This is a genomic window from Bradyrhizobium sp. 23, from assembly GCF_023073295.1.
GTDB classification, from domain to species: domain Bacteria; phylum Pseudomonadota; class Alphaproteobacteria; order Rhizobiales; family Xanthobacteraceae; genus Bradyrhizobium; species Bradyrhizobium canariense_D.
Genome location: NZ_JADPJF010000160.1, coordinates 1 through 56,432, shown reverse-complemented (window position 1 = coordinate 56,432; position 56,432 = coordinate 1). Strand labels below are relative to the sequence as shown.

At 58.8% G+C, this 56,432-nt stretch carries 45 protein-coding genes and 2 pseudogenes; 32 read left to right on the top strand and 15 right to left on the bottom strand.

All coding sequences use genetic code 11. From position 1 onward, the window contains the following. Together IVB32_RS42330 and IVB32_RS42325 are read left to right on the top strand one after the other, a co-directional pair. Positions 1–971, top strand: a 971-nt coding sequence (locus IVB32_RS42330; RefSeq protein WP_247413200.1) for an ATP-binding cassette domain-containing protein, incomplete at its 5' end; no start/stop codon positions are given. Positions 972–1,004: 33 nt separating this feature from the next. Next, positions 1,005–2,780, top strand: coding sequence for a phosphoenolpyruvate hydrolase family protein (locus tag IVB32_RS42325; RefSeq protein ID WP_247360778.1), 1,776 nt, complete (start codon positions 1,005–1,007; stop codon positions 2,778–2,780). On the opposite strand, the gene IVB32_RS42320 is transcribed toward IVB32_RS42325, so the two are convergent. Beyond that, the gene (locus IVB32_RS42320; protein ID WP_247360781.1) at positions 2,755–3,429 is read right to left on the bottom strand and encodes a hypothetical protein; all 675 of its coding nucleotides are present in this window, start codon (positions 3,427–3,429) and stop codon (positions 2,755–2,757) included. The genes IVB32_RS42325 and IVB32_RS42320 overlap by 26 nt on opposite strands. A 1,092-nt stretch (positions 3,430–4,521) precedes the next feature. On the opposite strand from IVB32_RS42320, the gene IVB32_RS42315 reads away from it, so the two are divergent. From IVB32_RS42315 to IVB32_RS42305, 3 genes are all read left to right on the top strand, one after another. Continuing rightward, positions 4,522–5,673 carry a glycoside hydrolase family 88 protein gene (locus IVB32_RS42315; protein ID WP_247360784.1) on the top strand — a complete coding sequence of 384 codons (1,152 nt, stop codon included), beginning with the start codon at positions 4,522–4,524 and terminating at the stop codon, positions 5,671–5,673. 10 nt (positions 5,674–5,683) lie between these two features. Next, positions 5,684–6,676 (top strand): AraD1 family protein, encoded by a 993-nt coding sequence (araD1, locus tag IVB32_RS42310; RefSeq protein ID WP_247360786.1) that lies wholly within the window; start codon positions 5,684–5,686, stop codon positions 6,674–6,676. A 226-nt stretch (positions 6,677–6,902) separates the two neighbouring features. Next, positions 6,903–8,255: a PLP-dependent aminotransferase family protein gene (locus IVB32_RS42305; RefSeq protein ID WP_247360790.1), complete on the top strand. Its 1,353-nt coding sequence runs from the start codon at positions 6,903–6,905 to the stop codon at positions 8,253–8,255. Positions 8,256–8,313: 58 nt separating this feature from the next. Here IVB32_RS42305 and IVB32_RS42300 read toward each other — a convergent pair whose 3' ends face one another. Further along, entirely contained in the window at positions 8,314–9,759 is a 1,446-nt protein-coding gene (locus IVB32_RS42300; protein ID WP_247360793.1) for an aldehyde dehydrogenase family protein, read from the bottom strand. A 237-nt stretch (positions 9,760–9,996) separates the two neighbouring features. Between IVB32_RS42300 and IVB32_RS42295 the strand changes: the two genes are divergently transcribed. The 4 genes from IVB32_RS42295 to IVB32_RS42280 all read left to right on the top strand — a co-directional run bounded on the left by IVB32_RS42295 (position 9,997) and on the right by IVB32_RS42280 (position 14,960). Next, entirely contained in the window at positions 9,997–11,208 is a 1,212-nt protein-coding gene (locus IVB32_RS42295; RefSeq protein WP_247360795.1) for a CoA transferase, read from the top strand. A gap of 74 nt (positions 11,209–11,282) precedes the next feature. Next, on the top strand, positions 11,283–12,062 hold the full coding sequence (locus IVB32_RS42290) for an enoyl-CoA hydratase-related protein (RefSeq protein WP_247360798.1): 780 nt from the start codon (positions 11,283–11,285) through the stop codon (positions 12,060–12,062). 1,228 nt (positions 12,063–13,290) lie between these two features. Then, entirely contained in the window at positions 13,291–14,616 is a 1,326-nt protein-coding gene (locus IVB32_RS42285) for an MFS transporter (protein ID WP_247360801.1), read from the top strand. 161 nt (positions 14,617–14,777) lie between these two features. Continuing rightward, positions 14,778–14,960: a hypothetical protein gene (locus tag IVB32_RS42280; protein ID WP_247360803.1), complete on the top strand. Its 183-nt coding sequence runs from the start codon at positions 14,778–14,780 to the stop codon at positions 14,958–14,960. Between the two features lie 154 nt (positions 14,961–15,114). Here IVB32_RS42280 and IVB32_RS42275 read toward each other — a convergent pair whose 3' ends face one another. The 6 genes from IVB32_RS42275 to IVB32_RS42250 form a co-directional block, all read right to left on the bottom strand. Continuing rightward, the gene (locus IVB32_RS42275; RefSeq protein ID WP_247360806.1) at positions 15,115–16,350 is read right to left on the bottom strand and encodes an FAD-dependent oxidoreductase; all 1,236 of its coding nucleotides are present in this window, start codon (positions 16,348–16,350) and stop codon (positions 15,115–15,117) included. Then, positions 16,347–17,222 carry a sugar phosphate isomerase/epimerase gene (locus IVB32_RS42270; RefSeq protein ID WP_247360808.1) on the bottom strand — a complete coding sequence of 292 codons (876 nt, stop codon included), beginning with the start codon at positions 17,220–17,222 and terminating at the stop codon, positions 16,347–16,349. Before IVB32_RS42270 ends, IVB32_RS42275 begins: the two co-directional genes overlap by 4 nt. 28 nt (positions 17,223–17,250) lie before the next feature. Next, positions 17,251–17,571, bottom strand: coding sequence for a Rieske 2Fe-2S domain-containing protein (locus tag IVB32_RS42265; RefSeq protein ID WP_018457738.1), 321 nt, complete (start codon positions 17,569–17,571; stop codon positions 17,251–17,253). Between the two features lie 154 nt (positions 17,572–17,725). Beyond that, positions 17,726–18,721: a sterol desaturase family protein gene (locus IVB32_RS42260; RefSeq protein WP_247413198.1), complete on the bottom strand. Its 996-nt coding sequence runs from the start codon at positions 18,719–18,721 to the stop codon at positions 17,726–17,728. Positions 18,722–18,830: 109 nt separating this feature from the next. Then, complete coding sequence (locus IVB32_RS42255; protein ID WP_247360826.1) at positions 18,831–19,661, bottom strand: 3-methyl-2-oxobutanoate hydroxymethyltransferase; 831 nt, start codon at positions 19,659–19,661, stop codon at positions 18,831–18,833. 336 nt (positions 19,662–19,997) lie between these two features. Next, positions 19,998–20,933 carry a ribokinase gene (locus IVB32_RS42250; RefSeq protein WP_247360814.1) on the bottom strand — a complete coding sequence of 312 codons (936 nt, stop codon included), beginning with the start codon at positions 20,931–20,933 and terminating at the stop codon, positions 19,998–20,000. 246 nt (positions 20,934–21,179) lie between these two features. On the opposite strand from IVB32_RS42250, the gene IVB32_RS42245 reads away from it, so the two are divergent. From IVB32_RS42245 to IVB32_RS42215, 7 genes are all read left to right on the top strand, one after another. After that, a complete protein-coding gene (locus IVB32_RS42245; RefSeq protein ID WP_247413197.1) occupies positions 21,180–22,067 on the top strand; it encodes an AraC family transcriptional regulator in 888 nt (295 codons plus the stop codon). Between the two features lie 420 nt (positions 22,068–22,487). After that, positions 22,488–24,002: an amidase gene (locus IVB32_RS42240; RefSeq protein ID WP_247360286.1), complete on the top strand. Its 1,515-nt coding sequence runs from the start codon at positions 22,488–22,490 to the stop codon at positions 24,000–24,002. 36 nt (positions 24,003–24,038) lie between these two features. Beyond that, entirely contained in the window at positions 24,039–24,896 is an 858-nt protein-coding gene (locus tag IVB32_RS42235) for a branched-chain amino acid ABC transporter permease (RefSeq protein ID WP_026233434.1), read from the top strand. A 4-nt stretch (positions 24,897–24,900) separates the two neighbouring features. Continuing rightward, positions 24,901–26,121: a substrate-binding protein gene (locus IVB32_RS42230; protein ID WP_247337861.1), complete on the top strand. Its 1,221-nt coding sequence runs from the start codon at positions 24,901–24,903 to the stop codon at positions 26,119–26,121. Between the two features lie 78 nt (positions 26,122–26,199). Beyond that, entirely contained in the window at positions 26,200–27,237 is a 1,038-nt protein-coding gene (locus IVB32_RS42225; protein WP_247396732.1) for a branched-chain amino acid ABC transporter permease, read from the top strand. Continuing rightward, positions 27,224–27,958 (top strand): ABC transporter ATP-binding protein, encoded by a 735-nt coding sequence (locus IVB32_RS42220; RefSeq protein WP_018457729.1) that lies wholly within the window; start codon positions 27,224–27,226, stop codon positions 27,956–27,958. The genes IVB32_RS42225 and IVB32_RS42220 overlap by 14 nt, the downstream gene beginning before the upstream one ends. After that, positions 27,951–28,652, top strand: a complete 702-nt coding sequence (locus tag IVB32_RS42215) for an ABC transporter ATP-binding protein (protein ID WP_247360284.1) — start codon at positions 27,951–27,953, stop codon at positions 28,650–28,652. Before IVB32_RS42220 ends, IVB32_RS42215 begins: the two co-directional genes overlap by 8 nt. 131 nt (positions 28,653–28,783) lie before the next feature. On the opposite strand, the pseudogene IVB32_RS42210 reads toward IVB32_RS42215, so the two are convergent. Then, positions 28,784–29,186 (bottom strand): annotated as a pseudogene (locus IVB32_RS42210) (IS5/IS1182 family transposase); the annotation flags it as partial. A 352-nt stretch (positions 29,187–29,538) separates the two neighbouring features. Between IVB32_RS42210 and IVB32_RS42205 the strand changes: the two are divergent. The 5 genes from IVB32_RS42205 (at position 29,539) to IVB32_RS42185 (ending at position 36,071) form a co-directional block, all read left to right on the top strand. Next, complete coding sequence (locus IVB32_RS42205; RefSeq protein WP_247360283.1) at positions 29,539–30,717, top strand: Tm-1-like ATP-binding domain-containing protein; 1,179 nt, start codon at positions 29,539–29,541, stop codon at positions 30,715–30,717. Next, positions 30,710–31,534: a phosphoenolpyruvate hydrolase family protein gene (locus IVB32_RS42200; protein WP_247360297.1), complete on the top strand. Its 825-nt coding sequence runs from the start codon at positions 30,710–30,712 to the stop codon at positions 31,532–31,534. The genes IVB32_RS42205 and IVB32_RS42200 overlap by 8 nt, the downstream gene beginning before the upstream one ends. Positions 31,535–31,564: 30 nt before the next feature. After that, positions 31,565–33,340 carry an FAD-dependent oxidoreductase gene (locus IVB32_RS42195; RefSeq protein ID WP_247360282.1) on the top strand — a complete coding sequence of 592 codons (1,776 nt, stop codon included), beginning with the start codon at positions 31,565–31,567 and terminating at the stop codon, positions 33,338–33,340. A 300-nt stretch (positions 33,341–33,640) separates the two neighbouring features. Beyond that, positions 33,641–35,053, top strand: coding sequence for a pyruvate kinase (gene pyk / locus IVB32_RS42190; RefSeq protein ID WP_247360280.1), 1,413 nt, complete (start codon positions 33,641–33,643; stop codon positions 35,051–35,053). A 604-nt stretch (positions 35,054–35,657) separates the two neighbouring features. Continuing rightward, positions 35,658–36,071, top strand: coding sequence for a nuclear transport factor 2 family protein (locus IVB32_RS42185; RefSeq protein ID WP_247360277.1), 414 nt, complete (start codon positions 35,658–35,660; stop codon positions 36,069–36,071). Between the two features lie 536 nt (positions 36,072–36,607). Here IVB32_RS42185 and IVB32_RS42180 read toward each other — a convergent pair. After that, entirely contained in the window at positions 36,608–37,390 is a 783-nt protein-coding gene (locus IVB32_RS42180) for an enoyl-CoA hydratase-related protein (protein WP_247360275.1), read from the bottom strand. Between the two features lie 742 nt (positions 37,391–38,132). Between IVB32_RS42180 and IVB32_RS42175 the strand changes: the two genes are divergently transcribed. Both IVB32_RS42175 and IVB32_RS42170 read left to right on the top strand, forming a co-directional pair. Further along, on the top strand, positions 38,133–39,458 hold the full coding sequence (locus IVB32_RS42175) for an MFS transporter (protein ID WP_247360273.1): 1,326 nt from the start codon (positions 38,133–38,135) through the stop codon (positions 39,456–39,458). A 24-nt stretch (positions 39,459–39,482) separates the two neighbouring features. Next, the gene (locus IVB32_RS42170; RefSeq protein ID WP_247360271.1) at positions 39,483–42,119 is read left to right on the top strand and encodes a CehA/McbA family metallohydrolase; all 2,637 of its coding nucleotides are present in this window, start codon (positions 39,483–39,485) and stop codon (positions 42,117–42,119) included. Positions 42,120–42,284: 165 nt separating this feature from the next. Here IVB32_RS42170 and IVB32_RS42165 read toward each other — a convergent pair whose 3' ends face one another. Then, positions 42,285–43,319: a LacI family DNA-binding transcriptional regulator gene (locus tag IVB32_RS42165; protein WP_247396713.1), complete on the bottom strand. Its 1,035-nt coding sequence runs from the start codon at positions 43,317–43,319 to the stop codon at positions 42,285–42,287. A 299-nt stretch (positions 43,320–43,618) separates the two neighbouring features. Between IVB32_RS42165 and IVB32_RS42160 the strand changes: the two genes are divergently transcribed. From IVB32_RS42160 to IVB32_RS42140, 5 genes and pseudogenes are all read left to right on the top strand, one after another. Further along, on the top strand, positions 43,619–44,827 hold the full coding sequence (locus tag IVB32_RS42160) for a CoA transferase (protein WP_247360267.1): 1,209 nt from the start codon (positions 43,619–43,621) through the stop codon (positions 44,825–44,827). Positions 44,828–45,112: 285 nt separating this feature from the next. Further along, entirely contained in the window at positions 45,113–46,267 is a 1,155-nt protein-coding gene (locus tag IVB32_RS42155; RefSeq protein ID WP_247360265.1) for a glycoside hydrolase family 88 protein, read from the top strand. A gap of 34 nt (positions 46,268–46,301) precedes the next feature. Continuing rightward, positions 46,302–47,231: a dihydrodipicolinate synthase family protein gene (locus tag IVB32_RS42150; protein ID WP_247360262.1), complete on the top strand. Its 930-nt coding sequence runs from the start codon at positions 46,302–46,304 to the stop codon at positions 47,229–47,231. Positions 47,232–47,269: 38 nt separating this feature from the next. Continuing rightward, positions 47,270–47,475, top strand: a pseudogene (locus IVB32_RS42145) (hypothetical protein); the annotation flags it as partial. 409 nt (positions 47,476–47,884) lie between these two features. Beyond that, positions 47,885–49,090: an MFS transporter gene (locus IVB32_RS42140; protein WP_247360261.1), complete on the top strand. Its 1,206-nt coding sequence runs from the start codon at positions 47,885–47,887 to the stop codon at positions 49,088–49,090. Positions 49,091–49,186: 96 nt separating this feature from the next. Here the strand turns inward: IVB32_RS42140 and IVB32_RS42135 are convergent, their stop codons facing one another. Both IVB32_RS42135 and IVB32_RS42130 read right to left on the bottom strand, forming a co-directional pair. After that, positions 49,187–49,450, bottom strand: a complete 264-nt coding sequence (locus tag IVB32_RS42135; protein ID WP_247360260.1) for a hypothetical protein — start codon at positions 49,448–49,450, stop codon at positions 49,187–49,189. Further along, the gene (locus IVB32_RS42130; protein ID WP_247360259.1) at positions 49,450–50,034 is read right to left on the bottom strand and encodes a hypothetical protein; all 585 of its coding nucleotides are present in this window, start codon (positions 50,032–50,034) and stop codon (positions 49,450–49,452) included. Before IVB32_RS42130 ends, IVB32_RS42135 begins: the two co-directional genes overlap by 1 nt. Positions 50,035–50,152: 118 nt before the next feature. Between IVB32_RS42130 and IVB32_RS42905 the strand changes: the two genes are divergently transcribed. Continuing rightward, positions 50,153–50,281, top strand: a complete 129-nt coding sequence (locus IVB32_RS42905) for a hypothetical protein (RefSeq protein WP_256466617.1) — start codon at positions 50,153–50,155, stop codon at positions 50,279–50,281. Between the two features lie 92 nt (positions 50,282–50,373). Beyond that, positions 50,374–51,015, top strand: a complete 642-nt coding sequence (locus IVB32_RS42125) for an rRNA adenine N-6-methyltransferase family protein (RefSeq protein WP_247360258.1) — start codon at positions 50,374–50,376, stop codon at positions 51,013–51,015. A gap of 85 nt (positions 51,016–51,100) precedes the next feature. Here IVB32_RS42125 and IVB32_RS42120 read toward each other — a convergent pair whose 3' ends face one another. Together IVB32_RS42120 and IVB32_RS42115 are read right to left on the bottom strand one after the other, a co-directional pair. Next, a complete protein-coding gene (locus IVB32_RS42120) occupies positions 51,101–51,397 on the bottom strand; it encodes a chorismate mutase (protein WP_247360257.1) in 297 nt (98 codons plus the stop codon). Between the two features lie 437 nt (positions 51,398–51,834). Then, positions 51,835–53,052 carry an MFS transporter gene (locus IVB32_RS42115; protein WP_247413196.1) on the bottom strand — a complete coding sequence of 406 codons (1,218 nt, stop codon included), beginning with the start codon at positions 53,050–53,052 and terminating at the stop codon, positions 51,835–51,837. Between the two features lie 516 nt (positions 53,053–53,568). Here IVB32_RS42115 and IVB32_RS42110 point away from each other — a divergent pair. After that, the gene (locus IVB32_RS42110; protein ID WP_247360255.1) at positions 53,569–54,057 is read left to right on the top strand and encodes a GNAT family N-acetyltransferase; all 489 of its coding nucleotides are present in this window, start codon (positions 53,569–53,571) and stop codon (positions 54,055–54,057) included. A gap of 813 nt (positions 54,058–54,870) precedes the next feature. Continuing rightward, a complete protein-coding gene (locus IVB32_RS42105; protein ID WP_247360253.1) occupies positions 54,871–55,494 on the top strand; it encodes an NUDIX hydrolase in 624 nt (207 codons plus the stop codon). Positions 55,495–56,432: the final 938 nt, after the last annotated feature.

Sequence of the window (56,432 nt, the reverse complement as noted above, 5' to 3'; positions counted from 1 at the left end):
TGATCGGAGGGCTCGAGCGTATCAGCGGCGGGCGGCTCTTGATCGACAATGAAGTCGTCAATGACGTTGATGCCGCCGACCGAAACATCGGCATGGTGTTTCAGAGCTACGCACTCTATCCGCACATGACCGTGCGCGAGAACCTTGCCTTCCCCCTGCGTATGGCCAAAGTTCCGAAGGCCGGGATTGAGGCCAGAGTCACCGAGACTGCATCACTCTTGCAGATCGATCATCTGCTGGAACGTAAGCCCCGGCAACTTTCAGGCGGACAAAGGCAACGCGTAGCTATTGGGCGTGCCATTGTACGCGAACCCAAAGTGTTCCTGTTCGACGAGCCGCTGTCGAATCTCGATACTGAGTTGCGGGTGCAGATGCGGGTGCAGATTGCCAAGTTACACAAGCAGCTTGGCAACACCATGATCTACGTGACCCACGATCAGGTTGAGGCAATGACAATGGCCGACAAGATCGTCGTACTCAAGGACGGCAATATCGAGCAAGTGGGCAGTCCGCACGACCTCTATCACAATCCGGCATCTCGCTTTGTCGCCGGGTTCATCGGATCGCCTAAGATGAATTTTCTCAGCGGCCACATCGAATCAGCGCACGCGACGGGCATGGGCGTCAAGCTCGATGCAGGCGCGACAATCCTCGTTCCCGTCCAGCCGAACCAGTCGCTTGTCGGCAAGCCGATCACGGTCGGAATTCGCCCCGATGATTTCTCTCCATCCGCGGCGGAGAAGACCGATATTGGGATCGAGATCGACGTCGATTTCGTCGAGCATCTTGGCAGCGTCACCTACATCTACGGCAATGCTGGCAGAGAATCGATGGTTGCCAAGGCACCGAACGCGGCGGCGCCCAGTAGGTCGGGCAAGGTCCGTCTTGCGGCTTCGCCGGCGGACTGCCACCTCTTCATGATGAACGGAAATGCGCTGCGACGGTTGCATGCGCCGGCAAATTGGAGCTAGCCTTCCGACCTGCCCTGCAGGAGGCGGGACGGCATGCACACGCGGGTGGACCAGGTCAAGGGCGGCGGGATCAGGCGGTTCTTCCGGAACTCTCGTTCTTTTGTACTCGGGGCGGGGATCGGATCAGGCATGGCCGCCAGAGCTGCCGAGCGGGCGGGCGCGGATTTCGTGCTTGCGCTCAATGCTGGCCGGTTTCGCGCAATGGGTGGCTCTTCACCTGCCTCAATTCTTCCGATCCGCAACAGCAACGAATTCGTGGCTGGCTTCGGTCGGACCGAGATCCTGCCTTCAACGAAATTGCCAGTCTTTTTCGGGGCCTGTACCTTCGATCCAAAGCTCGACATCGACCGCTTTCTCGAGCGCATTATCAGGTGGGGCTTTTCCGGGGTCACCAACTTTCCTTCCGTGATCCACATCGATGACTACAGAAGATCTCTGCTGGAAAAGTCCGGCCTTGGCTACGAGCGGGAAATCGAACTCCTGGTCAAAGCTGCACAACACGGCCTGATGGCAATCGGCTATACGCGCACCCAGCCCGAGGCAAGGCGCATGGTCGAAGCCGGCGTCGAGGCCATCTGCATCAATTTCAATCTCAACCGGCCGATCGAAAGCGGATGCGACCCCACGATCAGCCTGTCGGAGCTTGCCGCGCGCACAAGCGCTGTTGCTCGCGTCGCTCAATCCATCGACAGGAACACGATCTGCCTGATGGGGGGCGGGCCAATTACGAAGCCTGACGAACTCCTCGATATCTGCCGCGAAACAGGTGTTCAGGGCTTCATCGGCGGCTCGTCGCTCGACCGCGTCCCGTTGGAAATGTCGGTCCTTGAGGTGACTTCAGGCTTCAAGACCATTCACTTGTTGCGGGAGAAGGTCGATCTTCTCGAGCGTCAGCTCCAACTGAGCGGATTCAGGCACGGTGTGATCGCGCAATCCTCAATCATGAAGCGCGTGCTCGAGACCGCAAGGCGCTTGGCAGGCCATCCCAGTCCTGTGCTGGTGTGGGGCGAGGCGGGGTCAGGAAAGCGACGAATAGCCAGTCTGGTCCACGCCTTCAGCGACAAGAAACTGACCAAGCCTGCGCTGTTTCAATGTCGGCCCGGCCCAGCCATCGATACGGTCGGCGTCCTGTTCGGCGCCGGGCAGACTGAGACCAGGCGACGCCAAGTGTCGCTCCTGGAAACCGCAACGGATTCTACGATCCTGCTCATGCATGTCGATCAATTGTCGCGGGACGGGCAAGAGCGTCTTGCCGACTATCTGGAAACCGGCAGTTTCACGCCGCTGAATAGCGTAGCACTGGCACGTTCCTCTGCACGGATCATTGCAACTGCAACCGTTGCTCGCGGGGGGGCTCTTAACGCTGTACTATGCCCTCGGCTTGTTGCGCTATTTGCCGGGCTGGATATTGGGTTACCCCCGCTGCCCGATCGTCTCGAGGACCTTCCGCAACTTGTTCAGCATTTCACGGTGGAGGCTAAAGGAGATTCGAATGCCCAAACGCTCGGTATAGAAAATTCTGCGTTCTTGGCGCTCGCAGGCCACAACTGGCCGGGCAATTTGAGAGAATTACGCCAGATCGTGAATCAGCTGGTGACGTTGCAACAAACGCACATTACGGCTGATGTCCTGAGGCCACTCTTGACGGCGTCATCACCTCTGAAGCCGACAAGCGCGTTCTCCGAACGCGAGTGGATCATCGAGGGCTTGAAACGAAACAAGCTGCATCGAGGGAAGACTGCCCGGTATCTGGGGCTTTCAAGAAAAACTCTGTACAACAAGATCAAGGGGCTGAGGATCTTGGAGTAGCAGTTGCCCTCTTGTTTTTGCCCACCGGCCGCCTTGAAGCTGTCACGTCCAAGAGCGCGAACTTCGGGATCGACGACCCCTGTTGGTCAAGCCTGGCCAATTCCATCTCGTCGCAAATCCTCAGCGTGAGAGCCGTTTCCGGTAAGTAGACAATGCCATGGAGATGCGGACCAAGTCGTCTCTCTGCCGATATCATCGCAGCATCATCGGCAGCGGCGAACAAGATCTTAAACCCCAGGCTAGCAAACCATTCCATGCGCCGAAGTTCGAGCTCCTGGCCGGAATCGACCGGTTCGCCAGCCGCAGATCGCTCAATCATGGACGCTGGTGGGAAATTTACTACTCCGCTGACCCCAGCTTTTTTCAACGCTTCGGCAACGTCCTCCCAACACGCGAACGGATCGATCATCATGATGGCCGCGTACGTGTGGGCGCGCTTTATCTCGGAAACGTTTTGCAAGCCGCGCAGCAGACAGTCATTCCAATCGATAATGGGCAAGGTAGCCATCACGAGTATGGAGCCCTTCGGAAGGCTGCGCAAAGATGGTGCGTAGATTTCCAACGACGCACCTTTACGGCCGACGGGCAGAAGACTGGCAAGTTTCCCGACGCCTGTCACTTTCAACGCATTATACCCGATTTTACTCATCGTATCATTCGCCGATCTTACACGTGATTTGAACCCGGTCTACATGTGAGCGCACGCCGGATCCGCTGGCAGACCGGGCTTGTCTGCTTCCTCCCTCGACTTAAGCCGCTGTTGGAGAAGTCCAGCAGCGGCCTCTTTTTCAGGTTCCGGGCCAGTGAGGGCATGCGATGCCACCCATTCCGTCAGAAGCTTTCCGAGCAGGCGTGCTTTTTTGAACTGCGGGGGACCATCTTCGAAGCACTCGCAGGAGTGCGGCTCCATCCGGTCCTTCCGCGGACATACTAATCAGATTGCAGGTAAAAGCAGGTCGGCATTCTGCGTGCGACACCCGATAAGTCTGTACGGCGCGGCGATCTCCTCCTAGTCGAAGTCCTCGATCCCGGACACAACTAGGACGGCGATGGAGAAGCACGCAGACTTTCTTGGTGCTCAAGATAGAACTTGTTCATCTTGGCTATGACCTGCGGAATGTTCGTCTCGAACGATCTACTGAAGCTGGTCTCTCATGTCGGCCGAGGCGCTCGCAGGCTCGACGCACCTGCAGGTCTTCGTTCCAATGCTCGTTGATATCTGCTCAGCCTCCACGCGCGTCAGTCTCGGAAGGGTGATCTTCGGCATGTCCGGCCTCCTGTTAGGCACGACAGAGGGTTGTACCAATTGTAGAGCTCTTGCCGGGTGGCGCCGCCCGATCTTCGTACATTCCGACCGCGAAGCCTCCGGCCAGATCGTAGCCGAAACTTGTTGGGCGTTGCGTTAGCCTTGTGAGGACGAATTCGCGCGGCTCCTGCAGGGGGAACGTTCGCAGTATTCGAGGCCGATGCCCGTTGCGGCTCGGACCGATAGCCGGTCGCGAGTGGCCATGTGAGCGCCGTTTAGGACAGTGATCGAGACCGTCGCATCAATCGTGACCCGACGAGCAATTTGGCAAGCAAGTGCGGGCTAGTCGGGCGACCATAAGAGGGCAATGCCCCGATGTCAACCAAGAGAGCTGAACCAATCCGCAATTGATATATCTCAATAATCGTGCAACCCTTGCCATGTGTATGGAGTGGCCACAGAGGGCGCCCCGATAATTGGCAACAAGGACGTGAGATGACTAGGAACTGGGATGAAGCGATCGAGCGCATCAAAGATCGCATTCGTTCGACAGCGCAGCAGGTGGGCGATGGTTTCCCGCATTGGGCTGATCCAAATACCGGAATCTGGAAAACGACAGCTCATGGTGATTGGACCGGCGGCTACTGGCTCGGAATGTTGTGGCTTGCGTCGCGAGACGAGGAAAGCGAGCGCTACAAGCATTTGGCTGACGAAGTCTGTAAGCGTCTCGTATCCCGCGTAAATGCCGACACAGCCTTCAAGGCTGCGACGTTCTACTACGGTGCCGGCCTGGGGGCGCTGCTCGGAGGAAGCAAGTCAGCGCGAGAGTTGGGTCTCGCGGCGGCAAGAGATATCAAACATCGATTCGACCCCAAGCTGGGTTTGGTGCCGCTCGGAGCGAATGCCGAAGAAGGATCACATGTTGGAGCGACCGCAAGCAGCATCGATAGCTTGGTCGTATCTCTGCTGCTCTTTTGGGCTGCAAGGGAGTCGAACGACAGCCAAATGCTGGACGTCGCCGCCAAACATACAGCCCGGGTTCTCTCAATCCATCAACGAGAAGATGGTGCCTTCGTTCAATCCTCTTCCCTAGACGTGCAGAGTGGCGAAGTGCTTCAACGCTATACGCATAAGGGATACAGCGAAAGCAGCGTTTGGGCGAGGGCGCAGGCATGGGGCGTGCTGGGTGCGACCATCAGTTGCCTCTCGGGAGGCATCGACGAGCGCTTCCTTGCTGCCGCAGTCAAGGGTGCGGATTGGTGGATTGATCACGTGCCAGCCGATGGCATTTCTTACTGGGACTTCAACGATCCTGCGGCCCCGAATACTGAACGAGACACAGCCGCGAGCGCCTTCATGGCATCTACTCTGTTCAAGCTGAGTACGGTCGCGCCCTGTGAAGGCAAGCGTCAAAAATACAAAGATGCTGCGGAAAAGACGGCCGCCGCTCTCGTCGATGGCTATCTCACCCCGTTGGGAGACGATGACAACAGACCCGTCGGCATGCTGGTCGAGGGCTGCTTCAACAAGCGGGAAGATTCTCGGCCCGAGGACTACGTCAAAAACGCCGAGCTTATCTTCGGTAGCTATTATTTGTTTGAGGCGCTGCTGATGCTCAGCGGTCGCCTGCAGCCCACTGAGGTGTAAGGAACGCGAGATGCGACTAGTTCAATTTGTGACGCCGGAAGGCCGTCGGCAGGTGGGCGCCATTCTCAATGATGGTGCCCGGCCGGTGGTCGTTAAAGATGCGACGAGCGTCCGCGAGCTTGCGCTGGAAGCCGCGCGCTCGGATGCGTCCTTGGAACAACTTATTTCGGCACGGGGGGGTGTGGGAGAAGTCGATTATGACGAAATTGTTGCCGAGAAGAGGTTGCTTCTGCCGCTCGATCATGCGGAGCCGTCCCGCTGCACCATTTCCGTGACGGGCCTAACGCATCTCGGAAGCGCCGAATCTCGAGATGCCATGCACGCAAAATTAGCAGCAGATGATCTCTCCGACTCGATGCGCATGTTCAAACTCGGTCTTGAAGGTGGCAAGCCGAATCATGGAAGCATCGGGGTGCAGCCCGAGTGGGCATACAAGGGGGATGGTTCGTGGGCGGTGCCTCCCGAGCATCCGCTTAGTTTGCCGGCGTGGGCCGAAGATGGCGGCGATGAAGCAGAGGTCGTGGGCCTCTACGTCATCGGCGACCAAGGGGAGGTCCTGCGTGTGGGCTTCAGCCTCGGCAACGAGTACTCGGATCACGTGATGGAGCAGCAGAACTATCTCTATCTCGCCCATTCAAAATTGCGCGAGTGCTCTTACGGTCCCGAAGCCTTGCTCGGCGAGCTCCCGAGTGACGTAACGGGTACCGTGCGCGTATCGCGGGCCGGTTCAACGATCTGGTCTGACAAATTCATTTCCGGCGAAGACAACATGTCACATACCATCCGCAACCTTGAACATCACAACTTCAAATATCGCGGTTTCCGTCGGCCGGGTGATGTTCACGTGCATTTCTTCGGCGCGAGCGTTTTGAGCTTCGCCGCCGGGGTCAGGCCGCGCAGCGGTGACGTCTTCGAGGTGGAATCGAAAGCGTTTGGCCGACCATTGCGCAACCCACTTATCGCGGACGAAAAGACGGAGCTCCTTTCAGTCAAGGTACTGTAGGTTTCACAATCGAGGCAGGTCTACCTAAGTGACGCTTGGGTCCTTCATGGAGCGAGTGACCGTGCGGCGAGGCGGCGGTCACTGACCTCTCCTTTATCCGGAGCGCTCCGCCGTCTTTCGACACGTCGGAAATCTGTTGAAAATCAGCGGCTTCTCGCCCAAATTCGTGATTGCGAGCTCGGCCTCGGGAGTTGAAGGTCAAGGTCCTCTAAGATAAGCGGTTGAAATGCAAAAATGGTATCCCGAACTGCGCCCCGGCAAGGCACCCGCTTTTCTCCGTCTACTCGAGGCTATTGAGAAGGATGTTTCGTCCGGGTCGCTTGCTGTCGGGGCGAAACTCCCGACTCAGCGTGACTTGGCGGAGCGTCTCGGTCTCAGCGTCGGCACCGTGATCAAGGCCTACGCAGAGGGGCAACGCAGAAGCCTGCTCGTTGGCCACGTTGGCCGGGGGACGTTTGTTGCAGAACAGCGCCAGAGCTTCCAGTCTCGCGGGCGGGTCATCGACCTGAGCTTGAACATACCAGGCCCCTCGCGGTTGCCGAAAGCGCTCGCAGATAGCAGGTGGACGTTCCCCAGTGACATCTCCGATTATGTCGGCTACCTCTCTCAGTCCGGGGTGATGGATCATCGCAGCCAGTTCGCCAGGCTGTTGCGCGATACCGGCTTCGATACCGGACCTGACAATCTCGTCGTCACGAATGGGGCGCAACACGGGTTCTCGTTGACACTGAGCGCCATTTGTCAGCCGGGTGACAAGGTATTCGTCGAGGCCGCCACTTACCATGGCATGAAATCGTACGCTCATTTCGCCAAGCTTGAGCTGGTCGGGCTTCAAATGGATAGCGAAGGCCTCGTTCCGGAAGCGTTCGATAGAGCGGCAGCTTCGGGCGCTGCGCGAGTGCTGTTCACGATGCCCACGGTCCAGAGCTCCACGGCCGCGATCATGGGAGCGGCTCGCCGCCAGGACATTGTGCGAATTGCACGCAAGCACGACATCCTAATCATCGAGGACGATGCCTACGGCTTCTTGGACCAGGCCAGCATTCCTCTCGCCTCGCTGGCTCCGGAGCGGACGTTCTACGTCAATACGCTGTCGAAATGTCTGGCGCCCGGCCTACGCCTGGGCATGCTCGTCGTGCCCGAACAGTATATACCCCGTATCCATCAGGCCATGCGGGCGACCGTTTGGATGGCGTCTCCCATCTCCTCCATGATCGCCTCCGAGTGGATCGAGAACGGCCTTGCCGCTAAGGTGCGTCAGTCGTTGGCACAAGAAGCGAAGAACCGCGTCAAACTCGCTTCACAGATCCTACGGCCGCATGTTAGGGCCAACCATCCACCGAGCTTTCACGTCTGGCTGGATTTGCCGAGTGGCGCCGTCGAGCATGTTGCCGCCAGAGCATTGCAACGCGGAGTGATCACCACGCCGTCTTCCGCTCTGCTTGTCGATCCGTCGCTGATCTCGGGATTGCGAATCTCGATCGGCGTGCCGGATCGTATCGAGGATCTCGAGTGGGCCTTGCGGCAATTGGCCGGATCGTTAGAGCCCACCAACGAAGCTGACATGTCCATCATCTGAAACCAGAATGCGCCAAGCGCATTCTGGTTGTGCTGTGTCTTCCGGGAGTGGCACCTGGTCAGATGTTGCCGCCGAAGGAATAGGACGTCTTGACTGTCGTGTAGAACTCGGCGGCATATCTGCCCTGTTCGCGCGGTCCGTAGGACGAGCCCTTACGGCCGCCGAACGGAACGTGGTAGTCCACCCCCGCGGTTGGCAGGTTGACCATGATCATCCCCGCTTGAGCATTGCGTTTGAAGTGACTCGCGTACTTCAGACTCGAAGTGCAGATCCCAGCCGACAGTCCGAACGGGGTATCGTTTGCGATCTCCAGGGCATTTTCATAGTTACGAGCACGGATCACCGTTGCAACGGGTCCGAATATTTCCTCCCGTGCGATTCGCATTCGATTGTCGACTTCCGCGAAGAGGGCAGGAAATAAATAGAAGCCCGGCATATCTCGACTAAGCAGTTCGCCGCCAGCCACGAGCTTGGCGCCTTCATCCTGGCCTAGACGAATATAGCTGAGATCTTGATCGAGCTGACGCTGATCGACCACCGGGCCAATGTGGGTTCCGGCTCTGCAGGCGTCGTCCACTACAAGGGATTTCATACGTTCTGCCATTGCTGCAACGAAATCGTCGTGGACGCCATCTGTCACGATAAAGCGGGAGGAGGCAGTGCAACGCTGGCCCGTCGAGAAGAAGGCGCTGTTCACTGCACATTCGATGGCGACGTTGAGGTCGGCGTCGTCCAGAACGACCATCGGATTTTTCCCGCCCATCTCAAGCTGAACCTTTTTCATCGGATGAGCCGTCGTACAACTTTGCGCGATGTGTTCCCCCGTGGAGGTCGAGCCGGTGAATGAAATCGCGGCAATTTTGATATTCTTCAGCATGGCCTCACCAACGACGGAGCCGCGGCCCATGACGAGGTTGAACACACCTGGCGGAATACCTGCGCGCGAGATGATCTCCGTTAACGCGTGCGCCGATCCTGGCACCAGCTCTGCTGGCTTGAATACGACCGTGTTCCCGCAGGCGAGAGCAGGAGCAATCTTCCAGGCAGGAATCGCGACGGGAAAATTCCAGGGCGTAATGAGCCCCACAACGCCCACGGGTTCTCGGGTAATCTCGACGTCCACCCCAGCGCGAACGGACGGCAGCTTCTCGCCTGCAAGACGCAGACATTCACCCGCGAAGAACTGGAAGATCTGTCCTGCACGCGTGACCTCGCCAATCCCCTCTGGAAGGGTCTTACCCTCTTCGCGGGAGAGAAGCCGCCCAAGTTCCTCCTTCCGTGAAAGGATCTCGGCGGCGATCGCATTGAGGCAATCGTGCCGGGTCTGGATGGTTGAACGGGACCAGGCTCGGAAAGCGTCGAATGCCGCGTCAATCGCTCGCTCCACATCGCTTGCCGAAGCTTGCGCAAATTCCCCGACCACGTCGGACGTGTTCGAAGGATTCACGTTCGGCACTGCGTTCGACGCAGCAAGCCATTCCCCGGCGATGTAATTCAAATTCATCGGTGTCCATCCAAATTAGGTTCGTCGAAAAATGCCATGCGGGCGCGATGGCGAATTCATCATCGCTCTACGCCGGCGTTGGTACCGGAATTCCCGCGGGATCCAATTCCACATATATTGGGATATATCAATGTCTGATTGGGCTAGCATATCATTTGACCTGCTTAGGGTTGTGCTGTAGCTTTCGTGTGTCGGCTCGTGGCCGACCAAAATCAGATTCATCAGAGAGGTCGCCAAGTGATCGCTGAACCCGCAGACAACACGCTCACCCAGAAAGCCGGCGCCCTTAATGGAATTGTCGTGCTGGAAGTGGGAATGGTGATGCAGGTCCCTCTTGCCGGCCAAGTCTTGGGCGATCTCGGCGCGGACGTCATCAAGGTCGAAAGACCCCAGGGCGACATCACCCGTGGGCTCGATTTCGAGGCGACTCGGGTTGGCGGAATGAGCTCCTACTATGCAGCCATGGGACGCAATAAGCGTACACTCGCCCTGGATCTCAAGAACCCAGTCGCCAAGGAAATCCTGCTTCAGCTGGTCGATAAGGCCGACGTGCTCATGCATAACTTCCGACCGGGCGTGATGGAGCGACTAGGCCTCGGATTCCCCGAATTGAGCGCGCGCAATCCTCGGTTGGTCTATGCCGCTGGGTTCGGGTTCGGTGAAAGCGGGCCTCTGGCGAGCCGGCCCGGCCAGGATATGTTGGCGCAGGCTTTCAGCGGGCTTGCTCGCGGCGGGCTTGAAGAGCATCAACCGCCTCACTTGACCAATTCGCCTATCGTTGACTACGGCGCTGCTATGTCGCTTGTACAAGGTGTTCTCGCGGCCCTTATTGAACGTCAAACCTCCGGGCTCGGCCAAGTCGTTTCGACCTGTCTGTACGATGTTGCACTCGCCATGCAACTCTGTGAAATTGCGAGCGAGAGCATTTACGGAACGAAGACGAACTGGATCAGTCAGTCGATCTTCTTCAAAACTAAAGACGGCTGGGTGTCGGTCGTTATGCTGTTCCGTGACAATCCGCTTGGGCTGATGTGCCAAGCGCTCGGTCTACCCGACATCAGCACGCGACCTGAGCTGTCAACCCGCGAAGGTCAGGTTGCGAATCTTTCGAGGGTTCAGGAACATTGCGCGGAGGCGATAGCCTCACTCACGACCGAGGCGGTGGTGCAGCGACTGTCTGAGGTGGATCTCCTTTGCACGGCCGTCAATGAGATCGCGGACGCCGTCAGTCAGGCCCAAACTGCGCACAATGGCATCATGTGGCAAGTAGATGTACCGGGGCGCGGAACCGTCCCGTTGGCCGGTCTTCCGATTAGCCTGTCGCGTACCCCACCAGGCATCCGGATCCACCCAGCACCGATCGGTGCTGCCACCGACGAGGTGTTGTCCTCATTCGGATTTTCAGTCGAGACCATTGCCGATGCCCGCAATAGAAGGGCATTCGGCTAGCCGCCGTGACCTTCGTTCGCGGCTTGCGCGAAGAAGCGCCATAAACTCCAAGCCAAACCTTCACGGATCACCCTTTGACCACATCAGACCTCGTCATCGCGTCCACGCCGTCCCCACATGTTCGGCTGTTGAGCATGAATAGACATGCGAAACGAAACGCTCTGAGCAATGAACTCATCGCACATATTGCGCAAGCCTGCCGCGCTGCCGTTTCCGACGAGGAGGTACGTTGCATCGTGCTCACAGGAGGCGACGCCTTCTTTTGTGCGGGCGCGGACATCAAGGAAATGCAGCAGCGCGGGTTCGAAGCCATCAACAACCCTATCAGGCGGAATGATTGGAGAGATATCACGACCTGCGTGAAGCCCATCATTGCAGCCGTTGAAGGTGTATGTTTCGGCGGCGGGAACGAACTGGCCATGCTCGCCGACATCGTGGTGGCGGGCGAGAATGCACAGTTTGGGCAGCCAGAAATCAATATAGGCGTGATCCCTGGCGACGGCGGCACTCAACGATTGACCCGCGTAGCAGGAAAATCATTGGCAATGTTGATGGTTCTGGGCGGTCAGCCAATTTCTGCTCAGGCCGCGCTGCGTGCCGGGCTCATCGCGGACATCGTCCCCACCGGTACGGCGAGCGCGCGAGCGCTCGAGATCGCAGGCCTCATTGCGCAGAAGCCGCCGCGCTCCGTCGAACTCGCCAAATCAGCGGTGCTCGCCGCGTATCAGACGCCTCTGGATGCGGGTGTGGAATTCGAACGACAGGCAATTCGGGTGGCCTTCACGACTTCGGACCAGCAAGAGGGCATGGATGCCTTCTTTGAAAAACGCCCGCCCAGATATCGGGGAGAATGAGATATTCGACGGAAGGGCCTTTGCCTTCCGTCGTTGGTGCGGAACGGCTCCACCAGAACGAGCCATAAGGCGGCGGTCTTTACCAATTGAAATGCCACTACCTGGCCATGCTCCCCTCTCGGCTTGAGAGTAAGGGAGCCGTTCGCAGTATTAGGTTCGCGATGTAACCGCCCAGTGGCTGAGTTCCTAAAACGGGCGATGTGCGACGCCACGGCGACTGACTCGTGCGCACTGTTAGTAATGCGCACCTTCGTCGCACCTCGCAAAAAAGCGCAAACCGCCTTCGCCGTATGACAGGGCCGCGCAGCGATTTACTGAAGTATTGCCGACACCTTGGATGACGGCGGCCCAGCCGTTTGCCTTCCACTATGCTTCGTCAAGGTGGTTAGGGACTACAGCGACATGTCCGCGAACGCGATCACCTCCTCGTGCGCGTGAGTCCCATGGACGGCGACCGGAGATCCCGAGTCAGCCCATCGTAACGCCGCTGTCCATTGCCTTTGCTCTTAGCACTTGAATTGTTGGTGTTGTCAGTTGCGCCGGACGTTGAGAGAGGCGGGCGCTGATCGCTCCCGCGGAGTCCGCGGTTAAGAGCCATTTTTCGTCGAGACGTTCGGCATTTCAGGCCCGCAAGGCAAGCAACGCGCGCATTGGGATAGCGCAAGCGGACCGGGAAATGCGGCGGCTGAGCTATAATACTTGATTCTCCAAAGCCTTACAGGCGCTCCTTATTTCCCCAGGAGCTCTGCTGATCGCAGACTTAGTATTCGCTAGCCCAATATCGTATTGCTGTGTCGCAATATTGACATTGGGCTATCTGCATGTTGTGCTCCTCACGTACGGACTAGGGCAAGTACGACCGGCGTTGGGAAATAGCGACCGTGAGCGAGAGGCACTTTTCGCCCGCGGGGGATGCCGCCAACTCACCGCGTCATCGCCATAGAAAGACGAACGTGACGCGCAAAGCGCGGGTGCAACAGGAGGGAACGGTGAAATGAGCCAGACGCTCGCATATTGCAGGCTGCTTGCAACATCAAAACGAAACGGCTCGGGGACGTCATCTCCGCGCACCTCTGTCTTCTCGCCTGAGTTCGCCGCGCACAGCGCGGAGGTGCTCGCTTGTATTCCGCATCAGCGCCACTGAAGCCGACGAACGGCGATGACCTCTCGCCTCGCACTCCTGCGCCCATCATCCATGACGAATTGATTAAAGGAGCGGAAGCAAACCATGCAATTGACAGCACACCCGGTAGGCGACGTCGTTGAGATTGAAAAGTCCGTCGCGACGAGGTCAATGACTCTGGGCCTCGGCGGAGGCGTCGCCCTCGAATTCTACGACTGGCAGCTCTATGGCTTCATGGCGGCATTCCTGTCGCCGCACTTCTTTCCAGCCACTGACCCTGTCGTCTCGCTGCTCGCGGGACTGGCAGTATTCGGAGCAGGGTTTGCCGCACGGCCTTTAGGGGCGGCGCTGCTCGGCCCCATCGCAGATCGCATCAGCCACAAAGCCGTGATGCTGATCGCTGTTTCCGCTATGGCGCTATCGTCGCTGATGATCGCAGTGCTGCCAGGCTACAAGGATCTTGGCATCACTGCCACCATCGTGCTGGTTTCCCTCCGCCTGGTGCAAGGCCTCGCCGTAGGCGCCGAAGCGGGCGTTGCCAATGCGATCGCGATCGAATTGGCACCGGCAGGTCAGGAGGGACGATACCTTGGACTGGTCAATGGCACATTCATCATGGTGGGCTCGATCGGAGCCAGCTTGGTTGCTTTCCTGGTCAGCGGCGCCGTGTCCCCTGAAGTCATGCGCGATTGGGCTTGGCGCGTTCCGTTTGGAGTCGGAGGTGTTCTAGGCTTGCTCATCATCTATCTTCGGCAGACCCTTCCAGAAACCCTAATCGCTCGCGCTATGCATCGCGTCGACGAGGACTCGCGCATCCAACAAACGACTGGCGGAGTGTGGAAAGCGCTTTGGAAAGCAAGGCTGTCGCTTTTCGCCGCGATTCTGGTTGTTGGCGGCGTGCAGATCGCTAATTACACGTACAATTTCGGTTTGCCTAACATTGCCAACGGCGTATTCAAGGAGAACAGCACTTATGTGTATGGCATCGTGACGGTCATGGGCGCGATTTGGATGGTGTTCTCGCCGACAATCGGTGCCTTTGCGGATAAGGTGAAACCGTCGCGTGCGTTCGTGATGATGCGCCTGCTGCTAATCCCGTCGTTCTTTCTATCCCTGCTCTATGCCGAGAAGAGCATTCTGACCTTCTCCATCGTTATGTTGGTGGGCGGAACTCTGGTCGGCTGCAATATGGCGCTATATAACTTTATTGCCACAACGTTGATGCCCAGAAATATTCGGACCACCGGCGTCGCCCTCGGGTACGCTATTGGCGCAACGATATTCGGCGGTACCACACCATTCCTGCTGCTATGGCTCCAACGCTCTAATCTGTCCTGGGTGTTTCCATTCTATGGCACAGCCGTCGCGTTGCTTAGCATCATAGTTTATCTGATCGCGAAGAAACGAGGCGGCGTGTACGTCGGGGATTAGGCACGGCGCGGCTTCGTCTCCTACCTCTGCCTACCCCAGCGTGAACGATACCCAGCACGAAAGGCCCCGCCTTTGGACGGGGCCCTTCTCATTCAGACCGATTGCAACACGGAGAAATGGCCCGCTCTGGATCGAGCGTCATCCGCAGATTAAGGACGTTTGTGATCTATAGTCGCAATCTTCGCCTCGGCGGGCACAATGGGCAGGTTTTCGTTCCTCGTATCTACGACCAGTCGATGGTGGCCGCGGCGCCCCCGAAGTCGGCCGCGGATGGATCCTGGCGCGACGTCGAGCGCAAGCTGATCGGCGCAGGGAGCACAGCCATCAGCATCCAGCCGTTCTAGCCCCGCACTCGTATAGCTCCAGCGTCATTGAGGACCACGTAGGCCAGGCGCGTAGCGCGCCCGAGCGGCGAGCAGTATAGGCATCGGATTAACGCCAGTTCTCCGGCTGCAATCAGGATCGGCGCTGAGGCGGTCTTGGATACCGAATTCTATTCTAACCCATTAGTTTCTTCATGTTCATCTCGGGCCTTGCGAGCGCGTCTGCTGGAGGTCTAAGCCGCCTCCCGATCATGATTTCGGCGGCACGAATTTCTCTCGCTACGACACCTAGGCTCCCGAATCCGCATGCGGCCACCAGGCGCCCATCTGCTGCGAGGTAAAACAAGATCTGAGCCCTCGCACCAAAGTCTCTGATTATGGGGATTCCTCCTTCCGGAACGAGGCCCACGATTTGCAGTGTCTCGTCGTATTGATCCGACCAAAACCAAGGAACGTCCTCGTAAGGACGGTTCTCGCCCAGCATGTTCGCCGCCGCCGCCGCACCTTGCCGCTGGGCGTTGCGCCAGGCCTCCAGCCTGATTCGCCTTTCATAGAGGCGGTGAGGAAACGAACAACAGTCACCCGCCGCGAAAACGTGCGGATCTGAAGTCGCGAGCGTCTCGTCCAGAGCGATACCGTCCTCGATTGCTAGTCCCGCCGCTTGCGCAAGGCCGACATTCGGCGTCGCTCCGACTCCAACGATCACGAGATCGGCGTCGCGTGAGCGACCGTCGGCCATTACCACCTTGGAACGGCCTTCGCTCCTATCGATGCGTTTGACGATCGCGGCTATCTCGATGCGCACGCCAGAACGTTCGTGCTTGGCTTTGATCAACTCGGCCATAGAAGCTGGCACTGCCCGCGTAAGTAGCCGCGGTCCTGCCTCGAGTACGGTCACCGAAGCACCTCTCGAGACGGCGCTCGCGGCAACCTCAAGCCCGATGAAGCCGCCTCCGATCACGATCACGTCGCATCCTTGACCAATGACATAGCGGATGCGCGTGGCGTCCTCGTACGTCCGTAGTGTCGCCACCTCGGCTCCTTCGGCGATCGGAACGCTCAGTTTCCGAGGTCGGCCTCCCGTGGCCAGTAGGAGACGGTGATACGCTATCGCTGAGCCGTTTGAGAGCGTAACCATGTTGGTCACGCGATCAATTGAGACCGCTTCGCTTCCCTGAAGATACTCTATTTCCAACTCGGCAAGGCGTTGTGACGTCACAATGAGCTTGGGTCCAGGGTTCATTTTGTCGAGCAGGAGCGCCTTGGATAGAGGCGGGCGCTCATACGGCAGTATAGATTCGTTGCCTACTAAGACCAGTCTGCCCCGCCATCCACGTTCGCGCAGGGCGATGGCGGCGGCTGTGCCGGCTTCGCCCGCGCCGACAATCACTATTGTGGATTTTGCACTCAAGTGGCCACCCGATCGCCAGTTGAAGGCGGCGCATCGTTTGCCACACTCTCGAACACGTTGCGCACGAGGGATTTGAGTAAGAGAGCTTCCTTCCAGCGATCTGTGCTGTCGTTGCCTTGTCGGTCGGTAATTGCATAAGGCTGCGGACCAAGTTCGCAGACGAAAGCGAGACGAGCATCCGCACCAGCGCGCCTTTGCCAGCTCTTGAATCCATACTTCCACCAACAGAGAAACAGATCCAACCAGATTTTGTGCTGAGGGAACGTGATCTCAATTTGTATCTGCTCGCGCGATGCAACGCGGCCATGAAATGCCCAGGTGCGGTCGAGCACCTGCCGCACCTGCGCTTCGTCTTCGTCCGAGATCGGATACCAAAACTCGCGGCCCAATAGGACGTGCGAGAGATCAGCAAGCATGCGCATCTCGGGAACCTGATCCATCAACTCGAGTGTAAACAGGAGATCTGTCGTCATCCTATTGCGATGCGTCTCGAAGTAGATCGGCATGTTCGCATCTTGCGCCACCCTGATCCAGCCTTCCAGCAGCGGGACACAGTCGGCGACACGGCGCAGGCGAATGTCAGGCTGGACGTCGAGATGCACGACATCGAGGCGCCGAGCAAGGTCAATGGCAGCTTTCAGGTGATCGATCGTCTGCGGGAAGCACATACCCTCGACTGCAAGTCCCGAGCCGGCTAGGGCACGTGCAATCAGGGCGACGCGCGCAGGATCGGTGCACGAGGTGCTAATGCCGTCGAACCCGGCTTCTTGGATCATCGCTATGTTCTGATCGATGGAACGTTCGACCCCGTCGGGCTGGCGCCGTTCCATCGCCCAAAGGGACTGTAGTATAAGCAAGCTCTGCTTCGACATTGTCCTGCATTCCGCCCTTTGGCTCCAATTAGAGCTTGATGAAGACGGTGTCGTTCTCGACCTTCACCTCGTAACTGCGCAAGTCGACGCATGCGGGCAAAGCACGCGACTCGCCCGTTCGGTAATCGAAGGTCCCGAAGTGCTTGGGACACTCAATGATTCCGCCGTCAACGATGCCATCCGCTAAATGGACTTTCTCGTGGGAGCAGTGGCCATCGATCGCGAAGTAGTCTCCCTCGGGAGAGCAAACAACTACAAACGTGCAGCTACCATGATCGAAGCGAAGGGTCTCTTCGGGCATCAATGCATTGGTAGCACAGGCGGCAACCCATTCTCCTTGGCTAGTCATTCCCTATCCCTCTGAATCTAAATCGCAACAATTGCACCGATGCCTTGGCAAATCCGCGACCCGCGCAAATGTCCTTGGCGGGCGGACGGGAGGCTCCCGCGCCTGCGCAGTGCTAGTAAGAAGAGAGCCGGACGGACATTCCGCAACATCAGAGCTAACTGCCGCGCGCCCACTTCTTGGCCCTTATGCGTTTGTACATCCTCTCGTCCGCTTCCGGAGAACCGTCGTGAGCTGTGCCGAACCACTCGTCGAGCGGGATGCGACGCTCACCGTAGTTCACTTCGAAATACTTGTGGTGGAGGTAGTGATAGAAGTTGTCTGTGTTGACGGCCTTCGCATCGTCTACGACCACCCGGTCGAAACCGGTGTGAGACTTCGCGGCGGACAACCCTGCGTGCATGAGCTGAAACATTGCATGCACCGGGTGGGAGGGCACGACGAAATGGATCAGCACGCCGGAAAAATAGGCGATGTGTTCAAGGGGAGACATTGACAAGCCCGACCACGGCCCCGGGTTTACGTTCTTGTGGTGTACTTTGTGTACGATGTGGTACAGCGGCCCGATATGAATGAGCCGGTGAATCAGATAGAAGTGCAACTCGCGCCAGACCGGCATCACCAACACGAGGATGGCGCAGTACACCGGGTGCTGTCCGAAATCGACGTACGGCAGATAGCTGTTAGCGTAGAGCCACCAGGTGGCCGCCTCGTATGCGGTCCATACCGGCACCGCGCTACACATGGTCCAAAACACGTTCTCAGCCGTCTGGCTTCCGAACATAAAGGCCGTATTGTCGGTGTCGGGCCACTTTGCATTATACTTGAAGTTGGTTTCCTGGCGCCGTTGGATATAGAGGATGAAGTGAAAGCTGCCATAGACTAGGAGCGTTAGCCCAGCGTTGCGCAGCAGAATGAGCAAAATCCAGTCAGCGCGGAATTCCCGCATCGTATCAAGCGCGGGTGTCAGATAGATCCACGATACAAGCGAGATCACGAAATAGAGGGTATTCCAGGGCAAGAAGTACCCCGGCAACCAACGAATAACTTTCTTCGGTTGCACTGGCCAGACAAAAATCGGCGCGCGTTCGGGCCTCTTGTTCGGTGTCCAATTCCCGCGTTTGTCGCGCGCCCCGTATAAGATGTCATCCATATTTGCTACTCCATCAACGTTTTGAAGAGAGAGGCTCGCCTACGCGGCCAGATCCTCAGGCGCCGAGACATCATCGCGGTTATCGCCCGCACGAGACTCAGATCAAAACTCAAAAGCCCTCTTGCTTCAGCCTTGACATAAACGCGGCGAATTCGTCGTCGTGGATAATCGAGGTTTCCTGCGGCCCCGGAAACGCATTCGCACTGACGTCAGCGCGAAATGCACTGAGGGCTTTCACACGCTCTTCCTTGACACGCTCTTGCAGCGCTTGCAGGTTCCCATAGGTCCGGGCGTGCCGGGGCCGCCGGCCTTCGCCACCACATATGTCCTCGGTGAAGAGAACGATCACGTCGGCATCAGGTCCGGAGCCGAGCGAAACCGTCACCAGTCCGGTTCGCCGACGGATCTCTGCCATGACTCTGGCGGGGATAACCTCGCATTCGACTGCAAAAGCGCCGGCCTCTTCGAGGCGGCGGAAGCGGTGAAAAAGCGTCAAGGCTTCATCGGCATTCTTGCCGAAAGCGCGAAGCTTTCCGACCCAGGTCGATTTCCTTGGAACGAGTCCCAGGTGACCCACGACCGGGATATCTTCGGCTGCGAGCATAGAGACAGTCGCCATGCCGCGTGCCGTGATCACCGCATCGGCGCCGTCCGTCAGCGCCTTCAATGCGGTGCGTAGGATATCGTCCCGGGTTACGGCATCGGCAAAGCCCAGCGCCGCAGTGACGAAAAGCCGTTTCGAACCCTTGCGCACGGCCTCCACGTTACGGGCGCGGGCAACCAGCATCTGGACACCAGCTTCCTCCGCAGCTGCTGCCTCGTCCGCCGTCTCAGCGGTGACTTGAGTGTAGCGCTTGCCCGAGTCTCGGGCCGCGCACAGATCGGCTACGGTCACCGTGCGCTCAGCTTCGCGCGCGGCCCAATCGTAAATCCGCGGCATCTTGCTCACTAGCTCTCAAAGTTTTTGCCAAAGGTCCGGCGCGTCGATTCGGCGCCTGTGAAGGAATTTCGGAGGGTCGCCTTGCCACCTATCAACTGCGTGTCGTCCTGCGGTCGAGTGTTCATGTACAAAGTCGTCAAGCCGCCGGCCATCACTGTGCACATGGTTCGATATGCGGATGCCCTGCAGCGACAGCGAGACCATGCCAAACGGAGTGCGGCGGGTTTCGACACGCTGGCTGACAGCCGATCCTCACCTCGCTATTGCTTCTCTTGACGACGGAGCAGGCCAAGTCGGCATCTGGAAGCATATGGTTCAGGCTCATTCTGATTCCTTTCAAGCCGACGCGAAAATTGTACGATACATTTCTTCGACTGCTCTGCGTGTTGCCATGCCTGGAATGACCCCGAGCTTGGTGCAGACCAGGGCGCCGCAGCAAACCCCGAACCGCGCGGCTTCGATCACATCCCGTCCTTCGGCCAGAGCCACGGCGAAGCCGGAATTAAACGCGTCGCCAGCGCCAGTCGTGTCCACGACTTCGACCTCGGCGGCTGGGATGGCTGTATCGATCGTGTCGGTCACAATGAGCACGCCGCGGTCGCCAAGGGTTACGATCACATTGGCGGCGCCGCGCTTGCGCAGCATCTCCACTAGCTCGCGCGAAGGGCGCGGATCGTCCGGCCGTAGACCGAGCAGAATACGAAGTTCGCTCTCGTTCGGCGTCAGGTAATCGACTAGCGGGAACATCTCATCAGGAAGCGGCGCGGCGGGAGCTGGATTAAGGACAGTTTTCTTGCCATGTTTTCGGCCCAGCTCCATGGCTCGCATTGCTACCTCGACCGGGGGTTCGAGCACCGCCATGACGACGTCGCTCTCCCGGATGCGGCTCTCGGCGCGATCTACATAAGCCGGATCCATAGCGTTGGTTGCGCCATAGTCCATGATGATGAAGTTCTCACCGCGCTCGTTGAGAATGATGAAGCCCACCGCCGTCGGACTTTCAGCGATCTGCTTGACATGCGCTGTACCAACGCCCTCGGCCTTGAACAGATCGGTTGCGATATCGGCGAACTTGTCTTTGCCGATGATGGCCACCAGCGAGGAGTCCGCCCCCAGCCGCGCGGTCGCAACCGCCTGGTTTGAGCCCTTTCCGCCAGGCCCCATATCGAAACTGCTGCCGAGCATTGTGACGCCAAAGACGGGAATGTTCGGAGCCCGAATGGTAAGTCCCACTGCGAAGCTGCCAACGACGGTGATTTTCGGTTTACCCATCGATTCCTCCCTTGAAGGTGCTTAAAGCTCGCGCTTGTGTGGATTGCCTCCACGATATCGGCATAAGGGAAGTGCGGCGCTCAGTGTGACGGCGCTGTTCGCGGGCGCTGAGTATTGACACCAGCTCCTCCCTAAATACTCGCAGCAGCCGCCCAAGGAGACAAAACGTGCATCCAGGATGGCCCATCGGCGAGTTTGCTTATTGGTCGTTGTGAGCGAGCATAGATGTGCAGCTCGTGCGTAGAAATGGACAAAGCACGCTCTGATTTATATAAAACGCGCATGGTAAAAATACCGCAGCGCACATTTTTCCCTGAGAGCCATCAGTATGTCCTTCCTGATGTCGCCTGGACTCGCTGCGCCTTTACGGTGCTGAGGGCTGGTAAAGTCATCACTGCCCCTGACCATCACATCGCGCGAGATAGCTATCCGGGCCAGGACATTCTCTACTGCACAGCGGGTCGTGGCTTCGTATCGAGTGAGGGACGGACATTGAGTGTTGGGCGCAATCAGTTGATGTGGATCGCCAACGAGACACCGCATGCGCACTGGCCCGACGAGAGCGATCCCTGGACCGTTCTATGGGTACGGATCGACGGACCAAACTGTGCAGCCATTCGGCGAAAGGTGTTCGGCGGTGGTGCAACCCTCGCAACAATATTGGCGCCGAACAACATCGACCGGTGGTTCGAAGAGCTGTTTGGTGTCTTGCGCGCTCGAGATGATAACGTCGATATGGCCCTCAATCACCTTGTGGCAGAACTGCTGCACCTCATAGCAGCGCCTTCACCCAAGCACGGTGAGTCTCGTCTTCCAGACCCATTGCGCGCCATCGTCTCAAAGATGCGGCAGGCTCCAGCGCGATCCTGGCATGCCGAGGAACTGGCCTCCGTCACCGGGCTCAGTGCCGCGCAAACGCGGCGGCTATTCCAAAGGTATCTACAGATCAGTCCGCGGCGCTGGCTGATCCGAGAGCGCATTTTGATGGCGCAAAAGTTACTTTTGGAAACTGACGCGGGGCTCGATGCTATCGCCGAACGCTGCGGTTTCTGCGACGTCTATCACTTCAGTCGTGAATTTAAGCGCAGCACTGGCACGGCCCCCCATACTTGGCGGCGCGCCGAAGGGAACTGAATCGAACGTCGCAGCCTTCAACGTTTGGCCATTAAATGTTTGGGGCACATCTCCAAGATGAAGTAGCTGGATGTTTCCCTGCGGAAACTAGCTGCTAATGCAGCGCGTTACTCTGTCAGATCGCTGCCACATTGCAACTCCAAGCTGATGATGCTGGTTTGCTTGAATCGCCGCGCATCTTCGGAACATCCGACGTGACCGCGACAGGAAGTGGCAAGGTGTGCGGGGTCGGCAGGGGCTCCACACCGCCAAACGCATTCAGCACCGGAGTCGTTTTACCCAATATTACCCAGATCACGTTGCGCGCCCACTTCGGGCGAATGCACTTGCTCCGCAGTATGTGGCGAGTAAGTGGCCATCGTAGAATAATCGATGGGCGGCACGTCCAAATGCCGGGATGAAATTTCTTAGGAGAGCCTCATGTCAGTCGCCCTTCCCACGCCAACCCAGCTTCGTAGCATCGCCGAACAGTGTGGTCTCTCACTGACCGATGAGGACGTTGCCTCGTTCCGAGGCCTGATGCAGGGCTCGCTCGAAGCGTACAATCTCGTCGCTGCAATGCCCGACGAATTGCCGGTGGTCAAATATCCACGCACTCCGGGCTATCGGCCGTCACCGGAGGAGAACCCGCGCAACGCCTGGTACCGCAAGTCGACGGTGAAGGGCGCGGCGAGCGGCAAGCTCAAGGGCAAGACGGTGGCCCTGAAGGACAACATCATGCTGGCCGGGGTGCCCATGATGAATGGGTCGGCCACCCTCGAAGGCTACGTACCCGACTTCGACGCCACCATCGTTACGCGCATGCTCGATGCTGGTGCCGAGATTGCCGGCAAGGTTCACTGCGAGGCCTTCTGTCTCTCGGGTGGCAGCCACACCAATGCGACCGGTCCGGTGCATAATCCACACAGGATGGGCTATTCGGCCGGCGGTTCTTCCTCGGGAAGCGGGGTTGTGGTCGCGCTCGGCGAGGTCGACATGGCGATCGGGGGCGACCAGGGGGGCTCGATCCGCATGCCATCCTCGTTTTGCGGCACATACGGTATGAAGCCGACCTGGGGTCTCGTTCCCTACACGGGCATCATGCCGATCGAGGTCTTTATTGATCACACCGGACCGATCACGGCAACAGTGGCCGATAACGCGCTGCTGCTCGAGGTGATCGCCGGTGACGACGGCTACGATTCGCGCATCAAGGCACCAAAGGTTGACGAATACACCAAGGCCTTGGGTGCAGGCATCAAAGGGATGAAGATCGGCATCCTTAAGGAAGGTTTCGAGCAGCCGTCCGCGGAGGCTGCGGTCAATGAAAGCGTACGCGAGGCAGCCAAGCGCTTTAAAGATCTCGGTGCGACTGTTGAGACCGTCTCCATTCCGATGCATCTCCTGGGGGCGGCGATCTGGACCCCGATCGGAACCGAGGGCGCCGTCCAGACCATGATGTTCGGCGACGGCTATGGTCTCAGCCGAGGCGATCTCTACCCGACCTCCCTGATGGATTTCCATCGCGGGTGGCGGCGGCAGGCAGACTCGTTGTCCGAGACGAACAAGCTGTTCCTGTTGCTCGGCACGTACATCAACAACACTTTTGGTTCCAGGTTTTACGGCAAGGCCGTCAATATTTCTCGCCGCCTCGCTGCAACATACGACAAGGCTCTGGAGACCTATGACCTTCTACTCATGCCGACGACGCCGATGAAGGCAACGCCGCTGCCGCCTGCCGGCGCCAGTCGCGAAGACTATTTCACGCGCGCCATCGAGATGTTCACCAATACCGCGCCATTCGACATTACGCATCATCCAGCCATGTCACTGCCCTGCGGAATGGTCGACGGCCTACCAGTGGGCCTGATGCTGGTCGGTCGTTACTTCGAGGAATCCACCGTCTACCGCGCCGCCCATGCTTTCGAACAGATGGGCGACTGGAAGAAGATGTGAGACGGGCTGCGATGGCGTCCGGGTGGATCGCAACATATGACTAACGCATTCATGGCGGCATTCGACATTCTGAGCTTCGGCGCGATCATGGTCCTGATCGTACTGGGCCTCGGAGTCATAGCGAGCATGATGGGCATCTTCAATTTTGCCCAAGGCGAGTTCGTGTTGCTCGGTGCCTATATTACGTATCTCGCCTATAGCCATGGTCTCCCCGTTTGGGTCGGTATGGCGGCCGCACCGATCCTCGTCGGATTGCTGGGTTTTGTACTCGAAGCACTCATTATCCGCCGCTTCTATGCGGCACCGATCGTGGCGATGCTCGGCACCTATGCCCTCGGTCTTATCATCCGAGAAACGGTGCGGGGCCTGATTGGCGGCTTCTATCTGACGGTTCCGGAGCCGATTGGCGGATCTATCGCTATCGCCACGATGCACATCTCGGCCTGGCGCTTCGCGATACTCGTGATCACGGGTTTGGTGATGGGGGCCTGCTATCTGCTCCTGTCGCGCACAAGCTTCGGCCTGCGCGTTCGGGCGACGCTGGAAAATCCAGCGCTGGCGCGCGCCTCTGGCGTTTCGACGACGTTCATCTATGGCGCCACCTTTGCTTTCGGCGCAGCGTTAGCGGGGCTCGCCGGTGCGCTTATCGTGCCGGTTTTCGATCTATTTGCCGATCTCGGAATTCGTTTTCTGATCCAGGGATTTGTTGCCGTCATGGTCGGTGGCGTCGGCTCCTTCATCGGACCGGTGGCAGGGGCTGGCGTAATCGGCGCTCTTACCGCGGCGCTACCTTGGGCAGTGGCACCGGTAGTCGCCGACGTGCTCGTCTTCGTGCTTGCCATCTGTTTCATCAAGTTCCGCCCGCAAGGCCTCATCGCGCAAAGGGGAGTGTAGTCATATGATTGCTGATCGCGTCCAACTCACACGTCGTCGTTTCCTTTCGAACTTCGCTTTCACGGCTGGTGCGATCGCCACAGGAGCCAGCAGTTGGGTGATCCGCCCCGACTGGGCCAATGCGGCCGAAGGCCCCATCAAGGTCGGCATCGCGATCGATCTCACCGGCCCAATCGGCTTTGCCGGAAAGGCGGATGCCAACGTCGCCAGAATGGTGATCAAGGAAATCAACAATTCCGGCGGACTTTTGGGCCGGCCGCTCGAGCTTTATATCGAAGACACCGCCTCTAATGAATCGGTGGCGGTGGGCAATGTGCGCAAGCTGATCCAGCGCGACAAGGTGGACATGGTCCTCGGCGGCCTCGCGAGCTCGATGCGCAACGCGATCAAGGATGTAATCGTATCACGGGGCAAGACGCTCTATATTTATCCACAATTCTATGAAGGTCAGGAATGCACACCATACCTGTTCTGCACCGGCGCCACACCGGCGCAGCAATGCGACACATTTATCCCTTGGCTGATCAAAAACGGCGGCAAGAGGTTTGCCCTTCCAGGTTCTAACTATATCTGGCCGCGCAATCTGAATGCATACGCCCGTAAGTTAATTGAAGCAAACGGCGGCGAGGTCGTGTTCGAGGAGTATTATCCTCTCGACCAGGTCGATTTCTCCGCTACTGTCCACGGGATTATCTCTAACAAGGTCGACACTGTCTTCAACACTGTCATCCCACCCGGTGTCGGCCCCTTATTCAAGCAGCTCTATGAAGCGGGCTATCTCAAGAACGGCGGACGGCTTGCTGCCGTGAATGAGGATGAGAATTATCTTAGCCTTCATCCGGTCAATGAGATGGAAGGGCTTGCGAGTTGCCTCGACTATTACAAAGCAGTCGCCAAAGATGATCCCGTCTCCGCCAGAATTCAGGCGGCCTATGAAAAGGACTATCCTGGAGATTCCCTGTTTGCCGCGAGCAGTGCCGCGCCCAGCACCTATCGCGGTCTGAAACTTTGGGAGGCCGCGGTCAAGGAAGCCGGGAAGGTCGATCGCGAGTCGGTGGCTGCGACGCTCGATCATGCAAAGATCGCGGAAGGTCCGGGCGGACCCGCCGAGATGGTGCCGGGCAAGCGGCACTGTAAGATGAACATGTACACGGCGGTGTGCAAAAGCGGGAAGTTTGAAATCGTGGAACGTAGCAATGGGCTTGTTGATCCCAGGGAATGCTGACGAGTCGCGGCGGAAGCGATGAGCGCGGTAGAGAGGCCATCGGTGCCCACATTAGAAGTGAATTGTGCGACGGCTGAAATGGCGGAAACCGCCTTTGCAGGGCAAGTTGGCCCTGCGCGACGGGTCCTGCTCATCATCGAAGGGCTAGTGCTGATTGGAGCACTAGTCCTCCCGGTGATGCTGCACGACTATCTTACGGTGTTTGCGACTCGCGTCGTGATCCTGGCGATCTTCGCTCTCTCGTTCGATCTGGTGTGGGGGTATGCCGGGATCATGAGTTTCGGGCAGGCCCTCTTCTTCGGCTCGGCAGGCTATGGCGTCGCGCTGCTTGCACGCGATCTCGACATCACCTCAATCCTTTTAGTGCTGCCGGCGGGCACACTAATCGGCCTCGTCTTCGCGCTGCTGCTCGGTGGTTTCCTCCTACTCGGCCGGCATCCAGCCAGCGTGATCTTCGTTTCGCTCGGTACGCTCACCGGCGCCTATGCCGCCGATCGTCTCGCGCGAGGCTGGTACTATCTTGGCGGCCAGAACGGCATTCCCTCGATTCCGCCGATGACGCTCGGCTCCTACGAACTCTCGGAAGGGCCGATCTTTTACTATCTCGCACTGGGGCTTCTCGTCATTGTCTACTTAGCATGCCGCTTCCTGGTGCGCTCGCAGTTCGGTCTCGCGCTCGCTGGCCTCCGCGAGAACGAGCAGCGCATCGCTTTCTTCGGCTATAAGACACAGCATCTGAAGGCCATAGTGTTCGCGATCAGCGGCGCCATCGCAGGCCTGGCCGGCAGCCTCTATGCCTTCCACGAGGGTTTTGTGTGGCCCAACATGATCGGCGTTGTGGTCTCCACGCAGGTCGTGCTCTACGTGCTGTTCGGCGGCTCCGGCACGCTGATAGGCGCGGTGATCGGTACGGCCATCGTCGAAGGCCTCTCTTTCTGGCTGTCGGACAATTACCGCGACATCTGGCCGATCATTCTGGGCCTGCTCCTGCTACTCGTGATCCTTTTCCGGCCGCTCGGGCTTATCAGCATAGTGTTGACGGAGCGCGAGCGCGTGGGTGGCTTCGCCGCGAAAGGGCAAAGCAAGAAGAGGGCGCAGCATCATGCCGCTTCTTGAAGCCGCAGGCATTGGAAAGATCTTTGGCAAGCTTACGGCACTCGATGGCGCGGCTCTCACGGTCGGCGAGAACGAGTTCCACGGTTTGATCGGGCCAAACGGTTCGGGCAAAAGCACGCTGATGAAGTGCATTGCCGGGGCGGAAGTGCCGACGAAAGGCAAGGTCAGCTTCATCAACACTGACATCACCGCATTCACGCCCACCGAGCGCGCTCGGGCTGGCATGAGCCTGAAGTTCCAAATCACATCGGTGCTGCCAACCCTCACCCTCTACGACAATATCTTGCTCGCGCTGCAGGGGCACTGCTCGCTTCTTGATCTTGTGTTCTCGCGCAGCCGCAGACAGTTGCACGACCAGGTCATGATGATGCTCACCCAGTTTCGTCTTGCCGATCGCGCGTTTGATGCCGCAGCAGCGCTTTCTCATGGTCAGCAACAATGGCTGGAGATTGCGATGGCGCTCGCGGGCAAGCCCCGGCTCCTGCTTTTGGACGAGCCCACCGGAGGCATGAGTCTGGAGGAGCGCCGCGTCACCGGCGAACTCTTGCGACCAATCAAAGAGCATTGCTCTCTCGTTATCGTAGAGCACGATCTCGATTTCATCCGCGATATCTGCGACCGCCTCACCGTCCTCGACCAAGGCAAGGTGCTTGCGACAGGAAGCGTCGCGGAGATCCAGGCCAACAAACGTGTCCAGGAGATCTACTTACGCCGTGCTTAAACAACAGTTCCTCGACATAAGGCATCTCGACGCGGGTTATGGCCGCAGCCAGGTGCTGTTTGACATTACCCTCGGCATTCCTAGGCGCGGCGGTGTCGCCGTGCTTGGCCGGAATGGTGCAGGCAAGACCACGCTGATGAAGGCCATCGTCGGCGAGCTACCAAGCTGGAGAGGCGAGGTTTTCTTTGATGGCCACGATTTCAATCGCCTCCGGACCGAGCAGCGTGTGCGCGCCGGTATCGGCTATGTGCCGCAAGAGCACTCGGTGTTCGCACGCCTCTCGGTACGTGATAATCTCGCAGTGGGATCGCTCTCCAACACCGACGCTTCGGCGATTGATCGGGTCCTGACGATCTTTCCCAAGCTCGGCCACCGATTGGATCAGGCAGCCGGCACTCTTTCGGGCGGCGAGCGTAAGATGCTAGCGATCGGACGTGCGCTACTGGGAAGCCCAAAGCTGCTGCTGCTGGATGAGCCGACCGAGGGAGTTTGGATCGGCGTGATCGAGGAGATCACTGAACGCCTGACTGCGCTCACCAAGGAGATCGCGGTGGTCATCGTCGAGCAGCACCTGGATCTCGCTTTGCGCGTGGCGAGCCACGCGTACGTACTCGATCGCGGCCGCATCGCGCTGCACGGCGCGGCAGGCGATGTCCGCGGCAATCCGGAACTTCTGCGGTACCTCGCACCTTAGTTTTTAGCGCCAGTCCGAGATAGTTAACTCACTCGCTAAGTGAGCGTGGCTGAGCAGGCGAGGGTTCGCCATAGCAGTCCGGCGAACAGGCCGCTCAAGCGTTGTCTGAGTCAGCGAGGATGCGGCGGCATGTTGTGGCCAACGGCTGAGAGGATGACATTTGCGGCATCGTCGGCGCTGCACTTGAGGTACGTGGCCGAGGTCACCTTCGGCTTTTGTGTGTCCGATCATGGGCTCGATGGGGAAGCGGCGGCGCAGCTCTCGCCTAATGACACCGAAGACGCCGCGCTTCTCCCGGAAATGGAGACGCGAAGGTGAATTTTGTGCGTCGTGACCGCAGTGCCCCTGCTAGGCCCGCTCAATCGCACAGCCACAGAGTGTCTCGGCGCAGACGATGACGTCCCGCAAACGTGTGACCTTCGCAGGGGGGCGGGCATTGCGCCGGCGTGCAGCACGAATAGGCCACCACGGGCCCGGCGGTTTGTTGCTGAGGACGGAGGTCCTCACGTCCAATTCGTAGGGCGCGGCGGCCTTTGCCGAATGCACTCCGGCTCCGGGGCATGGGTTGCGCTTGCAGGGGCGCCAGGATTGCTTGGTCGAGCCCACAGACACGCTACATCAAGTTCCAGACGGACGCGCTTTTGAGAAAAGCTGAGGGGAGGCCGGCAGTCTTCCTATAAGCCGCCGTTTCAGGGCATCTACCCAATCTTACCCAATCACACTCCTCGCCGAGGTTATAGCCAGCGTCGGCTCGGTTTAGACCACATGCTATTAAGAATGATCCGGGAGGAAGATCGTGTCTCACCATTGCACGGGCGACCAGGGGTCGGTCCGGGATGGTAATCGATCTGGGATTTCGGCCGGCGCCTCAGGCGCGGTTGCAATCGTGGCTACGCTGGACACCAAAGGCCCCGAAGCATCCTTCCTCTCGGACATCATCCAAACATGCGGCCGAAAGACCATCCTGATCGATATCGGGACCTCGAACAATGAGGTGAAGGCCGCCCACGCAACTGACGCGAGCCGCGCGCGCTCAGCCTCGCCCGCCGAGCTCCTGAAAGAGATTGCCGCAACTACCCGCATAAAGGTGGCTGGCCTGCTCGCCTCGGGCGCAATCAGCGCGATTGTGGCCATTGCAGGAGGCAAGGGAAGCGCTGTTTTCGGCGAGGTCGTGTCTGATTTGCCTTACGGCTTCCCCAAGCTGCTGGTGACCAGTGCAAGACCAGCGCTCCTGGCCGAACTCGCGATCCACAACGACATCATGCTCTATCCGACCTTGGTCGATTTCTTCGGCATTAACGCGTTCACGGCAAGGGTGCTGGAGAATGCAGGCCGAGCCATTGCGGCCATGCGCTATGTGCCGGCCAAGCATGGGTGCGAAAGAAAGATTGTTGCGATCACGGCCTTCGGTGTGACGACGCCCGCGGCAACTCAATGCGTGGCACGTCTTGCAGAGGCCGGCACAGACGCGATCGTTTTTCCTGCCAACGGTGCTGGCGGTCGCAAAATGGAGCAGCTGATTGCTGCCGGCGAATTCGATGCCGTGCTCGATCTGACCACAACGGAATTGGCCGATGAACTCATGGGAGGCACGGCCAGCGCCGGGCCCGATCGGCTCAAGGCGGCCTCGCGCCGCTCAATCCCACAAGTCATCGCGCCCGGCGCGATCGACATGGTCAATTTTGGTCCACCGGCCAGCGTTCCCGATCAATTTCGCGGCCGCCAATTCTATTCACATACACCGTACACGACACTGATGCGAACCACGCCTGCGGAGAGCGCAAAGATCGGCCGGGTTACGGCCGAGCGGCTCTCGCAAGCACGCGGGCCGGCAGCCGTGCTTTGGCCAGCCAAAGGCGTGTCAGATTACGACCGAGAGGGTGGCGTCTTTCGCGATGCCGATGCCGATGGGGCATGGCTCCAGGCAGTTAAGGACAATCTCCGGCCAGAGATCGTTGTCTGCGAGCTGGACTGTCACATCAACGACCCCGAATTTGCCGAGGCCGCCGTGACGTGGCTCCTCAAACAATTAGGTCAAGGAGGCACGTCCCGTGCAGATGTTTGAGCGAACCGAAATTCTCTCGAGGATTGCAGGTCAGGTCGCGGAGCGAAAAGCGGTCCTTGCCGCGGCGAGCAGCTGCGGCCTCGTCGCAAAATGCGCGGCACTCGGAGGGGCGGATATGCTGGTGGTCTACTCTACTGGGCTCTCGCGGCTCATGGGGCTCCCCACCAGTCGTATTGGTGACTCCAACGCGCGTACGCTGGAGCTTGCGGTAGAAATCCGCAACGTCGTGTCTTCCGTACCCGTCATAGGCGGCGTCGAGGCCTGGGATCCCCTGCGGCTCGATCTCGACAGTCTTCTCAACAGTTTCCTAGCCGCGGGATTCTCCGGTGTCATCAACTATCCGACCATCTCCACGATGGGAGAGAAATGGCGTGACCGCCGCGGCCGCGTTGGACTTGGCTTCGAGCGCGAGCTCGAGATGATTGCGACCGCCCGCAAGAAGAACATCTTCTCGCTTGCCTACGTTGCGAGCCCCGAAGATGCCAAAGCCATGGCAAGCAGCGGAGCCGACTGCATCGTCCCACATGTCGGCGCGACGCGCGGCGGGCTCGTGGGCCATGAGGAGGGCCAGTCCATCCAGGAGGCGATCCGGCGCATCAACGAGATCAACGCGGCCGCGCAAGCGGTCCGCTCGGACGTCATCCTGCTCTGTCATGGTGGGGCGGTCGCGGAGCCCCAGCACACGTTCGAGGTCTATCGGTCGACCGAGTGTGTCGGCTTTGTCGGGGCCTCCTCAATCGAACGAATACCGATTGAACGCTCGGTCAAAGCGGCGGCAGAGGAGTTCAAAGCCGTTCCCCTTCCGCGACATCACTGACGTTCAAAGAAACACCGCAGCGAGGCGGAGATGGACAAGCCGATCAACCAATCAGGCGAACAAAGGACAGCGGCATTGCCACCAATAGGTGCTACTCAAACGTTCGAAACAGAGGTGCTCGTAGTCGGTAGCGGGGCAGCCGGCCTTTCGGCGGCACTCTACGCCGCAAAGAATGGACTTCGCGTGACGGTTTGCGAAAAGTCTTCGCGTCTCGGCGGGACCACGTCGCTGTCGAATGGCATGATCTGGGTTCCCTGTTCGCTTCAGGCGCGCTCCGCCAAAATCGATGACTCGCTTCCGAAAGCCAGGACATACCTCGAGCATGAGCTTGGCAATTACTATCGGCAAGACTTCATCGAAGCCTATCTTGAGGACGGGCCGACTGCGCTTGCCGCTCTCGAGACCGGGACAGAGGTCAAGTTCACGCTGGCCTCCGCGCCCGATTATCACTCAAGCCAGGTCGGCGGAGTCGACAAAGGCCGGGCACTCAGCCCTGCACCCTACGATGCGCGGCTGCTCGGCCCCGACTTCGATCTGATCGGCGACCCCATTCGCGTTGTGCTCGGGGGGATGATGATTTCTTCCAGCGAAGTCCGAAGCTTCCTGAATCCGTTCCAATCGTTTGCTTCCCTCAAGCATGTCTTGCGTCGCGTGACTCGCTACGCGCGGGATCGCTTGAGCTACAGGCGCGGCACCGAGTTCAGCGGAGGCAATGCCCTGATTGCGCGCCTGCTCGTGAGTTTGCGGAAGTTAGGCGTAGAAATATGGCCGGCGTCTCCTCTCGTTGAGCTCGTCATGGAAGACGGGCGCGTCACAGGGGCAATCGTCAAACGCGGCAATTCTGAGATCCGCGTGCGCGCATCCCACGCTGTCATTCTCGCGACCGGCGGCTTCGCCCGCAACGCGCAGCTGAGAGCCGAGCTGAGCGGCCCACACCAGCATGACGACACGCTGGCTCATGCCGATGTTACAGGCGATGGCATTAACCTTGCCTCAAAGCTCGGAGCTGCAATCGACAAGGACGTCGCTTCTGCAGGGTTCTGGACTCCAGTCTCGATGCTCAGGAGTGGGACAGGCTCCCAAATCGTCCCCTACGGATGGCTCGACCGCGGACGACCCGGCGTCATTGCGGTTGCCCCGAATGGGCAACGTTTCGTCAACGAATCCAATTCATACCACGATATCTGCCTCGCGATGTTTGGAAACGGATATCCCGCAGACAAGCGGTTCTACTTCGTTTGCGATCACGAGTTCGTTCGGCTGAGGGGCATGGGACATCTGCTGCCTTGGCCATGGACGTTGAGTATCCGGAAGTACGCGCGGCTCGGCTACGTCACACTGGGCCGAACGATACCGGAGCTAGCCATGCAAATTGGGTTGAATCCCGGCGAGCTCCAAAGGACGGTCGAGGAGCATAATGCGCACGCCGCCACTGGCGTCGATCCGCTCTTCAAACGCGGTGAATCGGCGTTCAACCGCACGCTTGGCGATCCCTCGGTAGGAACGAAAAATCCAAATCTTGGGCCCATCCAGAGTGGCCCCTTCATCGCGCTGCCGATCGTTCCGGCAACGCTCGGCACAGCCGCCGGCTTGGCGACCGATAGCTACGGCAAGGTTCTGGACGCAGAACGCAAGCCAATCCCGGGTCTTTATGCCTGCGGCAATGATATGACCTCACCAATGCGTGGAATTTATCCGGGAGCAGGCATCACCATCGGCCCCGGCATAGTCTTCGCTTACCGGGCAGTTTCGAACATTCTGGCATCCGCTCATCGCGTGCAGAAGGCGCCTGCATCCGCAACGTGAAATCGCGACTCACGGCATCTGTATCGCGACACGAGGTCAATTCGGTCATCTTGATGCCGTCGATTTTGCTGCTTTGGGAAGCAAGGACCATGTCTTCATTCTGGCGGCGTTCTCCTGTTCGAATCTCTGCTGGATGCCTCCCGGACCGCGTTGAGCCGGGGTGATCAATTTCGCCTTCGGCGCAGGTGCATTGCGGCGGCGGGATGCGAGCCCATCACGCGAGAGTCTGAACGCCATCATCGAAGACCGACCTTCGCATTTTATTCACACGCGTTTCATCCTCTTACGTCTGGAATCGACATGCGTCGTTCGCGCCTCGCCAAAATCGTTGCGACCGTTGGTCCGGCGACAGCTGCACCAGAACGATTGCGTGCTCTCTATCTCTCAGGCGCAGATACGTTCCGACTCAATTTCAGTCACGGGAGCCTGGACGATCACGCACGGGTCTATGACTCGATCCGCAATCTCGAACGGGACTTCGGCACGCCAATAGGCGTCCTGCAGGATCTGCAAGGACCGAAGATCCGCATCGGCGCCGTCGAAGGCGGCAAGCTCGATCTACGCGCCGGCGAGAAGGTTCGATTTGTGCTCGACGGAGCTACGGGCGGAACGCAATCGATCCCACTACCTCATCCGGAAATATTCGCGGCCGCACGTCCGGGCCAGACTCTTCTCGTCGACGACGGCCGAGTGCGCCTGCGCGTTGAGAGTCCGGGCGATGGGCAGATCATCGCGACAGTTCTCGTCGGTGGAGCGATCCGCGATCGCAAAGGGGTAAACCTGCCAGGTTCGCTGCTTGCTATATCTCCTCTGACGAAGAAGGACCGCGGCGACCTCGCCTTCGGCCTCGCACTCGGGGTCGACTGGGTCGCCCTGTCGTTCGTCCAGAAGCCTTCCGACCTCCTAGAGGCGCGCGGGCTGATCGGCGAGCGTGCCGGTCTGATAGCGAAGATCGAGACGCCTATGGCGCTCGATCGTATCGACGATATCATTCTCCTGTCAGACGGCATTATGGTCGCACGCGGTGATCTCGGTGTCGAAATCCCGCCCGAGGAGGTGCCGGGCCGACAGAAGGAACTCATCCGCGCCTGTCGGCTGACCGGAAAGCCCGTGATCGTCGCAACACAGATGTTGGAGTCGATGGTGGCTGCACCGACAGCGACGCGCGCGGAAGCCTCAGACGTCGCTACCGCCATCTACGATGGAGCTGACGCGGTCATGCTGTCGGCTGAGTCGGCAAGCGGCGCCTATCCAATCGAGGCAGTTGTCATGATGGACAAAGTAATCAGAAGTACTGAACGGCATCATCTCTATCGGTCGCTGGTCCAAGCCTCGCAAGCCGACGAAGAGATGTCCCCACCGCATGCAGTCGCCGCCGCTGGTGCAGACCTTGCGGTGACCCTCAATGCGAAGGCGATCATCGGTTTCACTGCAAGCGGCACGACGGCGGCGCGCATCGCGCGCAAGCGGCCCCCGGTGCCGGTTCTTGCTCTCACTCCAGATGAGAAAGTCGCGCGGCGCATGTGCCTGCTGTGGGGGGTGCACAGCATCGTTTCAGACGATCCCGCCACCGACGAGGAGATGACGCAGATAGCCGCAGCGGTGGCGCGCAACGAAGGTTATCTTGAAGCAGGTGATTTGGTGATCGTCGTATCCGGCGTGCCGTTTGGGCAAATAGGTGCAACCAACAACGTCCGTATTGTCACCTGCTAAAATGGTTCAGGACAATTTCGCTACATCTGCCCTAAGAACGAAGCACTACGGGCCGAACAATGATCGCCGACAACGCTCTGATTCTTCATCGGTGAGACCAGGAGCTGACCTTGCTTGGGCTCGACTACAGCATTCGGCTCGTTGATTTGCTCCCGGTTATCGAAGAAACGCTTTCGGTCAAAATGGCGCAGTGATGCGGCGGGCCGGATGCAATGCTCTGGCAGTTTTTTTGAGCTCCTCGGAGGTTCGAACAGTACAACGACATTCCACGATGCCGACGAGGTGATGGAAGCTCGGCGGAATACGTTCTTAGGCGGCGGTCGGCAAGCAGGCGTCCGACATGACGATCGGTCAAATGTCGGTACCGTTCGTCCCGCAGCCGTCGTGTGACATTCAAAGTCATGGAGCGCCTTACTGTTCGTCGACAACTGCGATGCCATCTTGGATTTACTGGCTCCGCCAAATCGGACCCTGTCCTCAGCATCGGATAACGAAACGTCAGTCGGCGGCGTGATTGCGAGTAGCCGGTCTTACGGGTGATACACCGCGTACCGGAAACGTGCAGTCCAGCTTATCAGAGTCTTAGCCCGAAACGAGATTTGTAGTGAACAACAACTCCTTGGTGCCGGCCGTCAGCGACTTCCTGGAGCTCTGGGAGCAAACCTTCAATGTGCACGCGCCGGAACGTCTGGTTGTGCTATACGCGGATGATGCGCTGTTTCAGGGTACATCGAGTGATAAGCTCTACATTGGCGCTAAAGAGATAGGCACTTACTTTCATGGCATCGCCACCGTGAAAATGGACGTATGGCATTCCGTCACTTTGGCGCACAACCTTATTTTGGTGGTGGGCAATTATGTCTTTTCACAGTTGCGGAATGATCATCAGGTGTCGACACCGGCTCGCTTCACCTTCGTATTACGTCGCGAGGACGGCGCATGGAAGATCGTACACCATCACTCATCTGCCATTCCCGATGACGGCCGAACCAAGGTTTGCGGTATCGGAGTTTTGTAGCTGAAATGGCACACTCAGGCTGCCTCTCGCCAGCCTGCCCATCGTCCGGCTGGATCGCCCAGATTGCCGTCTCGCGTTCGGTACTTTCGCGAGCTTCCTGCATTGTAGGCGGTTCTGGTTTCAGAATTGGCCTTAATAGAGGCTTTTCCGCTCTTCTCGTCGCTATGCTGGTCAGACAGTCATCCCCAGCGGTACGCGTCTGCCCGCCGCTAACTTGATTAGCTCTGGGGGACTGGGAAGCCGCAGTCGAGGAAGCTAGCTGCGGCCTCGATCGGGCCAACATCCAGCAAGGCACGGGCAGGTCGGCCGAGATGGTTGCCCGGCGGATGCCACTGCAAGATGAACATCTGTAATAGTATGGCCAAGGCCGGCGAGTACGAGATCGTAGCGCGCAGCGCCGGCCTGGCCGACTGGAACGAGTGCCGAAACCGAAGCATCCCCAGCGACGACCCAACATGTACGGACCAGCAGCAGCGATGGCCGGCGATCGCGATGGCATTTGCGGTCTCTTGCTCGCTGCCCCTTCGCTTGATGCTTTAGCGCCCACGATAGTTAGGCGATCTCTTCTCGAAGAAGGCGTCCATCCCTTCCTGCTGGTCAGCCGTGCTAAACGCATAGCGAATTGCCTGACGCTCGAATTCGAGACCGGCGTCCAGCGTGGTCTGAAACGCCGCGAGAACGGCTGCCTTGGCAAGTTCAACCGAACGAGGCGGCTTTTGCGCGATGACCTCGGCAACTTCGACGGCACGCGCCTGTGCCCGGCCGCTTTCAACAACTTCGGCGACAAGGCCGGCCTGCATCGCTGTGCGGGCCGAAACGGAATGGCCGCTTAGGATCATCAGCATGGCCAGAGATTTGCCAGCCACGCGCGGCAGACGTTGCGTTGCGCCGTCACCGGGCATTATCCCGATGTTGATCTCAGGCTGTGCAAACATCGCCCCTTCGCCTGCAATCACGATGTCGGCGAGCAGCGCCAATTCATGACCGCCGCCGAAGCAGATCCCCTCAACCGCAGCAATAAGTGGTTTGCGGAAATTCGCGATGTCCCGCCAAGCAGAACGTCGCACGGTATTGTCGATTGCCTCAAACCCCCGCTCTCGCATCTCCTTGATGTCGGCTCCGGCAGAGAAGAACGCATCATTCCCGCAAAGGACCACGCAGCGGACATCCTCATCGACCGCGGCACGGCGCAACATCGCGCCAAGCTCCACGATCAGGTCGTTGCTCAAGGCGTTTCGTTTCGCTGTCCTGTTCAACGTCAGGAGGCGCACCTTGGGCCTGGGGAATGTTGAGAGGATAAAATCGGGCTTCTCGGTCATTGATAGTGCCTCCAGAAAACAACGAGAAGATCAGCCCTATACTGCAATCGATTTCTGCGCAAACTTCCGCTGCAGAAGCACTATTTGTCGAGCTTGGTGCTCCGGTGTCGTGCTCGGCTGCGGCGGGGACGACCGGCCCCCGGCGATAGCGAACTGAAAACTCCTATTAATAACGCTTGACTCTGTCTCACCATCGAATTATTTCACTGAAATCGATTTCAGCAACAGCGTGGTTCAACACGCCTTTTGTGGAAGCTGGCGTCTGGTTCGCGAGATTGGCGGCAGTTCGGAATTCACTCGACCAAGCAACGGCCTTGTAACGCCGCGCCGTCCAATAACAATAAAAGCTTCTTCGAGAAGTGCGATTTGGCAACAGGAGGAAATGAAGCCATGCGAACGGGGCGCGGGCCAGCGCGCGGTTTATGCGCAGACGGTTCTAGGAGGTCTGCTCTTGAGCAGCCGCGTAAATCTGAGCCGCCACTCGGCAGCGCGTTGTGTGACCAAGGTGGTACAAGAGCCGGCCGTGCGGCCGCAGCGACTTAAAGAACCGTGACGACAGGCGAGCTCGCCGGCAGCATGCCTGGCATTCCTTTCCCTCTGCGTCCTTCGCGTTGCGAGCCGAACTGTTCAACGTCGCCCGTATCTTCGACCCCGCACTCGGCGCCGCGGAGCGAACGGGCGGCTGCTCGTTCTCGGTCGGCCCGCAGCATCATTAACGCCATCAACAGAGCTCGAAGAGACCATGAACATTATCGCCCAACCCACGGCCGTGCCCGTTCAGCTTGACAATCAAGTTGCCACCAAACGAATGACCGCTGGGCTCGGAGGAGGCGTAGCGCTAGAGTGGTACGACTGGAATGTCTACGGCATCATGGCGGCGTTCCTCTCGCCTCACTTCTTCCCCTCCGATGATCCTACGACCTCGCTGCTCGCGGGACTGGCCGTATACGGGGCGGGCTTCTGCGCGCGGCCTCTGGGCGCGGTTTTACTTGGGCCTATCGCAGATCGCATCAGCCACAAGCGAGTCATGATGATCTCGGTGACAGCGATGGCAGTTTGCTCGCTGCTGATCTCCGTATTGCCGACCTACAACAATATCGGCGTTGCGGCGGCCGTCGCGCTGCTTGTCTTGCGGCTGATTCAGGGGCTTGCCACCGGGGCTGAGGCCGGTGTCGCCAACGCCATCGCTATTGAATTGGCGCCCGCGGGGAAGGAAGGGCGTTTTCTCGGTCTGATTGGTGGTACGTTCATTCAGCTGGGTAACCTCGGATCGAGCCTGGTCGCCTTCCTGGTGAGTGCCTCGGTTGCCCCCGAAGCGATGCGTGAGTGGGCCTGGCGCGTACCGTTTACCGTCGGTGGCGTGCTCGGCCTTCTGATCATCTATCTGCGCTCGACCGTGCCGGAAACTTTGATCCATCGGGCTATGCACCGTCAGGACGAGTCCTCACGCATTCAGGAAACCACGAGCGGCGTGTGGAAGACGCTCTGGAGCGTGCGGCTATCGCTGCTCGCCGTGATCCTGGTGATCGGCTCGGTGCAGATCGCCAACTATGCGTGGAACACGGGGCTGCCCAACATGGCAAACACGGTGTTCAAGGAGAACAGCACGTATGTGTACGGAATCATGACGCTGATGATTTTGATCTGGACGATTGCTGCACCATTCGTAGGCGCCTTCGCGGACAAGGTTCGGCCCTCGCGCGCATTCACGCTGCTGCGCTTACTTCTCATCCCGTGCTTTTTCCTGACTTTGCTTTATACGGAGAAGAACATCACAACGTTCTTCCTTGTCACGGTGTTCGGCGGCGCCATCGTCGGCTTCAACATGGCCCTCTATAACTTCATCGCTACCACCTTGATGCCGCGCGCCGTGCGGACCACGGGAGTAGCTCTCGGTTATGCGCTCGGCGTCTCGCTCTTTGGCGGAACGTCACCGTATTTGCTGGTGTGGCTGCAGCGCGAGCACATGGCCTGGATGTTTCCAATCTATGGTTCGGTGATAGCGCTCTTGAGCGTCGTAGTTTATCACTTCGCCAAAAGGCGCGGTCGCGTCTACATCGGTGACTGACGGCCCTGAACGGGGAGCCATTCAATGAAAACGCCTTCATCGCCGCACTTTAAGCCCGTAGACCTGAAGCAATACTTCAATGCGAGGCGCCGGGAGCTCGATGAGGGGTTCGGCAGCCGCCCAGGCGATACCGGATGGATCGATTCCTTGCGAGGGTCGCAGACGTATCGCGGCATGCCGTTTCTGTTCGGCAACGAGGCCGGGCCGGATGTGCTGGCTTTGCGGCCCGGGGCCTCTCCCGTGGTGATCGAGCTGTCGCCCACATTGGCAAGTTACGTGCTCTTTGTGCAGGTGGCCGCGGACCGTCCACCTGCGAGCCTCTCGGAATTCGGGGAGATCGGGCCGGCTACGCTACCTGTGGAAGGCAATCCTCTGGGCGACCGGGTGTCGACATACGGGCTCCGATACGCCGACGGCAGCGAAGCCGACGTGCCAGTGGTGCGGCGGTTCGCCATCCAACAGAACCACATCTCCTGGAGTGCGAGTGCGTTCGCCGCACTGCCCCTACGGGGGCCCATCGTGCACGCAAGCACCGGCGAAGATTTTGCTCTCGGCGGGGCGCCGAGCAAGAGTTTCTTCCTCGGCGAAGCCCGTACCGAATCGGGGCGCATGGACCGACAAGGGGAGAACCTGTGGCTCTATGCGCTCCCAAATCCGAATCCGGAGAAGGAGTTTACCGCACTAAGCCTGCGGGCCGAGCAGGAGGTCTCGCTAGTATTTGCGGTAACCACAACAAGGCTCACGGAGAATCCGCTGCGCCTCCAGGGCCGACGCAAGCTGAAGCTGCAGCTACCGCCCGGGGTACATCTGAACAAGCTTGGCGAGCTCGACGTCGACCATCGCGGCGAGCAGATCGGCATCGACCTGGGGACCGTCATCTCCGCCCGGGCGGTGCTGAGGTACTCGAGAGCGGACTGGCTCGCTGCTAAGCCTGACGTACAGCCGGTGCGCTCGCACGACGAGGTCATCGTCGAGTACTCAGCGCACGCCGACGCAAAGCTCTACCTGCGCTCGGAGGACGGCCGCTTGCACGTTCGGGACCTCCGCTCCCTGGTGGCCTCCGAGATTCCAGCAGAGATGTCACTGCAGGCGGTCGCTATCGAGCCCGCAACGAGACCCGTGAAGATCCGCATTGTAGAGAAGGGCAGTGGTGTGCGCGTCGCCGCACGCCTGCATATCCATGGGCCCCAGGGGGAGTATCTGCCGCCCAAGGGACACCACCGCAAGGTTAACACCGGCAGATTCGAGGATTTCTCGGGCGAATTTGCCAATGGGCTGAACCAGTACGCCTATGTGGATGGAAGCTGTGATGCAGACCTGCCGATCGGGTCGGTCTTCGTGGAGATCAGCAGGGGCTTTGAGGTGGTTCCACTGCGCTGTATCGTCGAGGTCACCGCGAGCACGGAACACCTGACCTTCGAGCTCGATCGGGTGCTGCGCTGGCGCGAACAGGGCTGGGTCAGCTCCGACACGCACGTCCATTTCCTGAGCCCACAGACCGCCCTGCTGGAGGGCAAGGCGGAAGGCGTCAACGTCGTCAACCTGCTCGCAGCGCAATGGGGCGAGTTATTCACCAACGTCGCCGATTTCGACGGACGCACCACGATCGGAGCGAAGGACTTCGGTGGGGACGGAGAGTTCCTCGTGCGTGTCGGCACAGAGAACCGGATGCAGGTTCTGGGCCATATATCGCTGCTCGGCTATGAAGGCGAGATCATCAATCCCCTCTCGTGCGCCGGATCGAACGAAGCGGCGATTGGCGATCCACTGGAAGCCACCATGGCTGACTGGGCGGAGCGCTGCCGCCAGCAAGGTGGACTGGTTGTGATGCCCCACGCGCCCAACCCGCAGGCCGAACGGGCCGCCGATATCGTGCTGGGCCTCGTTGACGCTATCGAAATGATGTCGTTCAACCCGCGGACGGCGCAGATCAGCGCATTTGGCCTCGCCGACTGGTACCGTTACCTCAACATCGGCTACCATTTGCCGCTGGTAGCCGGCTCCGACAAGATGGATGCCGCCGCGCTCCTTGGAGGCTCGCGGTCTTATGTGCAGCTAGGCGCGCGCGAGTTCACGTATCGCAACTGGATGGATGCCGTTCGTAGCGGCGACACGTTCATCACGGTCGGCCCGCTCGTGGACATGACAGTTGAAGGACGGCGCCCCGGGAGCAAGATCGCGCTTCCCTCGTCAGGCGGCACCGTCAGCGTCGATTGGAGGATCGAATCGGTCAGCGTCCAACCAACAAGGTTGGAGTTGATCCGCAACGGCATCGTTGTCGATGAAGTTCGATGCGCCGACTTGGCGTGCAGCGGTCACATCTCATTGCGCGTCACCGAGTCCTGTTGGATCGCGATACGTGTTCGGGGCAGCGTAGCGGGCCGCGAGGCAGACATCGCGGCCCACACCAGTGCGGCGTATGTCAACGTGGGCGACAAACCCATTTTTGCAACTGCGGACGCAGTGTCGGTCCTTGCACAAATTGAGGGATCGATCGCCTACATGGATACCCTTGCTCCCAAGAGCGACGAAGCGCGGCACTCGCGGCTGCGAGTTGCCCTGGAGCTTGCACATCATCGCCTGCATCACAAGCTACACGAGCTCGGCGCCAGCCATCACCATGCGCCCATTCATTCCGTTCACGTTGAACGCGAGCATTGAGAGCGGAGAAAAGCTTGTGTCAGTTGCTGTTCCTTTTTCTCGCTCAGCCGTCGCCGGCATGCTTAGTCACATCCTCATTCGCCGCACCAGGGATATCGGGCATATCGGCATGCGCCGGCGCATCCGAACCAAGACCTTCACTTCAGTTGAAAGTGGATTGCAGTGCTAAGTGCGCCTGCGACGTGCCGGCCGTTGGTTGGACCTTGGCGGCGCGGTCGATGCCCGCATCACCAGACGATAAGGCAACAGGACACTTCTGGGCACCGGGTTTCCGACGATGGCGTTGATCAGATAATCGGCGGCTCCCCGGCCGATTTCAGCTGCGGGAACACTGACAGTCGTGAGCGGCGGGTCCATCTGTGCAGCGAGCTCAACATCATCAAATCCTGTTATGGAAAGCGCGGCCGGCACGGCCAACCCCATTTTGCGAGCCTCTGCCATTGCACCGATGGCAAGCGTGTCGGTCGTGCAAATCACCGCCGTGGTATCGGGATGCTCGGTGAGGAGCTGACGAAGTGCGCTGCGGCCTTGGGCAAGCGAGTAATCCGCCTTGATGATCTGGCTCGCCTTAAGCGGTAGCCCAGCGTCGGAAAGCGCGCGCTGAATGCCCTCCAGCCTTGCGCGGGATCGGTCGTTGGAAGCCGCAACAACGTTGGCGATCGTACCAAAACGGACGTGTCCAAGCCGCAAGAGATACTCGGTCATCTCGCGCGTGGCGCTTTCGTTATCGATTCCGATCGCAGGGATGCCGCCAGCTGCCTTTGAAACATAGGTCGTGATCACGGGTACGGCGGCCTGCTCGATCAGAGTCCTCAGCTCGCGTCCGTGGGAGCCGCCGACCAACACAATTCCATCGATGCCGCGCTCGAGGAGGCTCTGCAGTTCCTGCAACTCGCGGCGCTGGTCATACTGGGAATTCGCAATGAACAACGTGTAGCCGCTCTCGCTAAGGCGGTTCTGTAGCGCCTCAACTCCTTCGGCAAAGATGCCGAGCGCCAGCGTCGGAACTATGACTCCAACGGTCCGCATGCGTCCCGACTTCAGCGCTCTTGCTGCGCTGTCTCGCGTGTAGGAGAGATCGGTGATGTGGCGCATCACTTTGTCCCGGAGCTCCGGCCTCACGATTTCGGGATGATTGAGAACGCGCGACACGGTGGCAGGGGACACATTGGCTTTTCGCGCGACATCTTCGATCTTCACGCGCGGCTGCTGGCGTCCTTTGGGATCGATTGCTCGTTTCTTATCCATTGGGTCTATCGGTCAGAGAAGGATGTCTATGTCGGATCTACTTAAACCATTGGAGGGCGAGCATTCTCAAGCTCCGTCTGTGCCCGATACACCTTTTCCGATGGAACGCGGTTGCATTAACTCAGGCTTCAAGTTGGCTTACCGGTCTCGTTCCTCTTGACTCTCTGGATCACAATGCATATTTCTGAAATCGATTTCAGAACGGACAACGAACGAAATTCCTTAACTGAAGAAAAGCCGAAGGCGGGACCATGGTCGATCTTTTGAAGGGCGTTCGCGTCCTGAGCTTCAATCACTTCCTGATGGGCCCGGTGGCTGCGCAGTTCCTCGCCGATCTCGGAGCGGACGTCATTGCTGTGGAGCCGCCCGATGGCGCATTTCAGAGAAAGTGGGGTGGGGCCGACAAATGGGTCGACGGACAATCCATGCTGCTGCTCACGGGGAACCGCAACAAACGCAGCCTCACGCTTGACCTGAAGAAGCCCGAGGCAATTGAGATTGCTCGGAAGCTGATTGCGACCTCGGATGTCATGTCGGAAAACTTCCGCCCAGGCGTGCTCGACAAGCTGGGCCTCGGCTATGAAGAGGCCAAGAAGATCAATCCGCAGATCATCTATGCCGCAGCCTCCGGCTATGGTCCCGATGGGCCCTACGTCAACCGCCCCGGTCAGGATCTTTTAGTGCAGGCAATGTCGGGACTTGCCACGATCACCGGGAGCCGTGAGCAGGGCCCAAGGGCCGTCGGAGTTTCGGCAGTCGATCATCATGGTGCAGCGCTGTTTGCAGCGGGTATTCTGGCGGCGCTTGTGAGGAAAGCCCGCACAGGGCAGGGGGGCCGCGTCGATGTTAGTCTCCTGTCGGCGGCGCTCGACCTGCAAATGGAATCCTTTACCTGCTATCTTAACGGCGAGCGGCCCGACGATGTCCGTCAGCCCGGCCCCATCGCCGGTTGGTACTTCGGAGCCCCCTACGGCATCTATCCGACACGAGACGGTCATATTGCGATCTCTCTGGGATCCCTCAGCGCATTGTCTGAAGCCCTCGACCTTCCTGCCGATCAGCGCATTCTGGATAATGAGGCTTATCGCCGGCGCGACGAGGCCTCAACTCGGATTGCCGCGAACGTCGCAAAGCGCACGACGGCCGAATGTGTCGCGTTGTTCGAGCCACGCGGTATTTGGCACGCTTCGGTTAACGACTATGCAGATGTCGTGAGCGACCCGCAGGTCGTACATAACGAACACTTCCAGGTCGTCCGTGGCGCGACGGGTACGCCGGTCACGCTCGTTAGCCACCCGGTGCGCTACGACGGCAAGCTGCCGGAAGTCCGACTGCCGCCTCAAACACTTGGAGCTCAGACGGAGGAAATCCTCAAGGAGCTTGGCTATGACGACAGGCAGCTGAAGGAGCTTTCCAAAAAGGGGGCCGTCGGCACCCTGAGCTCCGCTCGCGCCGCTTGATCGCCTGGCGTGCAGGGTCGCCGTGGGACAAATCAAGCAGTTCCGCGAGTCGGGATGCCGAAGCGCCGAAGTCGTTGCATCCGACATCAATCGCTGTGAGGGCCTGCCATGAGTTGGTGGAACTACGCACGTCGCGCTCATGAAGGGGCGGCCGAATCCGTCAGGCCGGTGCTCTAAGCACGCCGAAGCCGTCGAGGAGAACCGACGTGAAATCGATCGGGCGTTGTACGGCTAGCACCGTCCATGGTGTCCGAGATCTTTGTAAGTGATAAAGGAGTGTCGGGTATGAGCAAATCACGATGGGCTGAAGCGATCGGCCACATGCAGACACGGGTCGATCAGACGCTTTCCACCGTGAAGACGGGATTTCCGCATTGGGCCGACAGCTCGACCGGCAAATGGACGACCACGGCGGACGGCGATTGGACCGGTGGCGCATGGCCTGGCATGTTGTGGCTGCTCGCGCGGCGAACTGGGAAGGCAAAGTACCTCGATGCAGCTCGGTTGTGGAGCAGCCGCTTGAGGCCGCGCGCACATCTGCAAACCGCTTTCAAGGGCTTTGGGTTCTACTATGGGGCGGCGCTTGGCGATATTCTGTGCAAAGACAACGATGCAGCTCTCCTAGCCCTTGATGCTGCAAGCTCACTAAAGGCGCAATTCGATTATCGGCTCGGCCTCATTCCGCTAGGCGGCGATGCCGAGGAATCAGAAGACGTCGGCAATTCGTTCAGCAGCATCGATTCCTTACAGGCAGTGCCGCTTTTGTATTGGGCTGGCGCAAAGACAGGGGATTCCTCTTACGATGGAATCGCCGCACGCCACACCAAACGCGTGCTCGACATTCATATGCGTTCTGATGGCTCAATCGTTCAGTCAAGTGAGCTCAATCCCGCGACGGGCAAGGTCGTCCGCCATTTCACGCACAAAGGGTACAGCGATAGTAGCGTGTGGGGCAGGGCACAGGCGTGGGGTCTCGTCTATACGGCGATCGCGCTTGCTCATGATCCTCATGAGAAGCGCTGGATGGAGCAGTTGATTGCGGGGGCGGACTGGTGGCTGTCGCACGTGCCAGCCAGCATGGTAGCGTTCTGGGACTTCGATGACCCTGCCATCCCCAATGCGGAGACTGACACGGCGGCAACTGCAATTACGTGCTCGGCGCTTCTGAAGCTGGCGCGGCTCGCGCCGACAGCGGCACTGCGCGCTAAGTATCGTGAGGCAGGCGAATCGACCGCTAGGGCATTGATCGACAATTATCTAACGACGGCAGGTCCAAACGACACCCGCTTGCCTGGGATGCTGGTCGGTGCCTGCTTCAACAAGCGTCGCGATGCACGCGCCCAGGATTCGGCAAACAAAGCAGAGACGATCTTCGGATCCTACTATCTGTTTGAATCTCTAAACATCCTCGATGGGCTGGTCGAGGCCGAGAAGGTCTGATCACTTTGTCTACTTACTGGCTGGATTTCTCCTAATGCCAAACGAAACCTACCCAATCTATACGGGCCTCTTCCCTGTCGCGCCGACGCCCTTTACGGAGACCGGAGATCTCGACCTCGAGGGCCAGCGGCGGGTTATCGACTGCATGGTCGATCAAAAGGTCGACGGCATCTGCATCTTGGCCAACTATTCCGAACAGTTCCTGCTATCCGACGACGAGCGGAAGCTGCTGGTCGACCTCTGCCTCTCACATGTCGCTGGCCGCGTTCCCGTCATGGTCACCTGCAGCCATTTCTCTACCCGTATAGCGCTGGCGCGCGCCCGTCATGCGGCCGAAAGCGGCGCAAGCCTCGTCATGCTGATGCCGCCCTATCACGGTTATGGTCTGAACGCCGATGAAGTGGGCACGCTCGAACACTTCAGCCGTGTCGCGGATGCGGCCAGGATTCCAATCATGGTCCAGGATGCGCCGCTCAGCGGCGTGACGCTCACGGTGCCATTTCTCGTGCGACTTGCGCAACAAGTGCCACTCGTTAGCTATTTTAAGATCGAGGTGCCGTTCGCCGCGGCAAAGCTGCGTAGCTTGGTCCAGCTCGGTGGCGAGACAATCATCGGTCCATTTGACGGCGAGGAAGCCATTAGCATGATGGCGGACCTCGATGCTGGTGCGAGCGGAACCATGTCGAGCGCACTGCTACCGGATCTGCTCCGGCCTGTCATTGATCACCATAGGGCCGGACGCAGATGTGAGGCTCGCGAGGCCTATGCCAGGGTGTTGCCGCTAATCAACTTTGAGAACCGGCAATGTGGTCTGCGCGCTGCCAAGAGCGTGATGGCCGAAGGTGGCGTGATCAAATGCGAGGCAGTGCGACATCCCCTTGCGCAGATTGATCCCGACACGAGAAGAGGCTTGATTGAGCTCGCACACGAAGCCAATCCGCTCGCCCTTTATTGGGGGCACTGAATCGTTCGTCCACGGCTGGAGGCTTCAATGAAGATCACGACCCGCTCTGGTCGACAGTGAACGTGTTCTAGCGTGCCATCCACAGAATCGAGTGCGAGCTCTACGGTAACGACTTGGCCCGGCAGCGGCCCGGTCGCAACGAGAACGGGACGGCAGCGAGGTAACGCCTGTTTTGCTGGAGCGACTGACGGCAGAAGGGCAGTCCCTGATCGAACGACGCGACGCCTTCGAGCTGTTGCGCAACTAGGCCGCCCACACCCGCTTATCCGACCAGAGTTCCATCCCTCGCATACCTGCTCTGCTCGGCATGCCGGCCGTCGCAGGACGAGGCGTGGTGTTCGTGATATCCAAGCGGCGCATCGGCGAAGGGATAGGTGGACATGAAACAGGAACTACGCGCGGCCGTCGAGGGAACGATTCACGCCTACGTTGCCGATACCTATGGCCTAGGGTCTCGACAGTTGTGAAAGGTTCTGACGCAGGCCAAGACGACCGTGAGCAAGACAGACCACCGCCAGCTTCGCGCATTTGTCTCCTGATGCGAGGATCTATTCGTGATTGCCTGCAGTACTCGCGGATACTCAGGCGTAAACTGTGACCGCACCGGCGGGCGGGTTTTCCGAGATCGTTTTGCAGTGAGCCAAGCGAGAGAGATGCACGGGTTCCATTCGCAAGCAATGCAGCGACGTTTCTTCATTGGCTTTTCTTCCATCTCCTTCTTCATCGTCGGCGCCGGGATTGTCATGCCGGCGTGGGTTGCGTTCGATGTGGGCGGATCGAACCTGGTGGGCCTGGTTCTGCTGGCCTCCAGTCTTGCCGGTTTTGCCCTGGCGCCGCTTAGCGGACATGTCGTCGACCGTCACAATCGCCTCAGGGTCACCGCATCGGGACAACTCGTCAGAGCTGTTGGCTTGCTAATGTTGGCTCCGGTACACCTTTTGCCCGATGCGCTCTCGCGTCCTACCCTCCTTCTATCAGCAGTTCTCGGAGCTTTCGGCTATGCGCTTCTGGCAGGCGCCATGAGCGGCATCCTGCAATCGCTGATTCCCGAGACCGAGCGCATGCGCTTTAACATGCGATTGTCGTTCTTCAATCAGGCGGGGATGGCTTTGGGCACAGGTGCGGCCGGCTACGGCATCGCTCACTTCGGCAGCGCGACGACCGCCGCCCTGTTTGCCTTCGTCGCGATCTCCGTTCTGCCCCTGTTGAGGAATCTGACCGCGTATCCTACGCGCACACACGCAGCGAAGCGCCTCAATCTGTTTTCGGCTTCTCGTGAAGCGATCAACTATCTTGTGAACGAGCCACAAAGCCTGTCCGCGTCGGTATCAGTGGGCCTGGTATTTGCCGTCATTCAGATCACAAACCTGTTGTTACCTGGATTCGTCATTCATTCGCTCGGCGGAGGTAGTCGCCTCTTCGGTACACTCGAGATGACGGCTGCGATTGCGGGCATGGCCGCTCTTGCCGCTGCGGGGATCCCAGCGGTGGCCAGGAGAATCGCTCGCATGACGACGCTCCTTGTCGCCGGCGCGGCGGGCTCGTTGCTCGTCCTGTCCTATGCGACCGACCCGCTTGTCGCAATTGTGCTCTATACGGTGGCTGGGATGCTGTGGAATCTGGCGCGGGCGGCGGCCAACGGACATCTCTTGACTGTCGTCGATTCGGCGCTGATCGGACGCGTCCAGGCCTTTACCACTCTTCTAACGGGTGCGGTTGGTGCGCTGATCTTCCTGCTTCCTACTTTGCTTCCGAATACGACCGAAGCTCAGCTCTACATGGCATGCGGCGTGATGATCCTAGTCACGACCGCGCTCCTCGCTCTCTGGACTCGCCGCGGCAGACCCGCTCGCGCCTGACAGGTCAGCATCGACGATGGGCAATGCCGCCGAGTTCTGGGGCCGAAGGGCGACATCGTGGACGGTCGCGGACGATATCCCCCGGCATACTATTGTCTATTGCTGATTTTTCTCCGCTTGCTCAACGCCGCCAATACTGCCGCCGACGCCGGTTCCCCCGCGCCCGTCGCAGTCTTGTTTCACGCCAACATCCGCCCCCGCAGCCCTGATGAGTTTTCTGAGCTCTTGAGCCGTATTAGCGACCTTCCATCCTTGACGGTCGGACATCTGGCGCACCTCCTCATCGGTGGCGGAAAGGATTTCCACGCTTAGCGATTCGAACAATCGCTCCAGATCGAGACTCGGGTGCCAGCGTGTCATCACTTGTTCCAGTACTGGTGTTGGCGCAGCAACGTGCGCCTCATCCGTCGTCGTGTCGTGTCGTAATCGAGCTCGGACATCTCATGGATCTTGCAAATCTCTCTAGCCGCCAGACCATCAGCCATGCCTGCGATGATTTTCAGCGCCAGTGGATCACCCTCAAACAGCCGATAGATGTTGGCCAGCGTCTGTGCGGCAACCAAGATCCGCTCCGGATCGGGCACCTCGTCGGCATCTCCACCGGGCCCGCTCCGCTGGTCCTCGTTATCGCGGCTCACGAACAGCCTTTGCTCAAGACGCGCACGACGCCAATGGTCGTTGCAGATGCTGCGCATCACGCCCGACAGGAAGCCCAGGATGGGCACGCCGGGCGGCCAGGGGCGCGAGCCGTCGAGGGTGCGTGCAATCGCCTCGTTGAGGATGTCGGTCCAGGAGAGCCCTCCCGGCAGGTCGCGGCTCCACAATCGTGCAAGAGCTTTGAGCCGCACGAGATCGATATCGGACAGGGCATCTATCGCAGATGCGACATCAGTCGCATGGGCGACCGCGTTGGCAGGATGGGGAGTGATAGTCAATGGTTCCATGTTCACTGTGCTATGCGCTCCAGCCAGCCCAGTGCGGACAGCCGAAGAAAAACATTTTTGACGTGTCTGCCCGACCGGAGTTCAGACGCATCGTCTGTATCGCAACAGGAGAGCCTTCATGGACGACACGTTGGCAGCGGCGCGCCGCTGGTATGCAGAAGACCTGGGATACAAAGTCCCGGTCCTGCGTAACCCGAAGCTGATCGACGCCTTCGCCTCGCCACCGTTCGGCGCGAGCAATTCGTAGGCCCTGGGCCGTGGAGCATCATCTCCGACCCATACAGCGACCCATTTCTGACCCCTGATGACGACCCGCGCTGGCTCTACCATGACGTTCTCGTGACGATCGATGCGAGTCGTAACCTCAACAATGGGATGCCCAGCTTCTGGGCCCGCAATTTTGACCATCTCAACATCGCCGCCGGCGAGCAGGTACTTCAGGTCGGTGCCGGCACCGGATACTATTCGGCGGTGCTGGCCGAGATTGTCGGACCCGCTGGTCGTGTGACGGCGATCGAAACCGACACAGAGTTGGCGTCGCGGGCCCGAGTGAACCTCGAGAGCTGGCCCCAGGTCGATGTCGTCTCGGGCGACGGCCGGGCGGTAGATGTCGGCAAGGTTGATATCGCCATCGTGTTCGCCGGAGCCACTCACCCATCCCGTGTCTGGCTTGATCGCCTTGTCGAAGGTGGCCGGCTTCTGATGCCTATGACCGACGATACCTGGAAAGGCTTTCTTCTCCATGTGGTACGGCGTCGAGACCACTTCGAGGCCTCTTCCATTGGTGCCGTCTCTATTTATCCTTGCAGGGGTGGACGCGATGAGGACGCTGCAAGACGTCTACATAACGCGATCGAAGGGTTGCCGCTTCGCAACCTTCCAATTCGCGCGTTGCACGTAGGTGAGCCGAGATTTAACGACTCAGAGAATGTGTGGTTTAGCGGGCCGGGCTTCTGGCTCGAGCGTGATCCTCCATGCTAAGATGACCTACACTGATCGAGCGCATACCTGTTCAGCCAAGTTGAAGATCACCGGCTCCGACGAGAACGCGCGTGGTCAAGTACTTTTAGACGTCGGCGTTTGCTCCACGAGTAAGGTCGTGATGCAGGATCACTTCTTTGCTAATGAATGATAGGAACTTCTCGGCAAACTCTGGGTCAAGGCTAGCTGCCTGTGCGAGCGTGCGTAGTCTTTCTACCTGGCGTTCCTCACGAGCTGGATCTGCCGAAGGCAATTGAAGTCGCGCTTTTCGTTTTCCGACCTGCCGAGTGCACCTGAAACGTTCCGCGAGAATGTGGATAAGAACCGCGTCGAGATTGTCGATGCTGCTCCGCAGTTCGTTCAATTCGGATGGAGTTTCCAAGTTCGCGTCTCCTTTCTATGCAACCATACTTTCCAGCTGGACACCCGGGTCTCTGGCTGAAACATTTTCAGGCTTTCCGAGTCACTGGGCCCTAACAGCCCGGTCTGATTGAACTAATTCGATCAATCTCAGTACGCCACCTCGGCATTGAAAGCATTTCTGACTCGAGCGCAGTAAATCAGTATTGGCCCATGTGGCCATCGAGGTCTGCGGGTCTTGGATAGCCAGGCGGCCAACAATCTCAAGAACCACGTACGTTACTGCACTTTCAGTGCTCGGCATAATAACGGCATCCGCGGTGCCTAGTCAGCCGCCGCGGTGCGGGCCAGCGCGACCAGGCCACCCGCATTCTTAATTTGGGCGCGGTGAAGGATCGTCGAGCGTGCCAAGTGGTGGATGCCCTTGCTCTATGAGGTCTGGTCATAGGGTCGTATGCCTTAGTCGAACCCACGGACTGCCGGAGTGGCAGCTTCTGCAGCTGCAACTTCACTCATAAAGGCAACAGCCAGTCCGAAGCCGATGAGGCCAATCAGGATCGACCCTGCAGCAAGGGATGTGACCCCGCTAGTTTCGACGAGGATACCGCCGAGAACGGCCCCGATGGCTATTCCTGCGAAGGTGGTCGAGCTGTTCATTGCCAAAATTAGCTTCGACCTCTCCCCGGCTAGATCGAGAAGCCGGTGCTGGATCGGAACGAGATACATGTAACTCGCGTTGCCCCAAAGAAATGCGATGAGCACGGTTAAGGCACCATGATGCCCGAATCCAACCAGAGCTACGAGAACGATTAGTTGCGCGCCGATCACCGCAATGAGAACTTTGTAGGGGCCGAAGCGATCGGTTAGAAAGCCGCACGCTGCGTTTCCTGTCACAGCTCCGAAACCGTACGCAAAGAGCGCGGCTGAGAGCAGCGGCACGCCTGTAAGCAGAGAACCGGTGATAATGACGCTCACATAGGAGTAAACAACGAACTCGGAAATGACCACGAATAGGGTAACCGAAAGAACACCGTAGATAGCCCTGGGAAAGTCTTTCGAAGCCGGGCCGTTTCCGCGCTCCGGCGCCTTTGCAGAGACACCGGACATCATAGGGGCAAAGATCAGCAATGCCAGGAGCCCCGCAACTGCCACGAAACCGAAGGCAAAACGCCAGCCGATGACATCAGCGATCCAGCTGGTCGCCGGAACACCCGCAACTTGTGAAACGGTCATACCACCGAAGATAAGGGACAATGCCGACCCTTTGCTACCGGGCGGCAGGAGCTCGGTTGCCAATGCGGTGGCCGCCGGGGTGAACATGGCTGCGCCGTAGGCTGAAATGACGCGAGCTGCAGCCAGGGTTGCAAAGTTCGGAGCGATTGCACAGATCACGTTGCCGATGATGAAGATTGAAACGGATAGGATCTGGACATTGCGGCGGCTTGCGGCCCGGAACATCCAGGCATTCAGCGGCGCAAAAACCGCGTAGGAGAGTGCGTAGATTGAGATTATCCATCCCGCCGCACCGGTTGAAATGTTGAGGTCACGAGAAATCACTTCTAGTGCCCCGATGATGACAAACGTATCTAGGCCAATAGCGAACGCAGCGATCATCAGAGCGGCAAGGATTAGCTTTGTTCGTTTATCAGGAGGAGATAAGCTCATGATCCTTGCCATTCAGTTCATCGCGAGGTGTTCAAAGCCGTCATGCAACTCAGGATAAGGCGCGGCCGATGGTCGTGCCTGAATACCCGAGGACGAGGGCCAAGCTGCCACGGCCCCAGCACCTCTCCACATCCTGTGTGATCTCAAGCTCGGCGGGATATTCGAGCACCAATCTGCGTAAGCCCCGCATCATACAAGCCTTCCAGGAGTTTTTTCGCTACAACCGGCGCTGTTGTTTCGAAAAACGGCTTATTTGATGCTTTTGCGTCGATCTACCCCACCCCGGCAAGCTCGGCGAGTATGACGTCTCGCAGCATGGCCCCTTCGAAGTGGAGATATTTCACGCTGGCATGACGCGTACATCTTCTCGCCCGGCAGGGCGTGCAAATGCGGAGCGTCAGGATGCAGCGATTCGGTGCACGCGACCCGCTACAGATCACGATTTGGCCCATCCCGCTGCAATTTTGCGGGAATGCTGCGGCCACAATCTGAGATAAGTTTTGGTGAATGGTTGCGAAGGAATCACCAATGAGCAGCACAAAAGTTGATGGCGAAACGGTATTGCGCCCGGCTTGCACTGGCGATGCCCAGTCGCTCTATGACGTGACGGCACAATCGGTTCAAGAACTGGCAATCACCCATTACAAGCCCGAGCAACTGGAGGGGTGGATGGGAGAACGTACTGCCAAATATTACGAGGATGTCATCGCTGCGGGCACCACGATCATAGCCGAGCAGAACGGCGAGGTATTGGGGTTCGTCGACTCAGTTCCTGGCGAGGTGACCCGCCTTTTCGTTTTGCCGAAGGCAGCAGGCCGCGGAATTGGTGAGCGATTGCTCAAAGCTGGTCTTGAAGCCGCGGCAAAGGAACACCCAGGACCAATCAAAATCGAGTCAACCCTGAACGCGCAACGGTTCTATGAACGTCATGGCTTCAGGGCCATCCAGAAGGGCTACTTCTCTCATGGGCTTGGCGGAGATCCGATCGAGATTGTCCTCATGGAAATGGCACGATAGAGCAGAGTGCAGAGCACTTGGTCCTCAGATATCAATCTCTATCTGCAGGCCGGCGCGATTTCGAAACATCATGATCGAGCCTTCCTCCCAAGCCGCACGACGTGCCGCCATGAACAACCTAGACCATCGTCTCACCTCTTCCGATCGCACGTACGAAGCTCATTTCGACCGCTCGAACCATCGGTGCCTTCGCCATTGGTTCGAACACATTTGTCATCATCGAGGCAGTCGATGTCAGCTTGCCTGCTTTGCTGCGCCTTAGACCCCAATTCGCTCTTCGCACCGGCCAGCCTGCCACAGCGGAGCTAGTTTTTAATTAGTCGCCGCCGCGTAGCCTCGAGTTCGGCGATTTGCCAGGACGCGCGGTATGGAGACGACCGGCACAAGCATCGACGCGGCCCTCTGATGCTGGCCGATCTCCAGGACATCGCGCCAAGCGCATCTGCGGGCTCGTGCGCTGGAACTTGCGACCTCATAACATCGCTCACGCCGCACAAGCGCGCTCAGCTCAAAATGACGTACCAGGGGCCGTCACAGCACTCGTACACAGAAGCTGGGGCAGGAGATCCCGATCTTCAGGAGGCCGCGTCGCGGCGAATTCCGCCCTTCGTTGTCCGATGATCGCCGCGCGCTGGGCATTCAAGACCCTGCCTCGCAATCCGTTTTTGCGGAGCGACTTCGCTGGAATGCGCGGCAACTCGGGATTGGTCATTTATGGCTGTTTGCGCTGACTCGGGCTGAATTCCAAAGCATAAGCTTTCGCCTCAATGCGCCGTTTGCTATGATATCACCGGAATGATGACGGAGTGCGCTATGGAGCCTCAGTGGCTGACGCATGGGAAACGATTGCAAGCTATTGCGTCTAGTGGGCTCCATTTTGCGCGAGATCAATTTGATCGAGAACGTTACGAGGAGATTGCCTCTATAGCAAATGAAATGCTCGCCGATTTGGGAAGTGTTCCCATCGAGAGGATAGAAGGGCTCGTCTCTGATTTCGCGAAGGGCTATGCGACACCGAAAGTCGATGTGCGCGGAGCGATCGTAGAAGAGAACAAGGTCCTTCTGGTCCGTGAGAAGAGTGATGGTCTTTGGGCCTTGCCTGGCGGCTTTGCAGACGTTGGCCTTTCTGCTGCCCAAAATATCGCAAAGGAGTTGTACGAAGAGGCCGGATTGAAAGTGTCTGTTCGTCGCCTCTACGGAGTCCGACACAAGGCCGGCGCTTCCTATTCGCCTGATGTCCGGGATTTCTACAAAGTTTTCTTTCTTTGCGATAGGCTCTCAGGCGGTGAGGCCCGGCCCAGATTGGAGACGAGCGAGGCGATCTTTTTCCCGAAAGATCGGCTACCTCCGCTGTCGCGAGGTAGAACTATCGAGAGTGACGTTGAAGCAGCCTTCGCATTCGCAGCTGACGCGAACAGACCTGCCTTCTTCGATTGAGAGCTCGATCCATTCTCTTGGTCTGCACTCTTTGGTCCGCCAATAACGATTTTGCCGAATGAAGAGCTCCGCATGACAGAGAGAATCATTCGGGCGCCATCAACCACGGCGCCTTGCGCGTGCTTTGAAAGTCGGTTGCTGGTCGCTATCTTCGCTTCTAGTGAAGATCGCGACTGAGCCCTTCGGCACTCATTCGGTGGTGTAGTGCGCACGCTGCGCACAACGCTCAATGGGTTTCGGGTGCGTCATCGCAGCTCAACGTAGCTGACGTTGGTCAAGCAGCTTCATTAGCGATCACGTCGACCAACAAAAGTAAGGGCGCTGAAATTCGACTGCATTGGTGACCGCCTCTATGCCACGCTCAAATGCGTTCGCCTCGCTCGCGAGCAATCATAATTGCGCATTCGATACGACCCAAACGTGTGGCCTCTCGACCTTTGCAGGAGCCCGCTCTACTCAGCTGAACTAGGTGTGCATCTCTTTTCGCCTGGCCCGACCTGTCTTCGAAGTTCAAGTGTTGGAAAACCTTCAACTCAGCGAATTTTCAAAGAACCTCGCTACCGGCGTACGTGGCGCTAACGGCTCCCTTACTGTTCATCTGCTTTACGAGGTACTTACACGAAGAGCCTTCCGGCTGGAGCAGCTTGCGGACAGTCTCTCAAAGCACAGAAATTTCAGCTCCGTCGAATCGAAATGCCCTTTGACGCCTACACTCGGAGAACGATCACGTTACGCGGCGCTGCTTATCTAGCCCACCGGAGACGTTCGCTGCGGCCATCTATCAACGGGCACAGGAAGCCGTCTCGTGCGCTCTCGGAACGCAGCATCGACACCTTCGCGGAAGTCGCAGAAAGCCGTAAGCGCGAAGCCGATACCCTTGCTTCAGAATTCGAATGAACGTGCGAAAGAAGCCTCCGGCTTGGACGGAGGTTTCGGAT

Excerpts from the sequence above, each read along its gene's own strand:
- IVB32_RS42325 (WP_247360778.1), top strand. The coding sequence starts at position 1,005 with ATGCACACGCGGGTGGACCAGGTCAAGGGCGGCGGGATCAGGCGGTTC.
- IVB32_RS42320 (WP_247360781.1), bottom strand. The coding sequence starts at position 3,429 with ATGAGTAAAATCGGGTATAATGCGTTGAAAGTGACAGGCGTCGGGAAA.
- IVB32_RS42315 (WP_247360784.1), top strand. The coding sequence starts at position 4,522 with ATGACTAGGAACTGGGATGAAGCGATCGAGCGCATCAAAGATCGCATT.
- araD1 (WP_247360786.1), top strand. The coding sequence starts at position 5,684 with ATGCGACTAGTTCAATTTGTGACGCCGGAAGGCCGTCGGCAGGTGGGC.
- IVB32_RS42305 (WP_247360790.1), top strand. The coding sequence starts at position 6,903 with ATGCAAAAATGGTATCCCGAACTGCGCCCCGGCAAGGCACCCGCTTTT.
- IVB32_RS42300 (WP_247360793.1), bottom strand. The coding sequence starts at position 9,759 with ATGAATTTGAATTACATCGCCGGGGAATGGCTTGCTGCGTCGAACGCA.
- IVB32_RS42285 (WP_247360801.1), top strand. The coding sequence starts at position 13,291 with ATGCAATTGACAGCACACCCGGTAGGCGACGTCGTTGAGATTGAAAAG.
- IVB32_RS42270 (WP_247360808.1), bottom strand. The coding sequence starts at position 17,222 with ATGTCGAAGCAGAGCTTGCTTATACTACAGTCCCTTTGGGCGATGGAA.
- IVB32_RS42265 (WP_018457738.1), bottom strand. The coding sequence starts at position 17,571 with ATGACTAGCCAAGGAGAATGGGTTGCCGCCTGTGCTACCAATGCATTG.
- IVB32_RS42260 (WP_247413198.1), bottom strand. The coding sequence starts at position 18,721 with ATGGATGACATCTTATACGGGGCGCGCGACAAACGCGGGAATTGGACA.
- IVB32_RS42255 (WP_247360826.1), bottom strand. The coding sequence starts at position 19,661 with ATGCCGCGGATTTACGATTGGGCCGCGCGCGAAGCTGAGCGCACGGTG.
- IVB32_RS42250 (WP_247360814.1), bottom strand. The coding sequence starts at position 20,933 with ATGGGTAAACCGAAAATCACCGTCGTTGGCAGCTTCGCAGTGGGACTT.
- IVB32_RS42245 (WP_247413197.1), top strand. The coding sequence starts at position 21,180 with ATGGACAAAGCACGCTCTGATTTATATAAAACGCGCATGGTAAAAATA.
- IVB32_RS42240 (WP_247360286.1), top strand. The coding sequence starts at position 22,488 with ATGTCAGTCGCCCTTCCCACGCCAACCCAGCTTCGTAGCATCGCCGAA.
- IVB32_RS42235 (WP_026233434.1), top strand. The coding sequence starts at position 24,039 with ATGACTAACGCATTCATGGCGGCATTCGACATTCTGAGCTTCGGCGCG.
- IVB32_RS42230 (WP_247337861.1), top strand. The coding sequence starts at position 24,901 with ATGATTGCTGATCGCGTCCAACTCACACGTCGTCGTTTCCTTTCGAAC.
- IVB32_RS42225 (WP_247396732.1), top strand. The coding sequence starts at position 26,200 with ATGGCGGAAACCGCCTTTGCAGGGCAAGTTGGCCCTGCGCGACGGGTC.
- IVB32_RS42220 (WP_018457729.1), top strand. The coding sequence starts at position 27,224 with ATGCCGCTTCTTGAAGCCGCAGGCATTGGAAAGATCTTTGGCAAGCTT.
- IVB32_RS42200 (WP_247360297.1), top strand. The coding sequence starts at position 30,710 with ATGTTTGAGCGAACCGAAATTCTCTCGAGGATTGCAGGTCAGGTCGCG.
- IVB32_RS42195 (WP_247360282.1), top strand. The coding sequence starts at position 31,565 with ATGGACAAGCCGATCAACCAATCAGGCGAACAAAGGACAGCGGCATTG.
- pyk (WP_247360280.1), top strand. The coding sequence starts at position 33,641 with ATGCGTCGTTCGCGCCTCGCCAAAATCGTTGCGACCGTTGGTCCGGCG.
- IVB32_RS42180 (WP_247360275.1), bottom strand. The coding sequence starts at position 37,390 with ATGACCGAGAAGCCCGATTTTATCCTCTCAACATTCCCCAGGCCCAAG.
- IVB32_RS42175 (WP_247360273.1), top strand. The coding sequence starts at position 38,133 with ATGAACATTATCGCCCAACCCACGGCCGTGCCCGTTCAGCTTGACAAT.
- IVB32_RS42170 (WP_247360271.1), top strand. The coding sequence starts at position 39,483 with ATGAAAACGCCTTCATCGCCGCACTTTAAGCCCGTAGACCTGAAGCAA.
- IVB32_RS42160 (WP_247360267.1), top strand. The coding sequence starts at position 43,619 with ATGGTCGATCTTTTGAAGGGCGTTCGCGTCCTGAGCTTCAATCACTTC.
- IVB32_RS42155 (WP_247360265.1), top strand. The coding sequence starts at position 45,113 with ATGAGCAAATCACGATGGGCTGAAGCGATCGGCCACATGCAGACACGG.
- IVB32_RS42150 (WP_247360262.1), top strand. The coding sequence starts at position 46,302 with ATGCCAAACGAAACCTACCCAATCTATACGGGCCTCTTCCCTGTCGCG.
- IVB32_RS42140 (WP_247360261.1), top strand. The coding sequence starts at position 47,885 with ATGCACGGGTTCCATTCGCAAGCAATGCAGCGACGTTTCTTCATTGGC.
- IVB32_RS42135 (WP_247360260.1), bottom strand. The coding sequence starts at position 49,450 with ATGACACGCTGGCACCCGAGTCTCGATCTGGAGCGATTGTTCGAATCG.
- IVB32_RS42130 (WP_247360259.1), bottom strand. The coding sequence starts at position 50,034 with ATGGAACCATTGACTATCACTCCCCATCCTGCCAACGCGGTCGCCCAT.
- IVB32_RS42905 (WP_256466617.1), top strand. The coding sequence starts at position 50,153 with ATGGACGACACGTTGGCAGCGGCGCGCCGCTGGTATGCAGAAGACCTG.
- IVB32_RS42115 (WP_247413196.1), bottom strand. The coding sequence starts at position 53,052 with ATGGCAAGGATCATGAGCTTATCTCCTCCTGATAAACGAACAAAGCTA.
- IVB32_RS42110 (WP_247360255.1), top strand. The coding sequence starts at position 53,569 with ATGAGCAGCACAAAAGTTGATGGCGAAACGGTATTGCGCCCGGCTTGC.
- IVB32_RS42105 (WP_247360253.1), top strand. The coding sequence starts at position 54,871 with ATGGAGCCTCAGTGGCTGACGCATGGGAAACGATTGCAAGCTATTGCG.